Origin of the sequence: Azospirillum sp. B4, assembly GCF_000333275.1 — a bacterium.
Taxonomy (GTDB): Bacteria; Pseudomonadota; Alphaproteobacteria; order Azospirillales; family Azospirillaceae; genus Nitrospirillum.
The window spans coordinates 1-53,789 of sequence record NZ_BACU01000079.1; the positions used below are offsets into that span (position 1 = coordinate 1).

General features: G+C 66.9%; 58 protein-coding genes and 1 pseudogene. 17 read left to right on the forward strand and 42 right to left on the reverse strand.

What is annotated here, in order from left to right; translation table 11 throughout:
* The 5 genes from I55_RS03550 to nifT form a co-directional block, all read right to left on the reverse strand.
* The coding region (locus I55_RS03550) for an iron-sulfur cluster assembly accessory protein (RefSeq protein WP_044559130.1) at window positions 1-318 on the reverse strand (318 nt) is incomplete at its 3' end.
* 14 nt (window positions 319-332) lie between these two features.
* Window positions 333-557 (reverse strand): 4Fe-4S binding protein, encoded by a 225-nt coding sequence (locus I55_RS03555; RefSeq protein WP_044559131.1) that lies wholly within the window; start codon window positions 555-557, stop codon window positions 333-335.
* Window positions 558-626: 69 nt separating this feature from the next.
* Window positions 627-2,198 (reverse strand): nitrogenase cofactor biosynthesis protein NifB, encoded by a 1,572-nt coding sequence (gene nifB / locus I55_RS03560; RefSeq protein WP_044559186.1) that lies wholly within the window; start codon window positions 2,196-2,198, stop codon window positions 627-629.
* Between the two features lie 141 nt (window positions 2,199-2,339).
* Complete coding sequence (locus I55_RS03565; protein WP_044559132.1) at window positions 2,340-3,218, reverse strand: SIR2 family protein; 879 nt, start codon at window positions 3,216-3,218, stop codon at window positions 2,340-2,342.
* The gene (gene nifT / locus I55_RS03570) at window positions 3,215-3,439 is read right to left on the reverse strand and encodes a putative nitrogen fixation protein NifT (protein WP_044559133.1); all 225 of its coding nucleotides are present in this window, start codon (window positions 3,437-3,439) and stop codon (window positions 3,215-3,217) included. The genes I55_RS03565 and nifT overlap by 4 nt, the downstream gene beginning before the upstream one ends.
* Window positions 3,440-3,731: 292 nt before the next feature.
* On the opposite strand from nifT, the gene I55_RS03575 reads away from it, so the two are divergent.
* Window positions 3,732-4,307, forward strand: coding sequence for a DUF2478 domain-containing protein (locus I55_RS03575; protein WP_044559134.1), 576 nt, complete (start codon window positions 3,732-3,734; stop codon window positions 4,305-4,307).
* 63 nt (window positions 4,308-4,370) lie between these two features.
* Here the strand turns inward: I55_RS03575 and I55_RS03580 are convergent, their stop codons facing one another.
* The 13 genes from I55_RS03580 to I55_RS03640 all read right to left on the reverse strand — a co-directional run bounded on the left by I55_RS03580 (window position 4,371) and on the right by I55_RS03640 (window position 15,333).
* Window positions 4,371-4,577 carry a molybdopterin-binding protein gene (locus I55_RS03580; RefSeq protein ID WP_044559135.1) on the reverse strand — a complete coding sequence of 69 codons (207 nt, stop codon included), beginning with the start codon at window positions 4,575-4,577 and terminating at the stop codon, window positions 4,371-4,373.
* 36 nt (window positions 4,578-4,613) lie between these two features.
* Window positions 4,614-6,383, reverse strand: coding sequence for a nif-specific transcriptional activator NifA (gene nifA, locus I55_RS03585; RefSeq protein ID WP_044559136.1), 1,770 nt, complete (start codon window positions 6,381-6,383; stop codon window positions 4,614-4,616).
* A 181-nt stretch (window positions 6,384-6,564) separates the two neighbouring features.
* Window positions 6,565-7,431, reverse strand: a complete 867-nt coding sequence (gene modD / locus I55_RS03590; RefSeq protein ID WP_044559137.1) for a ModD protein — start codon at window positions 7,429-7,431, stop codon at window positions 6,565-6,567.
* 4 nt (window positions 7,432-7,435) lie between these two features.
* Window positions 7,436-7,750: a ferredoxin family protein gene (locus tag I55_RS03595; RefSeq protein WP_252181000.1), complete on the reverse strand. Its 315-nt coding sequence runs from the start codon at window positions 7,748-7,750 to the stop codon at window positions 7,436-7,438.
* Window positions 7,747-9,051 (reverse strand): FAD-dependent oxidoreductase, encoded by a 1,305-nt coding sequence (locus I55_RS03600; protein ID WP_044559139.1) that lies wholly within the window; start codon window positions 9,049-9,051, stop codon window positions 7,747-7,749. The genes I55_RS03595 and I55_RS03600 overlap by 4 nt, the downstream gene beginning before the upstream one ends.
* An 11-nt stretch (window positions 9,052-9,062) precedes the next feature.
* Window positions 9,063-10,154, reverse strand: coding sequence for an electron transfer flavoprotein subunit alpha/FixB family protein (locus tag I55_RS03605; protein ID WP_044559140.1), 1,092 nt, complete (start codon window positions 10,152-10,154; stop codon window positions 9,063-9,065).
* Between the two features lie 32 nt (window positions 10,155-10,186).
* A complete protein-coding gene (locus I55_RS03610) occupies window positions 10,187-11,041 on the reverse strand; it encodes an electron transfer flavoprotein subunit beta/FixA family protein (RefSeq protein ID WP_044559141.1) in 855 nt (284 codons plus the stop codon).
* Between the two features lie 133 nt (window positions 11,042-11,174).
* Window positions 11,175-11,531 (reverse strand): nitrogenase stabilizing/protective protein NifW, encoded by a 357-nt coding sequence (gene nifW, locus I55_RS03615; RefSeq protein WP_044559142.1) that lies wholly within the window; start codon window positions 11,529-11,531, stop codon window positions 11,175-11,177.
* A 25-nt stretch (window positions 11,532-11,556) separates the two neighbouring features.
* Window positions 11,557-12,294 carry a serine O-acetyltransferase gene (gene cysE, locus I55_RS03620; RefSeq protein ID WP_044559143.1) on the reverse strand — a complete coding sequence of 246 codons (738 nt, stop codon included), beginning with the start codon at window positions 12,292-12,294 and terminating at the stop codon, window positions 11,557-11,559.
* Between the two features lie 26 nt (window positions 12,295-12,320).
* Window positions 12,321-13,451: a homocitrate synthase gene (gene nifV, locus I55_RS03625; RefSeq protein WP_252181001.1), complete on the reverse strand. Its 1,131-nt coding sequence runs from the start codon at window positions 13,449-13,451 to the stop codon at window positions 12,321-12,323.
* 11 nt (window positions 13,452-13,462) lie between these two features.
* Window positions 13,463-14,668 (reverse strand): cysteine desulfurase NifS, encoded by a 1,206-nt coding sequence (nifS, locus tag I55_RS03630; protein WP_044559144.1) that lies wholly within the window; start codon window positions 14,666-14,668, stop codon window positions 13,463-13,465.
* Between the two features lie 31 nt (window positions 14,669-14,699).
* Complete coding sequence (locus I55_RS03635; protein ID WP_044559145.1) at window positions 14,700-15,002, reverse strand: NifU family protein; 303 nt, start codon at window positions 15,000-15,002, stop codon at window positions 14,700-14,702.
* A 10-nt stretch (window positions 15,003-15,012) separates the two neighbouring features.
* On the reverse strand, window positions 15,013-15,333 hold the full coding sequence (locus I55_RS03640; protein WP_044559146.1) for an iron-sulfur cluster assembly accessory protein: 321 nt from the start codon (window positions 15,331-15,333) through the stop codon (window positions 15,013-15,015).
* A 282-nt stretch (window positions 15,334-15,615) separates the two neighbouring features.
* Here I55_RS03640 and I55_RS03645 point away from each other — a divergent pair, with 282 nt between their 5' ends.
* Entirely contained in the window at window positions 15,616-16,209 is a 594-nt protein-coding gene (locus I55_RS03645; protein ID WP_199902445.1) for a hypothetical protein, read from the forward strand.
* 13 nt (window positions 16,210-16,222) lie between these two features.
* Here I55_RS03645 and I55_RS03650 read toward each other — a convergent pair whose 3' ends face one another.
* Window positions 16,223-16,702 carry a Rieske 2Fe-2S domain-containing protein gene (locus I55_RS03650; protein ID WP_044559147.1) on the reverse strand — a complete coding sequence of 160 codons (480 nt, stop codon included), beginning with the start codon at window positions 16,700-16,702 and terminating at the stop codon, window positions 16,223-16,225.
* Between the two features lie 133 nt (window positions 16,703-16,835).
* Between I55_RS03650 and I55_RS03655 the strand changes: the two genes are divergently transcribed.
* The 3 genes from I55_RS03655 (at window position 16,836) to I55_RS03665 (ending at window position 19,020) form a co-directional block, all read left to right on the forward strand.
* Complete coding sequence (locus tag I55_RS03655) at window positions 16,836-17,294, forward strand: hypothetical protein (protein WP_044559148.1); 459 nt, start codon at window positions 16,836-16,838, stop codon at window positions 17,292-17,294.
* Between the two features lie 62 nt (window positions 17,295-17,356).
* Complete coding sequence (locus I55_RS03660; protein ID WP_044559149.1) at window positions 17,357-17,671, forward strand: hypothetical protein; 315 nt, start codon at window positions 17,357-17,359, stop codon at window positions 17,669-17,671.
* Entirely contained in the window at window positions 17,668-19,020 is a 1,353-nt protein-coding gene (locus tag I55_RS03665; protein ID WP_044559150.1) for a globin-coupled sensor protein, read from the forward strand. The genes I55_RS03660 and I55_RS03665 overlap by 4 nt, the downstream gene beginning before the upstream one ends.
* Before the next feature lie 11 nt (window positions 19,021-19,031).
* Here the strand turns inward: I55_RS03665 and I55_RS03670 are convergent, their stop codons facing one another.
* From I55_RS03670 to nifH, 10 genes are all read right to left on the reverse strand, one after another.
* Window positions 19,032-19,535 (reverse strand): nitrogen fixation protein NifQ, encoded by a 504-nt coding sequence (locus I55_RS03670; protein ID WP_148293555.1) that lies wholly within the window; start codon window positions 19,533-19,535, stop codon window positions 19,032-19,034.
* Window positions 19,536-19,708: 173 nt separating this feature from the next.
* Complete coding sequence (gene fdxB, locus I55_RS03675) at window positions 19,709-20,011, reverse strand: ferredoxin III, nif-specific (protein ID WP_044559151.1); 303 nt, start codon at window positions 20,009-20,011, stop codon at window positions 19,709-19,711.
* 25 nt (window positions 20,012-20,036) lie between these two features.
* A complete protein-coding gene (locus tag I55_RS03680) occupies window positions 20,037-20,237 on the reverse strand; it encodes a CCE_0567 family metalloprotein (RefSeq protein ID WP_044559152.1) in 201 nt (66 codons plus the stop codon).
* Between the two features lie 12 nt (window positions 20,238-20,249).
* Window positions 20,250-20,720, reverse strand: a complete 471-nt coding sequence (locus I55_RS03685) for a NifX-associated nitrogen fixation protein (protein ID WP_044559153.1) — start codon at window positions 20,718-20,720, stop codon at window positions 20,250-20,252.
* 8 nt (window positions 20,721-20,728) lie between these two features.
* Entirely contained in the window at window positions 20,729-21,124 is a 396-nt protein-coding gene (gene nifX, locus I55_RS03690) for a nitrogen fixation protein NifX (protein WP_044559154.1), read from the reverse strand.
* Window positions 21,121-22,512 carry a nitrogenase iron-molybdenum cofactor biosynthesis protein NifN gene (gene nifN, locus I55_RS03695; protein ID WP_044559189.1) on the reverse strand — a complete coding sequence of 464 codons (1,392 nt, stop codon included), beginning with the start codon at window positions 22,510-22,512 and terminating at the stop codon, window positions 21,121-21,123. The genes nifX and nifN overlap by 4 nt, the downstream gene beginning before the upstream one ends.
* A gap of 5 nt (window positions 22,513-22,517) precedes the next feature.
* A complete protein-coding gene (gene nifE, locus I55_RS03700) occupies window positions 22,518-24,179 on the reverse strand; it encodes a nitrogenase iron-molybdenum cofactor biosynthesis protein NifE (RefSeq protein WP_044559155.1) in 1,662 nt (553 codons plus the stop codon).
* A gap of 122 nt (window positions 24,180-24,301) precedes the next feature.
* The gene (nifK, locus tag I55_RS03705; protein WP_044559156.1) at window positions 24,302-25,861 is read right to left on the reverse strand and encodes a nitrogenase molybdenum-iron protein subunit beta; all 1,560 of its coding nucleotides are present in this window, start codon (window positions 25,859-25,861) and stop codon (window positions 24,302-24,304) included.
* Window positions 25,862-25,933: 72 nt separating this feature from the next.
* A complete protein-coding gene (gene nifD / locus I55_RS03710; RefSeq protein ID WP_044559157.1) occupies window positions 25,934-27,436 on the reverse strand; it encodes a nitrogenase molybdenum-iron protein alpha chain in 1,503 nt (500 codons plus the stop codon).
* Window positions 27,437-27,527: 91 nt separating this feature from the next.
* Window positions 27,528-28,412, reverse strand: coding sequence for a nitrogenase iron protein (nifH, locus tag I55_RS03715; RefSeq protein WP_044559158.1), 885 nt, complete (start codon window positions 28,410-28,412; stop codon window positions 27,528-27,530).
* Window positions 28,413-28,831: 419 nt separating this feature from the next.
* On the opposite strand from nifH, the gene I55_RS03720 reads away from it, so the two are divergent.
* The 6 genes and pseudogenes from I55_RS03720 to I55_RS36790 all read left to right on the forward strand — a co-directional run bounded on the left by I55_RS03720 (window position 28,832) and on the right by I55_RS36790 (window position 31,434).
* Window positions 28,832-29,281: a response regulator gene (locus I55_RS03720; RefSeq protein ID WP_044559159.1), complete on the forward strand. Its 450-nt coding sequence runs from the start codon at window positions 28,832-28,834 to the stop codon at window positions 29,279-29,281.
* Entirely contained in the window at window positions 29,278-29,706 is a 429-nt protein-coding gene (locus I55_RS03725; RefSeq protein WP_044559160.1) for an ArsC/Spx/MgsR family protein, read from the forward strand. The genes I55_RS03720 and I55_RS03725 overlap by 4 nt, the downstream gene beginning before the upstream one ends.
* Before the next feature lie 72 nt (window positions 29,707-29,778).
* Window positions 29,779-30,666 (forward strand): xanthine dehydrogenase, encoded by an 888-nt coding sequence (locus I55_RS03730; RefSeq protein ID WP_044559161.1) that lies wholly within the window; start codon window positions 29,779-29,781, stop codon window positions 30,664-30,666.
* Between the two features lie 77 nt (window positions 30,667-30,743).
* Window positions 30,744-30,911 (forward strand): annotated as a pseudogene (locus I55_RS35320) (IS3 family transposase); the annotation flags it as partial.
* Window positions 30,908-31,249: a DDE-type integrase/transposase/recombinase gene (locus I55_RS36785; RefSeq protein ID WP_159107101.1), complete on the forward strand. Its 342-nt coding sequence runs from the start codon at window positions 30,908-30,910 to the stop codon at window positions 31,247-31,249. The pseudogene I55_RS35320 and the gene I55_RS36785, both read left to right, overlap by 4 nt.
* Window positions 31,246-31,434, forward strand: coding sequence for an IS3 family transposase (locus I55_RS36790; protein ID WP_159107102.1), 189 nt, complete (start codon window positions 31,246-31,248; stop codon window positions 31,432-31,434). The genes I55_RS36785 and I55_RS36790 overlap by 4 nt, the downstream gene beginning before the upstream one ends.
* A gap of 29 nt (window positions 31,435-31,463) precedes the next feature.
* Here the strand turns inward: I55_RS36790 and I55_RS03740 are convergent, their stop codons facing one another.
* The 5 genes from I55_RS03740 to I55_RS03760 form a co-directional block, all read right to left on the reverse strand.
* Complete coding sequence (locus tag I55_RS03740) at window positions 31,464-31,658, reverse strand: hypothetical protein (protein WP_044559162.1); 195 nt, start codon at window positions 31,656-31,658, stop codon at window positions 31,464-31,466.
* Window positions 31,655-33,181 carry a GMC family oxidoreductase gene (locus I55_RS03745; protein ID WP_044559163.1) on the reverse strand — a complete coding sequence of 509 codons (1,527 nt, stop codon included), beginning with the start codon at window positions 33,179-33,181 and terminating at the stop codon, window positions 31,655-31,657. The genes I55_RS03740 and I55_RS03745 overlap by 4 nt, the downstream gene beginning before the upstream one ends.
* A gap of 32 nt (window positions 33,182-33,213) precedes the next feature.
* Complete coding sequence (locus tag I55_RS03750) at window positions 33,214-34,173, reverse strand: alpha/beta hydrolase (protein WP_044559164.1); 960 nt, start codon at window positions 34,171-34,173, stop codon at window positions 33,214-33,216.
* Window positions 34,174-34,302: 129 nt separating this feature from the next.
* Window positions 34,303-35,181 (reverse strand): pirin family protein, encoded by an 879-nt coding sequence (locus I55_RS03755; protein WP_049973798.1) that lies wholly within the window; start codon window positions 35,179-35,181, stop codon window positions 34,303-34,305.
* A 210-nt stretch (window positions 35,182-35,391) separates the two neighbouring features.
* Window positions 35,392-36,303: a LysR substrate-binding domain-containing protein gene (locus I55_RS03760; RefSeq protein ID WP_044559191.1), complete on the reverse strand. Its 912-nt coding sequence runs from the start codon at window positions 36,301-36,303 to the stop codon at window positions 35,392-35,394.
* Between the two features lie 137 nt (window positions 36,304-36,440).
* Here I55_RS03760 and I55_RS03765 point away from each other — a divergent pair, with 137 nt between their 5' ends.
* Both I55_RS03765 and I55_RS03770 read left to right on the forward strand, forming a co-directional pair.
* A complete protein-coding gene (locus tag I55_RS03765) occupies window positions 36,441-37,058 on the forward strand; it encodes an isochorismatase family protein (RefSeq protein WP_044559165.1) in 618 nt (205 codons plus the stop codon).
* 94 nt (window positions 37,059-37,152) lie between these two features.
* Complete coding sequence (locus tag I55_RS03770) at window positions 37,153-37,893, forward strand: SDR family NAD(P)-dependent oxidoreductase (protein WP_044559166.1); 741 nt, start codon at window positions 37,153-37,155, stop codon at window positions 37,891-37,893.
* 263 nt (window positions 37,894-38,156) lie between these two features.
* On the opposite strand, the gene I55_RS03775 is transcribed toward I55_RS03770, so the two are convergent.
* The 3 genes from I55_RS03775 to I55_RS03785 all read right to left on the reverse strand — a co-directional run bounded on the left by I55_RS03775 (window position 38,157) and on the right by I55_RS03785 (window position 42,855).
* On the reverse strand, window positions 38,157-39,839 hold the full coding sequence (locus I55_RS03775) for an FAD-dependent oxidoreductase (RefSeq protein WP_044559167.1): 1,683 nt from the start codon (window positions 39,837-39,839) through the stop codon (window positions 38,157-38,159).
* Window positions 39,836-40,468, reverse strand: a complete 633-nt coding sequence (locus tag I55_RS03780; protein ID WP_044559168.1) for a gluconate 2-dehydrogenase subunit 3 family protein — start codon at window positions 40,466-40,468, stop codon at window positions 39,836-39,838. Before I55_RS03780 ends, I55_RS03775 begins: the two co-directional genes overlap by 4 nt.
* Before the next feature lie 86 nt (window positions 40,469-40,554).
* Entirely contained in the window at window positions 40,555-42,855 is a 2,301-nt protein-coding gene (locus I55_RS03785) for a TonB-dependent receptor (protein ID WP_083900817.1), read from the reverse strand.
* Window positions 42,856-43,388: 533 nt separating this feature from the next.
* Between I55_RS03785 and I55_RS36795 the strand changes: the two genes are divergently transcribed.
* A complete protein-coding gene (locus tag I55_RS36795; protein ID WP_159107103.1) occupies window positions 43,389-44,213 on the forward strand; it encodes a TetR/AcrR family transcriptional regulator in 825 nt (274 codons plus the stop codon).
* A gap of 56 nt (window positions 44,214-44,269) precedes the next feature.
* Here I55_RS36795 and I55_RS03795 read toward each other — a convergent pair whose 3' ends face one another.
* The 3 genes from I55_RS03795 to I55_RS03805 are packed head-to-tail and all read right to left on the reverse strand — an operon-like array spanning window position 44,270 to window position 48,367.
* Complete coding sequence (locus tag I55_RS03795; protein WP_044559170.1) at window positions 44,270-46,672, reverse strand: beta-glucosidase; 2,403 nt, start codon at window positions 46,670-46,672, stop codon at window positions 44,270-44,272.
* Between the two features lie 28 nt (window positions 46,673-46,700).
* On the reverse strand, window positions 46,701-47,261 hold the full coding sequence (locus I55_RS03800; protein WP_044559171.1) for an NADPH-dependent FMN reductase: 561 nt from the start codon (window positions 47,259-47,261) through the stop codon (window positions 46,701-46,703).
* Window positions 47,258-48,367: an LLM class flavin-dependent oxidoreductase gene (locus I55_RS03805; RefSeq protein WP_044559172.1), complete on the reverse strand. Its 1,110-nt coding sequence runs from the start codon at window positions 48,365-48,367 to the stop codon at window positions 47,258-47,260. The genes I55_RS03800 and I55_RS03805 overlap by 4 nt, the downstream gene beginning before the upstream one ends.
* 297 nt (window positions 48,368-48,664) lie before the next feature.
* Here I55_RS03805 and I55_RS03810 point away from each other — a divergent pair, with 297 nt between their 5' ends.
* The 3 genes from I55_RS03810 (at window position 48,665) to I55_RS03820 (ending at window position 52,164) form a co-directional block, all read left to right on the forward strand.
* Entirely contained in the window at window positions 48,665-49,897 is a 1,233-nt protein-coding gene (locus tag I55_RS03810) for an MFS transporter (RefSeq protein WP_044559173.1), read from the forward strand.
* 85 nt (window positions 49,898-49,982) lie between these two features.
* A complete protein-coding gene (locus I55_RS03815) occupies window positions 49,983-50,750 on the forward strand; it encodes a hydroxypyruvate isomerase family protein (RefSeq protein WP_044559174.1) in 768 nt (255 codons plus the stop codon).
* A gap of 22 nt (window positions 50,751-50,772) precedes the next feature.
* Entirely contained in the window at window positions 50,773-52,164 is a 1,392-nt protein-coding gene (locus I55_RS03820) for an MFS transporter (protein ID WP_049973800.1), read from the forward strand.
* A gap of 64 nt (window positions 52,165-52,228) precedes the next feature.
* On the opposite strand, the gene I55_RS03825 is transcribed toward I55_RS03820, so the two are convergent.
* Together I55_RS03825 and I55_RS03830 are read right to left on the reverse strand one after the other, a co-directional pair.
* Window positions 52,229-52,621, reverse strand: a complete 393-nt coding sequence (locus I55_RS03825; RefSeq protein WP_044559175.1) for a DUF6379 domain-containing protein — start codon at window positions 52,619-52,621, stop codon at window positions 52,229-52,231.
* A 14-nt stretch (window positions 52,622-52,635) separates the two neighbouring features.
* Window positions 52,636-53,646 (reverse strand): sugar phosphate isomerase/epimerase, encoded by a 1,011-nt coding sequence (locus I55_RS03830; protein WP_044559176.1) that lies wholly within the window; start codon window positions 53,644-53,646, stop codon window positions 52,636-52,638.
* Window positions 53,647-53,789 lie beyond the last annotated feature (143 nt).

The following is a 53,789-nucleotide window of genomic DNA, read 5'->3' on the forward strand; positions in this document are numbered from 1 at the left end:
CGGCGCGCTGTGGTGCGACCCGCACGACACGGCCTGGGGGTCGCGGAAGAACAGGCCGGACTGCGAACCGCTCTCGGCGAAGTCGATGGTGACGCCTTGAAGCAGCAGGCGGCTCTCCACGGGCAGGAACAGCCGCAGGCCATCGCGTTCGACGACGGCGTCACCCGGCCGCGCGGCGCTTTCCACGCTGATGTCCGCCGACAGGCCGGAACAGCCGCCCGGACTCAACACCAGGCGGAAGCCGCTGCCCGGGCCGCCGTCGGCGCGCACCATGAAGCGGATGAAGCGCTCCGCCGCGGGAGTGATGGTGAAGCTCATGGGGAAAGTCTCCTTTACGCCGGCAGCTGGTAGCGGGGATATGAGGTGTCGATGACGCAGGTGTTGTCGACTGGGCAGACGGCGGCGCACTGCGGCGCGTCGAAATGGCCCAGACACTCCGTGCACTTCTTGGGATTGATGACGAAGGTCCCGTTCTTTTCCGAAATGGCCACGTTGGGGCATTCGGCTTCGCAGGCGGAACAGCTGGTGCACTGGGACGCGATGATCTTCAAGGCCATGACAGGATGCTCCTCTTGGGGAATATCCTGGCGCGGCGGGGATGCGGGCCCCGGCCGCGCCAGGGTGCCTCAGGCTGCGACGATCAGCGCGCCCTGGCGGATGGCGGCGTCGCCGCGCGGTTGGTGTTCCAGCGCACCGCTGGCCACCTTTTCCAGATAGCCCTTGAACCAGGCTATGGCCGACTTCTCGATGAATTCGTGGGCGTAGCCGTCCACGGGCTCGATGCCGGCCTTGGTCAGGTCGTCCTTGGGACAGCCACCGATCTTGGCGACGAAGACGGCGTGGCAGTCGTTGATGGCGCGGATGACGGTTTCCAGGCTGCCCTCGTCGCCGTAGCCGCCCTGGCAATACAGGTCCACCCGCCGGTGGCCGACGAACTTGGCGCCCGCCGTCGACAGCTCATACACCTGGAATTCCTTGGCGTGGCCGAAATGCTCGTTGATCAGGCCGGAGCCCTTGGTCGCCACCGCGACCAGCAGGGTGATGTCGCTGCTCTCCCCCGCCAGGGTGGCCAGTTCCTCATGCTTGGCCGCCACCTTGGCCACGCGCTCCTCCTCCACCTTGGCCTGGTAGGCCTTGCGGCCGTCGAGGTCGTAGGCGACCTCCATCTCCATGATCTTTTCGGTGGTGAATTCGGCGCTGCGGTCTTCGCCCAGCAGGCCGACGGCGTCGGCGCGGCACTGGCGGCAATGCCGCATCATGTTCATCTCGCCCTCGCAACTGTCCTGCAGGGCCTTCAATTCCTGCGCCGTGGGGCCGCGCTGGCCGGTCAGGCCGAAGACGGTGCCATGCTCGGGGGCGGAGATCAGGGGCATGATGTTGTGCAGGAAGGCGCCGCGCGACTTCACCGCCCGGTTCACCTCCACCAGGTGCTGGTCGTTGACCCCGGGGATCATGACCGAGTTGACCTTGCACAGGATGCCGCGCTCGGTCAGCATCTCCAGGCCCTGCAGCTGCCGGTCCGTCAGGATCTTGGCCGCCTCCACGCCGGTGTAGCGCTTGTGGTTCCAGAAGATCCACGGATAGATCTTCGCGCCGATTTCCGGGTCCACCATGTTGATGGTGATGGTCACGTGATCGACGTTGTAGCGCGCGATGGTGTCGACATGGTCGGGCAGCGCCAGGCCGTTGGTCGACAGGCACAGCTTGATGTCCGGCGCCGTCTGGGAGATCAGCTCGAAGGTCTTGAAGGTCTTGGCCGGGTTGGCCAGCGGATCGCCGGGGCCGGCGATGCCCAGCACCGTCATCTGCGGAATGGTGGAAGCGACGGCCACCACCTTCTTGGCCGCCTGCTCCGGCGTCAGCCGTTCGCTGACCACGCCGGGGCGGGATTCGTTGGCGCAGTCGTATTTGCGGTTGCAGTAATTGCACTGGATGTTGCAGGCGGGCGCCACCGCCACATGCATGCGGGCGTAATGGTGGTGCGCCTCCTCGCTATAGCAGGGATGGTTCTTCACCTTCTCCCAAATCTCGGTGGGCAGATCGCCCTGGCCAGCGGCGGACCCGCAGCTGGCCTTGCCGCTGCCGCCCTGGGTGCCACAGCCCTTGTGCTCCGCCACCTGCTGCATCACGGCGTCGATGGTGACGAGGGGAGTAAGGGAGCTGGCGGCGGGCCCGTCCTGCTGCGTCGATGCGTGCATGGTCATTCCTCGCTTATGGGCGGTCCCGCACTTGCGGAGCGGGGACCGGCGGTCGGACGTCAGGGCCGTGCCATGGCACGGCGGTTCAACGGCAGGCGTTTGCTCACAGGCGTGTCAGGCCGCCTGGGCCAGAATGGCGGCTCAAGCCGCCTGGGTCAGGATGGCGGCGGCGCGTTCCAGGGGCAGGGCGATGGGCGTCACCCCCTGCGCCGCCAGGAACCTCACTTCGTTGCGGGTTAGCCCCTCCGGATCGACGACGGCGTAATGTGTGGAGCCTGAGCGTTTGGTGACCTGGCGGGCGTAGGTGCGCAGCAACTGGTCGTGGAACCGGCAGCCCAGGAACAGGAAGCCACGGTCCCGGCGCCGGTCCTTGACCACCTCGGGAATGGGCGTCTGGATGTCGATTTCCGTCAGGACCTCGACATAGTCGGCGTCGGAGATCAGGAAGTTTCGCGCCGGCACGGCGCCGCCATGAGGCTTGTACAGCAGCGTGGTCCACCCGGCCGCCGCATCGCGACCCACCTCCGCCCCCTCCGCATCGTAGAAGCGATACCAGCGATCCTCACCGATGCCGGCGCGGCTGATGCCCTGCACCTCACCCCAGTTCCCCCCCTGGGCTGCCAGGGCGGCACGCATGGCGCCGTCGTACCAGGTGTCGACGATCAGGGGCAGGCCCAGGCCGGCCAGATGGGCGTGCAGGGCCGTGGGCGCCACGGGCGCCTGAAACGCCTCCGCCATCCAGGCGGACAGGGTGGAACGATGCTTGTAGCTTTCGATGTGCTGGGCCGACGCCCAGGCGTTACCCTTGGCGCGGCGCGGCAAGGCCACCTTGCCGGCGAAGAAGTCCGCCAGCGCCTCAGGCGTGGCCGGTGCCGGCGACACCGCGCCGGGTGTCAGCGTCTGGGCCAGGCCCGCCCCCAGGTAGGGCACCACCCGGCCCTGCCGCAGGCCGGCGGCGAGGTCGGCCAGCAGGTCTTCCGCCGCCGCCGTCGTGTCCGGCAGAGCTAGCGCCGCGGTCATTGCCCGTCCTCCTCATCGCCGCGCTTGCGCGCGTTGACCGTGATGGGCAGGCGCGTGTCCGCCGCCATGGGCGGCAGCTCCAGCACCCAGCCGTTGGCGATGCGCACCCAGCCGCCCCACAGCGTCTCGTGCTCCGCCTCCACCACGGGCTCCTCAAGGTCCTTCTTGGGCACGTATATCGACAGGCCGCTCTCAGGCGAGCGGCGGATCATCACCTTCATCGACCGGTTCCTTGATCCTGGTCTCGGGGGGAGTGACCTGAATTCAGCAAGGGCCGTGCCAGGCGCCATCAGCGCGGAAAAACGGCGGAAGGGCTGGGGTTTCGCGCATTTGGCCCATCCCCCGCCAACGTCGGGAACCCGACAGCCCCTGTCGCATCCGCGACCGGATTGGTCCTCACCAGCGGCCGCCTGTCCGGGATCGGTGGGACCACGGGATTGGCATGGCGCCTGCAACCGGCGGACAATCCCCGCACATGACCGTCGGGGAACAGTCCAGCCTACAGGAGGCCCCATGCCTGACAGCGTCGCCTACACCCAGAACCTGTTGAACCTGGCCGCCGTGATCTATCAACCGGCGGACGATGTCGACCGGATGCTGGCCACCTTCGCCGAGGACCTGCGCGCCGCTGGCCACGCCATCGGCGGCATCATCCAGCGCAACATCCACAACGCCTGTGGCCCGGTGACGCTGATGGAAGTGGTGGATCTGCGGACCGACCGGGTCATACCCATCTGCCAGAATCTGGGGCCGGGCTCGACCTCATGCCGGCTGAACCAGGCGGGCCTGGCCGACGCCGCCCAAGCCGTCAGCCAGGCCATCGGCGAGGGCGTGGAGTTGATCATCATCAACAAGTTCGGCAAGACGGAAGCCGAGGGCGGCGGCCTGCGCGCCGAACTGGCGGCGGCGATCGGCGCCGGCCTGCCCGTGCTGACCGCCGTGCCGGAACGCTTCTACGGCGCGTGGCTGGCCTTCACCGGGGGTTATGGCACAACGCTGCTGTGCGATGGCGCCATCATCGCCGACTGGTGGAACGAAACCTCACGCTGGGCGGCGGCGCGCCGGCGCGCCGGCGAGGCCGGGGCCTGATATACAAAAAGGGGGCGGGCCACGGGCGCCGCCCCCTTTTCCCAAAACCCTACCCTTCGCGCTTTACTTGCCGATGATCACGTCGGACGACTTGATGATCGCCGATACGGTGTCGCCCACCTTGATCTCCAGGTCATCCACCGACTCATTGGTGATGGATGAGGTGAGTAGACAGCCGTTGGCGATCTCGATCTTCACATGGGCGGTGGTGACGCCCTTGGTGACGGAAACGACCTTGCCTTCAATGACGTTACGCGCGCTGAGCTTCATTATGCAGACCTACCTTCTGAGGATGTGACGGATGGATCAGAACTTCTTGACTGGTATGTTGTGCTTGGTCAGCGCGTAGCCGACCTGACGGGGGGTGAGATTCAGCAGCCGGGCGGCCTTGGCCTGGACCCAGCCGGCGGTCTCCATGGCCTGCAGCAGGCGTTCGCGTTCCGACAGGCCATCACCCTGCGCCACACTGCAGGTCCCCGACTGCGGGCAACTGGCGGGCCGCGCCGCAGCCGCGTCCCCCGGGCCGTCGGCCGGCGGCGGCTGCGGCGGGGATACGCGGGGGATGATCTTGAACGACGCGCCCGTGCCGATGGCCCCTTTCCACAGGGTGGATGACAGACATTCGTCATGGTGGCAGGCGAAGTCGTCCGCCACGATCCTGGGTTCCTTCGCCAGGGTGGCCGTCCGCCGCACACAGTTCTCCAGCTCGCGGACGTTGCCGGGGAAATAGCAGGTTTCCAGCACATCCTTCGCTGACGCGGTCAACGCCATCTGGGTGCCGTGCTCCTGGTTGAAGCGCCGCAGGAATTCACCGGCCAGTAGGTTCACGTCCTCGCGCCTGTCACGCAGGGCCGGCAGCGCGATGGAGACGACGTTGATGCGATAGTACAGGTCGGCGCGGAACTCCCCCTTGGCCACCGCGTCCTCCAGGTTCCGGTTGGTCGCCGTGACCAGCCGGACATCGACCTGCAAGGTGCGCGAGCCGCCCACCCGCTCGAACTCGCCCTCCTGCAGGACGCGCAGCAGCTTGGCCTGGAACGACGGGGATATCTCACCGATCTCATCCAGGAACAGGGTACCGCCGTGCGCCAGCTCGAACCGGCCCTTGCGTTGGGTGAGCGCGCCGGTGAAGGCGCCCTTCTCGTGCCCGAACAGCTCGGACTCCAGCATGGATTCCGGCAGCGCGGCACAGTTCAGCTTGACGAACGGCCCCTTGCGGCGGGGTGACAGGTCGTGGGTGGCCCGGGCGAACAGCTCCTTGCCGGTGCCGGATTCCCCGCGCAGCAGCACCGTGGAATTGCTGCGGGCCACGATCTTGATCTTGTCGACCACGGCGCGGATGGCCGGGCTGGATCCCACGATGCCCTGGACGCCCGTTCCCTGGCTTCCGGCCTCGCGTTCCGGCCGCACGGATTCCGACAGCTCCTTCTCCAGCCGCCGCTGCGCGCTCATCAGCCGTTCGCGATCGCGGCCGATGACATCGTGCAGGCGCACCGTCTGGCCGACCAGGTTGGCGATCATCACCAGGAAGCGGACGTCCTCATCCAGGCGAACCATGGTCCGCCCATCCCAGGTCCGGTCCAGGGTCAGCGTTCCGATGACCCGGTCCCGTTCCTTGATGGGCACGCCGATGAACGAGACGCGCGCATCCGTGTCCCATTCCACCGGCGACCAGTCGGCGAACAGCGGGCTGTCCGCCACGCTTTCCACCACCACCGGCATCTGGGTGGTGACAACTTGGCCAATGGCCCGTTCCGGCAACCGGTCGAAGTAGCTCTTGGCGTTCTTCTCCGTCCATCCCAGGCCCACCACCACCTCGGGCGAGCCGTCGTCGCCCAGCAGGGCGATGATGCCGTGGTGCATTTCCAGGAAGCTGGACAGCAGGGCCAGGACGTTGGACAGAGTCGTTTCCAGCCGTGCCGGGACGGCCAGAATCTTGGAAATCTCATAAACGCCGTGCAGCGCGATTTCCGCGCGGGTGGAAAATTCGCTGGCCCGTGAGGCCCCACCCGCTTGCGGTGCGGAAAGGGCCTGAGGGGAGGAAGACAGAGATGAGGCGGCACCAGTCAAAGGCATCGGACGTCTCCTCTTGTCTGAGGCCTAACCATCCGACATCCGGCATCGGTCGTCGTGGACCGATTAACCAACTGTCTAATGTTATTTTCGCAGGTGCGAAACGCAGGCGCAAGAGGATTCATTCCAAAAATCCGGACGATTATTAGTTCGGTCGGAAAATTAAATAAGACTACGAAAGTATTCATACCGGCGAGATGCGGACCTGGATATCCGCCGGCTTGGCATGGAACGGGGCGGAGGTGACCAGGGTATCCGCCCCGGCGGCGGCATAGGCCGCGGCGTTGCCGGCGTTGATGCCGCCAGCTGCGGCGATAACGGGGCGGCCGTCGCCATGCCGGGCGATGCGACACACCAGGGCCCGCACCGCGTCGGGGGTGAACTTCTCCAGCTGGATGACATCGGCCCGGGCGGCGGCGGCGGCCATGGCCTCCGCCTCGGACGTCACCTCGACCATCACCGCCCGCTCCGGCACTCGCCGTTTCAGGGTGGTGATCGCCGTCGCCAGGTCATCGCCCAGGAAAACCCGGTGTTCGGGGAAGATCAGCAAGGTATCGGACAGGCCCAGGCGGTGGACCTCGCCGCCGCCGGCGATCACCGCCTTCAGGGACAGATGGCGGGTATAGGGAACCGACTTGCGCGTGCACAGCACCGGAATGCCTGGCTTAACCGCCCGGGCCGCCACGACGATGTCATGCGTCAGCGTGGCGATGCCGGAGGCCCATTCCATCACTGTCTGCGCCACCTTCCATCCCGCATGCAGGGCCGCGGCCGGCCCCTCGGCCGTCAGCAAGGGGGCGCCCGGGTCGTACGTCCCGCCGGCCTTGGCCGCGAAGGATACCGTCGCCCCCAGGCGCGTCAGCAGCCGTGCCGCCTCATCCACCCCGGACAGCACCAAGGCCGGCCGGGCGGCGAAGGTCATGCGGCCGGGATGGGCGCCGATCCCCAGCGCGCGGGTGGTGAGGTCGCCGAAACGCAGGTCCTCCTCCACCAGGCGCTCGATCTCCGCCTCGGAAAGGCGCCAGGCCTGGGCGTCGCCATCCGCGTCCATGGGCTCAGCCGAACTTGAACAGGACGCCAAAGCCGCCGCGCGGGTAGTTCCATTCCAACTCGCCCGTCTTGGCGGTGACGACGCGGCAGGTGCCGCATTCGACGCAGCCGTCCACCACAGCCTCCACCTGGCCCTTGTCGTTCTGGCTGTAGCAACCGGCGGGACAGAGATGGGTCAGCGCCAAAAGGGCCTTGGACGGCGCCTCGTGCGGCCTGATCCTGATGTGCGGCCGCCCCGCATCCACCAGGTAGCGGTTCTGGAACAGGCGCTCCTCGACCTTTACGACCGGCCCGGCCGATCCGACATCCACCATGCTCATCGCCATGACCTCGCCAGTTTGACGGCGTCGCCAATCAGGCCGGGCAGCGTCCGGCCTTGACGTAGCGCCTTGAAGATCTGCTTTTCCTTGGTGCGCTTGTCGACGCCGTCCACCCGGAACCAGGTCTGGGCCGCGGCGCTGATCAGCTTGGGATAGAGGCCGAAAACCTGCTTGTTGCGGTGCAGGAAATCCGGGATGCGCCGGTATTTCTTCAGATCCTTCATGACGAAGGTCTCATTCAGCCGGCGCTGATATTCCGCCAGGTTCTCCTTGGACGTGGCCTCGCGCCGCCGCTTCAGCCACACCACCGTCTCACCCGCGATGCGGCCGGTGGTCATGGCCAGGTTGGAGCCCTCGCGGTGCACGGCGTTGACGAACTGCCCGGCGTCGCCCACCACGATCCAGCCGTCGCCATAGAGATCCGGCATGGCGTTGAAGCCACCCTCCGGGATCAGATGGGCCGCGTACTCCTTGCATTCGGAATTTTCCAGCAGCGGCCGCACGCTGGGATGGCGCTTGAACGCCTCCAGCAGGCCGTAGGGGGATCGGCCGCCTTCCACCATGTCGGACACGATGCAGCCGATGCCGACACTGATGGATTCCTGATTGGTGTAAAGAAAGGCCGTTCCCGTCATGCCGTCGGTGATGGTGCCCATGGCCTCGATCACCACGCCCTCGTTGCCCTTGAGGTTGAAGCGGCTCTCGATGACCTCGCGGGGCAGGAAGTGCATCTCCTTCACCGCCAACGCCACGGTGTCGGGCTTCAGCTCGGGCCGAAGGCCGGAGCGCTGGCCCACCAGGCCATTCACTCCCTCACCCAGGATGACCACGTCGGCGAAGGCGGTGCCGCCGTCGCGGTCCGTGCGCACGCCGATGACCCGGCCCTGCGTGTCGCGCAGCAGTTCGGTCACCGTGGTCTCGCACAACAGGACGGCGCCGGCCTCGCGCACCTTGCCGCTGAACCACTTGTCGAACTGGGCGCGGATGATGGTGTAGCGGTTGGGCTTCTCCTCGTTGAAGTCCTCCGACCGGTAGTGCATGCCGACGTAGGAGGTGTCGTCCATGGTCCACAGCCGCTGCTCGATCACATGGCGTTCCAGGGGCGCGTCCTCGCGGAAATCCGGGATGATCTGTTCCAGGGCGTCGGCATAGAGGATGGCGCCCTGAACGTTCTTGGACCCGGGATACTCGCCCCGTTCCAGCTGCAGGACCTTCAACCCCTCCTTGGCCATGGTATAGGCGGCGGCGTTGCCGGAGGGGCCGGCGCCGACGACGATGGCGTCAAACCGTTCTTCAATCATGCCTTCCTCCCTCAACCGGCGAGACGATTGACCGACAGGTGCGCACGGAACGCCTCGGTCAGGGCCGGCAACAGTTCGATGGCGTCGGCCACCACGCCCAGATGGGCGAATTCGAAGATGGGGGCGTTGGGATCGGTGTTGATGGCGACGATGGTGTCCGCCCCTTCCACCCCCACCCGGTGCTGGATGGCGCCGGAAATGCCGGCGGCGATGTACAGCTTGGGCCGGATGGTCTTGCCGGTCTGGCCGATCTGGCGGTCTGCACTGATCCAGCCCTTCTGCACCAGGGGTCGCGAACCGCCGTAGTCACCGCCCAGCACCTCCGCCAACGCGCGGACCAGCTGGAAATTCTCCGCCGAGCGCAGGCCCAGGCCGCCGGCGACGACGATGTCGGCATAGGCCAGCTGCGCCTTGTCGGATTCCCGGTCGGCCACGAAGCGCAGCACCTTGGTGATCACATCCTCCTCCGCCAGGTTCAGCGGGTGGACGAGGACGCGTCCCCAGCGGCCGGGCTGGCGGGCGGGCATGGCCATGACGCGGGGGCGCACGGTCGCCATCTGCGGGCGGTAATTCAGGGTCATGATGGTGCACAACAGGGACCCGCCGAAGGTCGGCCGTGTGGCGGCCAGCGAGCCTTCGTCATCAATGGCCAGTTCCGTGCAGTCCGCCGTCAGGCCGGTCAGCAGCGTGGTGGCGACCGACCCCGCCAGGTCGCGCCCCAGGTTGGTGGCACCCAGCAGCAGGATCTCCGGCTTGTAGGTGTTGACCAGCTCGGTCATGGCCCGCGTGTAGGCCTCGTTGCGGTAATGGGCCAGGACGGGATCGGTGACGGTGTAGACCAGGTCGGCGCCATGTTCGAAACAGGCGGCGGCCACCTGGGCGGCGGTCAGCTCGTCGCCGCTGAGGATCACGCCCGCCAGTTCCACCCCCCGCTTGTCGGCCAGCTTGCGTCCCTCGCCCAGCAGTTCCAGGGACACGGGATGAACCACGCCGTGCTCACACTCCACGGCCACCCAGACATGCTTGTAGGCCTTGAAATGCTCCGGCAATTCGCGCTTCGTGCCGGCCCGGCCGGCCGGCGCCGGCTTGGGTGCGTCGGTCATGATATGCCCCCTGTCCCTTGCAATGGTCCGGCTCACTGGCCGGCGGAAAACCGCATCAACTCGCTCTCAAGCCCCGGCTGGCATTTGAAAATCTCGGCCATCACCGTGGCCGCCAGCGCCTCGGTCGTCAGGTCGGTGGTTGGCACCTGGCGCACCTTTTCCGCCCGTGCCTGCGGCGCGAAGACCTTCTTGACGATGGTGGGAGACCCGCGCAGGCCGCACTTGGCCAGGTCGGTGATGCCGGCGTCGGCCGCGTTCCACTTGATGACGGTGGCGCGGGCGGCGCGGTAGGCGTCGTCCAGGCTGCCACGCCGGATCTCGTTCACGCCTTCCAGCATGGTGATCAGCACCGGCATGCGGGTGGACAGCACCTGCACCCCGCCCTCCGCCCGCCGTTCCACGGTGATGGTGCCGGCGGCGGCATCCAGGTCAGCGATCCGCGACACGTAGGTCAGCTGGTTCAGGCCCAGGCGCTTGGCGATGCCGGGGCCGACCTGGGCGGTGTCGCCGTCGATGGTCTGCTTGCCGGTGAAAACGATGAGCGGCACGCCGAACTCCTGGCCGATCTTGGCCAGCGCCGCCGCCAGCGCGAAGCTGGTGGCCAGCGTGTCGGAACCGGCGAAGGACCGGTCGGTCAGCAGCACCGCCCGGTCGGCGCCATAGGTCATCGCCTTGCGCAAGGAATCCTCGGCCATCGGCGGTCCCATGGTCAGGACCGTCACCTCGCCCCCCAACCGGTCGCGCAGGCGCAAGGCCTCCTCCAGCGCGAACAGGTCGTAGGGGTTGATGATGGTGGGCACCCCCTGGCGCATGATGGTGTTGGTCACCGGATGCACCCGGATCTGCGCGCTGTCGGGCACCTGCTTCATGCAGACGACGATATGCATCGGTTCTCTCCTACACGGGCGTTCCCTGGATGAAAAGCAAAGGCCATGCCACAGTCTAAGGTATTGGAAACACTGAATACCCCGGCCCACCGCGCCCCCGTGCCTTGTCGGATAGGCGACATCGATGTCGCCTCTATTCCACCAAAGGCTTCACCGGTCCCAAGGCGGCCAGCGGCACGAAGGGCTTGGCCGGCGGCGCCTTGGGCGCCACGGCGTCCCGGTGCACCTTGAACAGACGTTCCGCGATGGGGGAGGAGGCCACGAAATCCTGGTAGGCCTGTTCCAGATGGGCGCGGCAGAGGGCGCGGATCGCGCCTTCGTCCAATCCGTCGAAGGCGCCCTCCTCCTCGCTGCCCCGCAGGTACTGGCCCATGCGGCGCAGGATGTGCAGCCGGGCCACGCGCACGACGGCGATGTCGTACGGCACCTCCAGGAAGACGAAGAATTCCTCGGCCGCCGACAGCCGTCCCAATTCCGCCAACACACCCATAGCTTCACCCTCCACTGAGGTTCATTCACGCGCAGGCGGCGGGCGTGTCCCGGCCGCCACGCTGCGCCTGCAACTCCGCCACGCGGCCTTGCAGGTGGCCCACCCGCGCCTCCAGGAAGGCGACGCGGTCGATCATCAGCGACAGCGCCTCCCCCACCGGATCGGGGATCAGGTGATGTTCCAGGTCGATGCGGCCATAGGGCTGGTCGGCGGCGGCCCGCCGGTCGCGCGGGTCGCGGACGATGCGGCCGGGTATGCCCACCACCGTCATCGCCGGCGGCACATCCGACACGACGACGGAGTTGGCGCCGACCCGGGCGCCGGCGGCGACGGTGATGGGGCCCAGCACCTTGGCCCCGGCGCCGATCAGCACGCCATCGCCGATGGTGGGGTGGCGCTTGCCCGGGGACCAGCTGGTCCCACCCAGGGTGACGCCATGGTACAGCGTCACGTCGTCGCCGATCTCCGCCGTCTCGCCAATCACCACGCCGGCGCCGTGGTCGATGAAGAAGCGCCGGCCGATGCGGGCGCCGGGATGGATGTCGACATTGGTCACCAGCCGGGCGAACCAAGCCAGCAGGCGGGCGGGGAACCGCCACCCCCGCCGCCAGAGCCGATGGGCCGCGCGATGATGCAGCACGGCATGCACGCCGGGATAGGTCAGCGCGATTTCCAGGGTGTAGCGCGCCGCCGGATCACGCCCCTTCACGCACGCGATGTCCTCGGCCACCTGGGCCCATAGGCTGGCGTCATGCGGCGGCATCCTTCCCTCCTCCGTCGCCCGTGGCCTCAGTCGCCCGTGGCCTCGTAGAACTTCAGCAGTTCGCCTTCGTTGATCGGGCGCTTCCAGGCGACGGCGCAATTGCGCACCTCCTCCAGCACGCGGCGGGCGCGGCCTTCGTCCGGCGCCAGGCCCAGGGCCGCCAGCGCGTTGTTGATGGCCGCCATGCCGGAGTGCTTGCCCAGGACGATGGAGCGCACGCGCCCGAACCAGGCGGGGTTCAGCGCCTCGTACGTTTCCGGGTCGCGCAGCAGGCCGGATACGTGGATGCCGGATTCATGGGTGAAGACGGCCGACCCGACGATGGACTTGGCCGCCGCGATGGGCCGGCCAGCCGCCGTCGCCACCAGTTCGGCCAGGTCGGTCAGCTGTGTCATGTCCACGCCCGTGCGCCGGCCGGCGATGGGGCCCAGGGCCGCCACCACCTCTTCCAAGGCGGCATTGCCCGCCCGTTCACCCAGGCCCAGCACGCAGACGCTGGCATGGGTGGCGCCGCCCCGGATGGCGGCCAGGGTGTTGGCCGTGGCCAAGCCCAGATCGTCATGGCCGTGGAATTCCAGCTCCAGGTCGGTTTCCGCGCACAACTGGCGGAAAATCTCGTGCGTGCGGAACGGGTCCAGCACACCGACGGTGTCGGCGAAGCGGAAGCGGTGGGCGCCCGCGTCATCCGCGGCGTTCACCACCCGCATCAGGAAATCCAGATCCGCGCGGCTGGAGTCCTCACCGCCGACGGCCACGGCGAGACCACGGTCGCGGGCGTAGGACACCACCCGCCGGATGCGGGGCAGGATCTCCTGCCGGCTGGTCTGGAACTTCACCCAGATCTGGCGATCGGAAACCGGCACCGACAGGTTGACACGGCTGAGGCCGGTGCGAACGGCCGCGTCCACGTCCGCCTCGGTCATCCGGCACCAGGCGATGGCGGCCGACTTATGGACGGCCTGCCCCACGGCGGCGATGGCGTCGACCTCCGCCGGGCCCATGGCGGGAACGCCGGCCTCGATCTCATCCACGCCGGCGGCTTCCAGCCGGCGGGCGATGGTGACCTTCTCCTCCACGGTGAAGGCGACGCCAGGCGCCTGCTCGCCGTCACGCAGCGTGGTGTCGTTGATGATGATGGGCGGAGCGTTCAGCATCATGGGATGACTCCTCACGGGCTAAGGGCGGATTGGGTGAGCTGGGCGACGGCCGCGAGGTCGCGCCATGGCGGGGAATTCAGCCGCAGGCGGCCAACGATGTCCGGCAGGACCGCCAGGACGCGCTCCACCTCCGCCAGGGTGGTCTCGGTCGACAGGGAGAAGCGGATGGCGCCCCGCACGGCCTGGGAGGGCACGCGCATGGCCCGCAGGACATGCGATGGTTCCATGCCGCCGGCGGCACAGGCCGAGCCGGAGGAGGCGGCGATGCCCGCACGGTCCAGCATCAGCAGCAGGGCCTCGCCATCCACATAGTCGAAGACGATGTTGGCGGTGTTGGCCAGCCGGTCGCTGGCCTCCCCCAGGATGACGCAGCGCTCCACGCGCCGCAGCACCCCTTCCTCCAGGCGGTCGCGCAACAGGCGGACCCGCGCCATGCCGCCCGCCAGGGTACCGGCCGCCAGCGCCGCCGCCGCGCCCAACCCGACGATGGCCGGCACGTTCTCCGTCCCGCCGCGCCGGCCCCGCTCCTGCCGGCCGCCGCGGATCAGCGGCCGAAACGGCACGCCCTTGCGCAGGTACAGGGCCCCGATACCCTTTGGTCCGTGCAGCTTGTGGCCGGACAGGGACAGCATGTCGATTTCCGTGCCCCGAAGGTCGATGGGATGTTTGCCCACCGCCTGCACGGCATCGGTGTGGAACAGGGCGCCCACCTGGTGGGCCCGCCGGGCGAGATCGGCGACGGGGAAGAGGACCCCGGTCTCGTTGTTCGCCCACATGGCGCTGACCAGCGCCGTGCGCGGACCCAGGGCGCGCTGGAAATCATCCATGTCCAAGCGGCCGTCGGCGTCCACGCCGATGATGTGCGCCTTCGCCCGCCCGGTCTTTTCCAGGTGCGCCACCAGGGCCAGGATGGCCGGATGTTCCACCGCCGTGGTCACGATCTCATCCCGCCCGGGCTGCACCTCCAGGGCGGACAGCAGGGCGGTGCTGTTGGCCTCCGTCCCGCCCGAGGTGTAGATGACCTCATGGTCGTGCGCGGCACCCAGCAGGGCCTGCAGCTGGCGGCGCGCGGCGCGCACCCCGTCCGCCGCCGCCACCCCCGGGCCATGGCTGGACGAGGCGTTGGCGAACCGCTCGCCGAAATAGGGCAGCATGGCGGCGACCACGTCGGGATGGGTGCGGGTCGTCGCGTTGTTGTCCAGGTAGATCGGCTGCATGGGATCGCTGCCCCCGTTCCAATGCGTGAGCTCAGTGGCTGGCCCCCGGCCGGCCCATCACCGGCACCAGCCGCACGAAGGCGCCCAGCCGTTCCACCACCCGGGCCTGGATGCCTTCCAGCGTGGCGCTGCTGAGGCGGCACATCACGCAGGCGCCGGCGAGACGCACCCTGACGGTGTCGCCGTCCATGCCCAGGAATTCGCAGTCGCCGCCATCACGCTGCAAGGCGGGCCGGATTTCGGCGATGGCTTCCCGGACAATCCGCGCGCGCGGGTCTTCTTCGGCCGGAGCGATGGGGTCGGAAGGTTCGGATACGGTCGTGGGAAGAAGCATGGCGCGGCCCTCAACCAAAGGACTTGCCGCAGCCGCAGCTGGACTTGGCGTTCGGGTTGTCGAAGGTGAAGCCCGATCCTTCCAGCGCCACCACGAAATCGATGGTGGTACCGGCCAGCAGCTCCTGGCTTTTGCTGTCGATGAAGACCTTCACGCCGTCCTGGTCGACGACGGTGTCTTCCGGCCCGGCCTCCCCCACCAGGCCCATCATGTACTTGTAGCCGGCGCAGCCGCCGGCATCGACGGTGATGCGCAGCCCGCCGGCGGGGTCGGCGGCACCGGCGATGGCGCTGCGGACCGCGTTCAAGGCGCTGTTGGTCAGTGTGATCATGGCGGCACCCTTCGTGGGAGGTGGGGGTGGGTTCGTGAACCCGGCACGCGGCTATTCCGCAAAACGCGTGCCACCGCATAATTCGTTGGAAAGCCCCGATATTTCCCACACGTCCCTGTTGCCTTTGCGACCCCCTGTCGGGTTTGCGACATGCCAAGGCGCCCTCCCACCCCATGTCGCGCAAGGCCCCGCGCCGTTGATCCCGTCCGGCAAAGCCTTTGCAAGGAGGGGCTGGCCGGTTCCCGGGACGGGGCCGGCGCTTCCCCGACGGATGAGAGGATAATGATGACGACGATCGACAAGACGGCGCTGGGCCGCCTGGACCAGGAAGGCCGCCTGTTCAACGCGGTGCTGAAGGCGCCGACCACCAAGCCCGGGCGCTTCGGCTTCCGCGGCGACATCGCGCTGAAGTTCCAGCCGCAGATCGCCGACGAGAAGCGCCCGCCGGACATTTCCATGGAGCAGGTCCTGACCTTCGCCCAGGAGGGGGAGGCGACGATCCCCGTGCTGGCGGGCTATCTCCACTCCTTCGCCTATCTGGAAACGGCGGCCCAGGTGCTGGATGGCCTGCTGAAACCCTCGGGGAAGTACTTCATCTTCTGCAACAACATCGACCTGCTGGCCGCCTACCAGGTCACCCTGGGCGGCATCCCCTTCATCGTCCTGCCCTGCGATGAGTCCACCGTATGGAAGGAGATGATGGACCTGTTGGGTATCGACAAGAACGACACCCGCAAGCTGGACACCGCCGGCAAGCAGGACGTGCTGCTGGACATCGCCCTGCGCTATGAGGGGCGGTACAAGGCCATCACCTTCGAAGAAGGCGTGGCCGGCATGTACCCGGTCAAGAACCGGAACGAGAACCGGCCGGTCTGATCATAGGCCGCCCTCAAACGCCGGCATCTTCACACGGAAGGTCGCCGGCACCCTCGGCCGCGACGTCCTCCACCCCCACGTCTTCCACCCCAACCTCTTCCACCAGGGTCACGCCGGTGACGCAGATATCGCCGTCCAGGACGGCCAGCGCCACCGGCCGCAGCCCATCCCCCGCGCATGGCCCCTCCACGCACCGTCCGGTGCCCAGGTCGAACAGGGCGCCGTGCTTGCCGCACATCAGCCGGGTGCCGTCCGGGTCCAGGAACTGGTTCCGTTCCCAGTCCAGGCGCACGCCATCGTGGGGGCAGGTGTTGACGTAGCCGAACACCTGCCGCCCCCAGCGGACCACGATGATGGACCAGGGGCGGGCCTGACCGTCGTCCCCCTGACGCAACAGATGGAAGCCGCGGGCCTTGCGGCTGGGAATTTCATCCAGGGCGCAGATCGCATACGCGACGCCGGGGGTGGTGGCGGGAGTGGTGTCGCTGTCCATCAGGGGGACCTCTTCCGGAAAGGGGAGCCCGCCATCCCATGCAAGAACCGCGCGAGGCGGGGACCCGCGTCAGGCCGTGGCACGGAATTTGATTTGAAGGGTCGCCAGGCATTCAATTTGAGGGAGACACGACATGAACCTCGCCACCCCATACGCCACCCTCACCCTGGATGAGATCAAAGCCAGGCTGGCGGGTGGCACCCTGACCGTGCATTCCGTCGCCCGGCCGCCATCCGCCGACCAGGCGGTGGACCGCAGCGGCGTGCTGGCGGTGTTCACCTTCGCCGACCCGGCTTTCGCCAGCGCCGTGGACGGCCTGGAACAGCCGCTTTTCCTGGCCAATCCCGTGCCGGCGCAGGACGGCGGCGTGCCGGGTTTCGCCCGGGCGCGGGCGGCGGACGGCACCGTCGTCGCCGACTTCTCCGCCGGCCCCGGCACGCGGGAGATCAAGTTCGCGGAGGTGTCCTGTTCCGACGGCGCCCCGGTACGGCTGACCGCCTTCCGCGTCATGCCCGAGGGCGACTGGCCGGAGCGGCCGGACTATTACCACGGCAAGCCCCGCCCCGGCTCCCCCCTGCCCGCCGGGCCCTGACGGTTTCCGCCAGGACGCGTCGGCTTTGCGACAAACGCCCCGAACAGGAAGGACGACACGGGATGACGACATTGGTGAAGGTCACACAGGATGGCCGGCGGCTGGAGGTGGTGGGGCTGGGCCTGCGCCTGGCCGGCGCGCTGGAGGCGATAGGGCTGGTCGAGGTGGCGCGCCACCCCCATTACCAGGCGATCATGCGCGTGGCGCCCGAGGCCACCCATATGGCCGGACGGGTGCCCCTGACGGCGGCCGAGGCGGCCATCGCCCAGGCCGCCCTGGACGAGGCGGAAACCCAGGTTCTGGCCGACCCGCTGGCCATCCAGGAACGCTTCCGTGTCGCCGCCCTGTGGAAGGCCCGCGAACAGGGGATCGAATGACGCCGCGCGCCCTGACCGATAGCAGCCCCGAACGCGACGCCCGGTTGCGCTTCATGGGCATCGACGCGGATACCGGCGCCCGGCTGCGGGATTTCTGGACCGTCGTGGAACCGGAACTGCCGGCCATCCTCGAAGGCTTCTACCGCCACGTGACCAGCGAACCGCGACTGGCGCGACTGCTGGGCGACGACGTCCCCCGCCTGAAGGGCGCCCAGGGCGCGCATTGGGCACAGCTGTTCGGGGGCCGCTTCGACGGCACCTATATGCGGGGGGTGCGGGCCATCGGCCTGATCCACAACAAGATCGGATTGGAACCGCGCTGGTACATCGGCGGCTACAACTATGTGCTGGGCCGTCTGGTGGCCCTGGCGGTGCGCCATATGAAATGGCGCCCCCACCGCCTGACAGCCACGCTGGCCGCCATCAACGCCGCCGTCATGCTGGACATGGACCTGGCGATTTCCGCCTACCAGGAGGCCATGCTGGCGGAACGGGAGGCCCGCCAAGTCGTGATGGCGGACGCCATCCATCGGTTCGACCAGCAGATCACCACGGCGCTGGGCACCGTCGACGGGGCCGCCGGGCGCATGCGCGACACGGCCGACAGGCTGTCGTCCAACGCCGATGCCGCCTCGCGGCAATCAACCACGGTGGCGGCGGCGTCCCGCCAGGCATCCGCCAATGTGCAAACCGTGGCGACGGCCGCGAGCCAGCTGTCGGCCACGGTGGAGGAGATAAGCCGCCAAGTCACCCTATCCACCCACATCGCGGCGCAGGCCGTGGGCCAGGCCAACCACACCGACGCGATGGTGCGGGGACTGACGGACCGGGCGCGCCAGATCGGCGACGTGGTGGATTTGATCGGCGCCGTCGCCGCCCAGACCAACCTGCTGGCGCTGAACGCCACCATCGAGGCGGCGCGGGCGGGCGACAGCGGCAAGGGCTTCGCCGTGGTCGCCACGGAGGTGAAGGCGCTGGCCGGGCAGACCGCCCAGGCGACGGAGGAGATCAGCCACCACGTGGGTGCCATCCAGGCGGCGACGCGGGAATCCGCCACCGCCATCCAGGCCATCGCCACCACCATCGGCGAGATCAGTCGGATCACCGCCACCATCGCCGCCGCGGTCGAGCAGCAGGGCGCCGCGACGCGGGAGATCACCCGCAATGCCGACGAGGCGGCGCGGGGCACGCGGGAGATGGACGGCACCATCCATGATCTCAGCGTGGCGGCGGGGGAAGATCGCGTGATGGCCGGCAGCGTGCAGTCGGCGGTGCATGACCTGTCACGGCAATCGGCCGCGCTGCGCGGCCAGATCGAGGGCTTCTTCGCCACCATCCGAAACGCTTAGAGGGAAGGTTGCTAAGGGGAGAGCTCGCGCCCGGCGCGGATGTGGGCCAGCACGGCCTCCCCCTCCTCCGCGCCGAAGCAGGCGTCGAAGTCGTCGCAGTCCGTGCAAACGGGGGCCGAGCAGAGGGAGAAGCCCTCCGACCGGCAGATCATGCGGTACAGGAACTTCTTCCACTTCATGTCCTGGCTGTTGCGCCGCTTCAGGCCGGTGAAATGGCGCTCCATCAGGCGCGACAGCTCCCCCCGGTCACGCAGTCCCAGGTCCTGCCACAGGTGGTTGGGCCGGGTGCAGCGCCGGGCGATCATGACCGACAGATCGCGCTGCAAGGCGGTGCCCGCGCTGGCGTACATCCACAGCAGGTCGCGCACCGCCACCTCGTCATCGCCCAGGATGGGCGGCGGGCCGGCGGTGGAGATCAAGGCCAGCGGCGCACCGGGAAACAGCGCAGTGACCAGCCGGCCCAGGGCGTCATTCCCCAGCCCCACCCAAGCGGACAGCGGGTCCCGGGCCGCCATAGCCTCGCCGCAAAGCCAGCGACAGGATGCTGGCCACCACATGCCGTTCGAAGGCGTCGGGGGCCGCCTTCGCACCTTGGGCCCAATGGGCCGCCCACCCGGCCGCCCATTCGGCCGCGGGGTCGGCGCCGGGCCATCAGCCGGGCGTAAATCTGGGTGGCCGCCCGCCCGGGTCACGCGGCCTCCATCCTCAAGGGGCCATGGGTCTGGCATTTGGCCGGGCAGACCCGGGCGCAGGCGCCGCAGCCGATGCAGGCGCCCTCGTCATCCATGACCATGACCTTCTTCTCGATCTCATCGTCGTCATCGCCGCCGTCGAGATCGATCAGGTCGCCATCCTCGTTCAGGCCCTTCAGAACCATCACGCCGCGACCGCAAACCTTGAAGCAGCGGCCACAGCCGATACAGCGCTTGGCATCGATGGCGATCAGGTAGTCGGGCTGCCAGTCGCGGCCGTCGCGGGTGGAGGCGGACATGGGATGGGTACTCCCTCAAAAGGGGTCAGGCGCTTTCCAGCAGCTTCAGGCTGGCGCGCTTGCTTTCCAGGATGGCGAAAGCGTCGTGGGCGCGCCGCGCCACCTCCAGGATGGAGGGCCAGTTGACCGGCAGCTCCTCCGACAGGTCGTGCAGATCCATCTTGGCCTGCATGGCCTTGGCCGACAGCTTCTTGATCTCGGCCTTCAGGGCCTCGGCGTCGCTCATCGCCCATCCTCCTCAATACCGGGCCACGTCGGGGAAGCGGGCGATCATGTCGACACCGGCCTGCACGTACTTCGTCCCCTCCTCCGCCAGCTTGGCCAGGCTGTCGAAGCCGAAACGGTGGACGTCGCGCAGCTGCTTGTTCACCACCACCAGCCGCCCGCCCAGCAGCACCATGCGGCCGAAGCCCTCATGGCTCATCTTCAGCATGGGGGAGACCATGACGCCGGTGGCGCGCTCGATGGACAGGGCGATGGCGTTGAAGAACAGCTCCAGCCGCCAGATCGTCTCAGGATCCGGGTCGCCCATGATGGGCAGCGCCCGCCGCTTTTCCCGATCCAGGATGTAGGGCTCCAGCAGATCCAGGTCGGCCTTGGCGTCCCAGGTGCCATGGGCGTCCTGCGCCCGCCAAACCTTGACCAATTCCTTGATGAAGGGGGACTGGGCCGCCGCTTCGGGCGGCGCGATTTCCGCGATGTCGGACATGCTTTACCTCAATCCTCGAAATCCAGGGTGCGGGGGGCGTCCTTGGCCAGGGCCTTGCGCAGCCAGGGCGGTGGCGTGCCGGCCAGCACCTCGCGCAGCCGGCCCAGCAGGTCCTCGATGGCCTCGGGCTGGTTGACCTTCATGGGGTGGATGTTGTTGGCCACCACCCGGGCGGCACCCGACCCGCCGATGGCGGCGACGTACAGGATGGCGCAATCCTTGATCGCCTCGATCTTCGGCGCCAGCTTGTCCTCGTTGCCGTCCTCCTGCAGGTCGCCGGCGAACTCCACCGCCTTCAGGAAGTGATGGCCCTCGGGGCTCAGCTCGTAGATGGCGATGTTGCGCGCCCAGCCGAAATGGGCGTCGACGCGCTTCAGGTCCTGGGTCGCGAACGCGATTTTCATGCGATGTCCCCTTCGGTCCGGGCGCCAATGGCGCCATGCTCATGCGGTGTCCGCCAGGTGTCCGGCGTCGGTTCGTGGTGGGCCTCGCCATCGGCCATCACCAGGTTGCTGAGGGCGAAGATCAGGTCGCGGGCGCCGCGATAGCCCACCATGGTCAAATGCCCGGCGCCCAGCCGGTCGAACATGGGAATGCCCATGCGGAAGAAGGGGATGCCCAGCCGGGCCGCCGCCTGGCGACCGTGGGAATGGGTGATCAGCAGGTCGCAAGCCCGTTCCTTCGCCAGGCGCTCCAGATCCTCCAGGTCGCCGATCAGCACCTCGCCCGTGTCGACATCGGCCAACACGGGGGAATGAGTGGTGGTCACGGCGGCCGTGATCTGCGCCCCCATGCCATGCAGCATGCCGCCGACATCGGCCAGCAGGTCCGGCTCCGCCCCGATGGCCAGCTTGCGGCCGCCGATGTGGAAGTGGCCGTCCAGCATGGCGTCGACCAGCTGGCCCCGCTGGCGGCGATATTTGGCCGGCACCGGCCGGCCGCTGATCTCCGACAACAGCATCATCAGATCGTCGGTGGGGCCCAGGCCGCATAGGCGCTGGAACAGATGAAAGGGCACGCCGGTCTTGTCATGCAGTGCCTGGCCGGCGCCGCGCATCTGTTCGCCGATGGCGATGGTCCAACCGGCCGTGCCCATGTCGGCCACCTCGTCCACGCCGATGCCGCCGATGGTGGTGGGCGTGAACTCCTCCGGTATATGGCCGTCCAGCGATCCCGCCAGATCGGGCAGGAAACTGGGGCGCAGGCCGAAATCCTCGATGATGGTGCGCAATTCGTCCAGGTCGCCGGGGGTGAGGTGGCATCCCGGCAGCACGTTGACACGGGCGCGGTCGCGAACGGCCCCGGGCAACGGGCGGTGCACCAGCGCCTCCACCATCCGGGTCACCGCCTTGGCCCAGCCATCCTGGAAGGCGTCCTTGAAGTCGGGGGTGGAGACATAGACGATGGGCAGGTCCGCCACCTCGGGATGCCGTTCCCGCACCAGACGGATGTAGCCTTCGACATCGTCGCCCTTGGTCTCCGTCACGCCGGTGGAGCAGAGGCCGATGATCTCCGGCTTGGTGCGCTTGTGAATGTTCAGGATGGCCTGTTCGACATTGTCGTAACCGCCCAGCACCGTGGCCACCTCGCTCATGGCCGTGGTCTGCAAGGGGATGGCCTCCTTGAAATGGCGGACGAACAGCACCAGCCCGAAGGAGGTGCAGCCCTGCGACCCGTGCAGCAGGGGCATAGACCCGCGCAGGCCCATGAAGGCCAGGGCGCCGCCTATGGGCTGGCTCATCTTCAGCGGGTTGACCGTGCAGGCCTTCTTCAGGTGCGTAACCGTCGCCATGGGCATCACTCCGCCGCCGCCAGGGCCGGGCCGGCCGCCAGGATTTCCTCTACCCGCACGGCGCAGGCGCCGCAGCCGCCCGTGGCGTTGGTATGGCCCTTCACCTCCGCCACCGTCGCCAGGCCGTGGGCCTGGATGGCGTCCTCGATGGCGCCCAGGTCAACGCCCTTGCAGACACAGACCGGGCGCGACCGCCGTGCCGCCTCCGCCGCCACGGGGTCGGCCGCCAGGGCCGCCGCCTCCGCATCCATCTGGGCGATGGCCTTGTCCTGCCAGCTGTCGCCCGGCACATCCCAGGGGGCCGGGCGGCGCACCTGCTCCCACACCGGGTTGAACAGGGTCTTCGCGATCTCTTCCACCAGCCGGACCATGCCGACATAGCCCATGTAGGCGTGGTGGCGTTCCTGGTTGATGTCCAGCCAGGGCATCGCCGCCTTCAGCGCGATGAACTGCGACCGGCCGCCTGACAACATGATGTCGGCCCGCGCGTCCTTCAGCATCTTGTACATCTCGCGCGGGGTCATATCCTCGATCAGGTGGGCGTCCTTGCCCATCAGTTCCTTGATGCGCTCCTTGTCCTCCTTGGTGGACTTCTTGACGCTGGTGCCCACCAGCTCCAGCCCGGCCTCCTGCAGGGCCGCCACCACCGACCAGGATTTCACGCCGCCGGTGATCAGCAGCACCTTCTTGCCCTGGAAACGGGGCTTGTAGGGGGCGATGGCGGCCCAGGCCCGCGCCTCCTCCCGCGCGATCACGGCCTCGGTGCGGGCCAAGATGTCGTCGGGGGCGCCACGCTCCACCAGCAGGCGCGCGATCTCGCGCAGGCTGTCGCTGGTGTCGCCGATGCCGTAGAACGACCCTTCGAAAAAGGGGATGCCGTAGCGTTCCTGCATCTTGCGGGCGACGTTGATCATGGCCTTGGAGCACACCATCATGGCCGCCTTCGCCCGGTGGGACTGCGCCACCTCGCGGTAGCGGCCGTCGCCGGAGATGCAGGACAGGATGCGGATGCCCAGCTCATCCAACAGCGGCTTCACCTGCCACAGCTCACCGGACAGGTTGTATTCGCCGATGATGTTGATGTCGTAGGGCGTGGTGATCTCCGGCTCCACCGTCCCGATGACATGGTCCAGCAGGGCCTCGCCCGCCAGCTTGTTGCCCAGGTTCTTCGGCCCGACGAAGCCCGGCGAATTGATGGGGATGACGGGCGTGCCGAACTTGGCCGCCGCCGCCTTGCAGACGGCGTTGATGTCGTCGCCGGTCATGGCCGGCAGGCAGGTCTGATAAACGAAGACGGCCGGTGGATCATACTTCTCGATGATCTCGCGGATGGCCTTATACAGCCGCTTCTCCCCGCCGAAGACGATGTCGGTCTCGTTGATATCGGTGGTGAAGCTGGTGCGCCACAGGGTGGGGCCGGAGGACTTGGCGCCCCGGTTGTCCCAGGAATTGCCTTCGCAGGCGATGGGCCCATGCACCAGGTGGGCGACGTCGGTCAGCGGTTGCAGGGCGATCTTGGCGCCATCGAAAGCGCAGCCCCCCGCCGCCCCGCCGGGCTGCAGCTGCTTGGTGCAGCCCTTCTTGCGCTCCGCCGCCGACTTGTTGGCGTTCTTGCCGCAACCGGGTTCGTCGAAGACAGCCTGTATGGTGGCCGACAGCGAACTCATGGCGTGTTTCTCCTCGGTCCCGGGGACGACGTCCGGAGGCCAAAAGGTGCCGCGCCGCCGGGTGAAACCAACGGCGCGGCCAGGAGGCAGCGCTTTTTGGGGGAAGCGCTCACGGGGAAGGGTCAGCGGATGATGTCGAAGCTGTAGTCGGTCTTGGACGGCACGTTGCTGGCCTTGTCGATCTCGTCGAAGATCTTGTCCAGGATCCACACCAGCACGTTCAGCCCACCCTGATAGCCCCACACCGGATAACGATGGTGGTGGTGCCGGTCGAAGATGGGAAAGCCGATGCGGATCAGCGGCGTGCCCGTGTCGCGCTCCAGATACTTGCCGTAGGTGTTGCCGATCAGGAAGTCCACCGGCTCGGTGAACAGCAGCGAGCGCATGTGCCACAGATCCTTGCCCGGATAGACATGGCAGTTCTTCCCGAATGGCGAGCTGTTGAACACCGCCTGCACCTTCTCCGCCCAGGCCTTGTTGCCATTGGTGGCCAGCACATGGGTGGGTTCCGCCCCCAGCTCCAGCAGGAAGGCCGCCAGGCCCAGGCACAGGTCCGGGTCGCCGTAGATCGCGAACTTCTTGCCGTGGATATGGGCGCTGCTGTCGGCGATGGCGTCGACCAGGCGGCCCCGCTCCATCTCCAGCGACTGCGGGATCTCAACGCCGGCCAGGCGGGCGACTTCCATCAGGAAACGGTCGGTGCCAGCCACGCCCACGGGGTGGTTGAAGGCCGCGACCTCCTGCCCATGGGCCGCGATCAGGCCCAGGGTCTTTTCCGTGCAGTATTCCTGCATCGACAAGGTGGCCTTGGCGTGCACGGCCGCGGCCGTCTCCTCCAGCGTGGTGCCGCCGTCATACATGCGGAACTCGCCATCCGTGGGCGTGTCCCAGACGTCGCTGTTGTCGCCCAGGATGGTGTAATCCACCCCCATCAGGCCGAAGATGCGCTTGATTTCCCGCAGGTTGCCGACGGTATAGCCATCGAACCCGCCAATGAAATTGATCTTGCCGTTGGGCTGGCGCTCCAGCTTGGGCGCGGTGCCGGCCTTGCCGTCCCAGAAATGCTCCAGGATGCCCTTCATCACGTTGTCGTAGCCGGTGACATGGCTGCCGACGAAGGCGGGGGTGTGGGCGAAGGGAACGTCGTACTCGGCCGGGACGGAGCCCTTCTCCTTCGCCGTCTTGATGAAGGCGTTCAAGTCGTCGCCGATCACCTCCGCCATGCAGGTGGTGGAGACGGAGATCATCTTGGGCTTGTACATGCTGTAGGTGTTGGCCAGGCCGTCGATCATGTTGTTCAGGCCGCCGAACACCGCCGCGTCCTCCGTCATGGAGGAGGAGACGCAGGAGCTGGGCTCCTTGAAATGCCGGGAGAAGTGGCTGCGGTAATAGGCGACGCACCCTTGGGACCCGTGGACGAAGGGAATGGTCCCCTCGAACCCCACGGCGGCGAACACAGCGCCCAACGGCTGGCACGCCTTGGCCGGGTTCACGGTCAGCGCCTCGCGGGCGAAGTTCTTCTCGCGGTATTCGGGCGTCTTGGCCCATTCGCGCACCCGCTCCACCTCCGCCGGATCCCGCTGGTTTTCGAACAGCGCGCGCTTGTTCGCCAGCATCTGCTGGTATTCCGGCCCGCGGAAAAGCTCCAGGTGGTCGAGCACGTGTTCGGCATTCTGTGTCATGATCTAAGCCCTTTCAAATCGGGTCCTTGCGGGCCCTTCCCATCGGTTGGGAAGGGCCCGCGCGGGGAGGCCTTATTCGGCCGCCAGCAGGGTGGGTTTGGGCGCCGCCTTCCAGGGTGCCTTGGCCATCTTCCAGACGGGGGCGTTGATGGCCATGTCCATGTCGCGGGCGAAGATGGCGAAGCCGTCGTAGCCGTGGTAGGGCCCGGAATAGTCCCAGGAGTGCATCTGGCGGAACGGCACGCCCATCTTCTGGAAGACGTACTTCTCCTTGATGCCCGAGCCGACCAGGTCCGGCTGGATGCGCTCCACGAACTTCTCGAACTCGTAGCCCGTCACGTCGTCATAGATCAGCGTGCCGTCCTTCACGTAGTGCTGGGCGGTGCGCTGATAGTCGTCGTTGTGACCGAACTCATAGCCCGTGCCCACCACCTCCATGCCCAGATCCTCATAGGCGCCGATGACGTGCCGGGGGCGCAGGCCGCCCACGAACAGCATCACCGTCTTGCCTTCCAGGCGCGGCCGGTACTTGGCGATGACGGCGTCCATCAGCGCCTGGTACTTGGCGATGACGCGCTCCGCCCCCTCTTTGATCTTATCGTCGAAATAGCTGGCGATGCGGCGCAGGGATTCGGCGATCTTGCTGGGCCCGAAGAAATTGTATTCACACCATGGAATTCCGTACTTCTCTTCCATGTGGCGTGAGATGTAGTTCATCGACCGGTAGCAGTGCAGGACGTTCAGCTTGGCCTTGGGCGTGGCCTCCAGCTCCGCCAGGGTGCCGTCGCCCGACCACTGGGCGATGACGCGCAGGCCCATCTCCTCCAGCAGGATGCGGGAGGACCAGGCGTCGCCACCGATGTTGTAGTCACCGATGATGGCGACGTCGTAGGGCGTGGCCTCGAACCCCGCCGGGCCGTTGGGGTCGGCCTTGTCGAAGACCCAGTCGCGGATGGCGTCGTTGGCCACGTGATGGCCCAGCGACTGCGACACGCCACGGAAGCCTTCGCAACGAACCGGCACGATGGTCTTGCCGCCGTATTCCTTGGACTTGGCCTTGGACACGGCCTCGATGTCGTCGCCGATCAGGCCGATGGGGCATTCCGACTGGACACTGATGCCGTTGTTCAGCGGAAACAGCTCCTGGATTTCGTCCATGATCTTGGCCAGCTTCTTGTCGCCGCCGAAGACGATGTCCTTCTCCTGGAAGTCGGAGGTGAACTGCATGGTCACGAAGGTGTCGACGCCGGTCGTGCCGATGTAGTAGTTGCGGCGCGCGGCCCAGGAATACTGGCCGCAGCCCACGGGGCCGTGGCTGATGTGGATCATGTCCTTGATCGGGCCCCAGACCACGCCCTTGGATCCGGCGTAGGCGCAGCCGCGGATGGTCATGACGCCCGGTATGGATTTCAGGTTGGACTTCACGCCGCAGTCGGACTTGCCGGCCTCATGCACGTTCAGGTGCTTGGCGCGCCGCTTCGCGGTCTTCTCCGGGTAAACAGCCAAGACCTCGTTGATCAGTTCCTTGTTGCGAGCCTTGATCTCCGCAACGCTTTCGGTTTCCGAAACGCTCATTTCATCGTCCTCGTTCTACCCGGGATAGCCGGTACCGGCGTCCGGCCCCGGATGCGGGGGGCCGAACGCCGACGGCGGAAGCGGTGTGCGGTCAGGCGATGGCCAGTTCAGCCGCCGACTTGCCGACGATGGACTCGTCCACCTTCTTCATGATGCCGTGCTCCATCAGCATGTCCTCCAGCTCGTCCATGGTGATGGGCGTGGGGATGATGCCCTTGCCGGCGTTGTTGTGGATGCGCTTGGCCAGGTTGCGGTAGTGGTTGGCCTGCTCGCTCTCCGGCGCGTATTCCAGCACCGTCATGCGGCGCAGTTCCGCGTGCTGCACGATGTTGTCGCGGGGCACGAAGTAGATCAGCTGGGTCCCCAGCTTCTTGGCCAGGGCCTCGGCCAGCTCCAGCTCCTTGTCGGTCTGGCGCTCGTTGCAGACCAGGCCGCCCAGGCGGACGCCGCCGGACATGGCGTACTTAAGGATGCCCTTGGAGATGTTGTTGGCCGCGTACATGGCCATCATCTCGCCGGACATGACGATGTAGATCTCCTGGGCCTTGTTCTCGCGGATGGGCATGGCGAAGCCGCCGCACACCACGTCGCCCAGCACGTCGTAGGAGACATAGTCGATGTCATCATAGGCGCCGTTCTCCTCCAGAAAGTTGATGGAGGTGATGACGCCGCGGCCGGCGCAGCCGACGCCCGGCTCCGGACCACCGGATTCCACGCAGCGGATATCGCGGTAGCCGATCTTCATGACCTCTTCCAGTTCGAGGTCTTCGACGCTGCCCGCGGCGGCGGCCAGGCTGAGGATGGTGTCCTGAGCCTTGGCGTGCAGGATGAGGCGGGTGGAGTCCGCCTTGGGATCGCAGCCGACGATCAGGATGCGGTGGCCCATCTCGGCCAGGGCCGCCAGGGTGTTCTGGGAGGTGGTGGACTTGCCGATGCCACCCTTACCGTAAAAAGCGATTTGTCGCAGAGCCGACATTCAGGGTCTCCTTGAACCGATTGTTATGCCGATTGCCAATGCCCCAGGATCGGGGCGTTCCTCGTTCGCAGAACTGGCTCGCGGTTTTCGGGAAGGAGCACATCGCTCGACAGCGCGTAGGCGTGCACTCAGCCCTCACTAGCCGACCAGTCCTTCAGCAACCCGTGTGCCAACTGGGCGTCACGACCTAACTAATTGATTTATATTGATATTTATTCGGAACCCGGCATCCGACAAAGATGTGCCGAACCCGACAGCCGATGTCCGGCTGTCGCAAACGGGACAAGGCCGGGGCGCCAGCCGCCCCACCGGAATGGCCGGAAACCGCGCTTTCGTGGACATGGCCCCGGCCGGAACGGAAATTGCTGGGGTGATGCCAATGCCCGAACCGGGCAGCCCCCCACTGAAAGGGCATTGCCATGCAGATCGGTGTCGAAACCGCCAAGGCCGTGGACCAAAGGCGGGTCTTCGTCGTGGAACCGGACGAAATCACGCGCGCCGCCCTGCAGTTCATGCTGCATGACGAGATCGAGACCCATGAACTGGCCACACCGGAGGAGGCCTACGCCAAGGGCGTGGACTGGCTGCGCCCGGATGTGGTGCTGCTGGGCGTGTCGCTGCTGGCCGACCGGGGCGTCGGCCTGGTGGGGGATGTCCTGCGGACCTTCCCCGGCGTGCGCGTGCTGATCGTCTGCGCCAAGGCGGACGAGGCGCTGGCGCTGGAGGGCCTCCGCGCCGGCGCCCATGGGGCGCTGCTGAAGCCCCTGACCCTGGCGGAGGTGCGCCGCAAGGTGGACACGGTCCTGGGCCGTGCCGGCGGCCAGGCGCTGGTCCAGCTGGGCGGCGGCGCCCTGGGACGGCCAGCATGAGCCTGATCGTCTTCTATGAGAAGCCGGGCTGCCAGACCAACGCACGCCAGCGCCGCACCTTACAGGCGGCGGGACACACCGTGGTGGTGCGCGACCTGCTGGACCAGCCCTGGACGGCGGATCGTCTGCGCGGCTTCTTCGGCGACGCGCCCGTGGCCGACTGGTTCAACCCGGCGGCGCCCGCGGTGAAGGCCGGTGCCATCGTCCCCGCCGCGCTGGACGCCGCCAGCGCGCTGGCCCACATGCTGGCCGACCCGCTGCTGATCCGCCGCCCACTGGCGGAGGTGGACGGCCGGCGCAGCGCGGGGTTCGAGGCCCTGTGCCGCACCCTGGGCCTAGCCCTGGAGGGCGGCGCCCGGCTTACCGGCTGCGCCCATCCGGACGGGCATCCGCCCTGCCCCGCGCCAACCGCCGCCGGCGACTGACCGCTAACTGCTGACCGCTATTGGCGCCCGCGTCCCGCCTTTCCCTGGAACACCTGGCCTGGAATGCCCGCGATGACATCCCCCTCCCCGTCCAGCCCGTCTTCGTCCGGTGACCACCGCGCGCGGTACGTGGTCATCCTCGGCACCAATGAGATCGCGTCCGCCGTGGCGGTGCGGCTGCATCAGCGGGGATATGGCGTCGTCATGTCCCATGACCCGCTGCCGCCCGTCATCCGCCGCAAGATGGCCTTCCACGACGCGCTGTTCGACGACCCCGTCGTGCTGGCGGGGGTCACCGCCCAGCGGGCGGACAACGGCGTGGCCGTCGTGGCCGGCCTGCGGCAACGTGGCGGCGTGGTCATCACCGACCTGGGCCTGCTGGACCTGATGGTCATACGCTCGCTGGACGTGCTGATCGACGCCCGGCTGCAGAAGTACCAGTCGACGCCCGACCTGCGACGCCTGGCCCAGTTCACCATCGGCTTGGGGCCGGGCTTCACCGCCGGCGCGAACTGCGACTTCGCCATCGAGACCAAGCCCAGCAAGGAAGGCGCCCTGGTGCGACGGGGGGCGACGGAACCGGCCGACGGCGTCGTCCGCCGCCTGGGTGAGCGTGGGGCGGAGCGCTTCGTCTATTCGGCCAGCCCCGGCCGCTGGCACAGCGCGATGGAAATCGGATCCCGCGTCTTCAAGGACTACATCGTGGGCTACCTGGCCGGCGACCCGGTGGCCGCCCCCTTTGACGGCATCCTACGGGGCGTGGTGCGCGACGGTATGGAGGTGCCGGCCGGCGTGAAGCTGCTGGAGGTCGACCCCCGGATGCGCGGCGCGGTGTGGAGCGGCATCGAGGACCGGGCCCAAACCATCGCCCGGGCCGTTGAAGGGGCCTTGGCCCTGCGCGACACCCCATCGGTTCTGAGGCCGTCGTTCCGGGCCGTCTCCCCAGCGGACGATCGTTGAAATTCCAGTGCGATGGCGACGCCATGATCCTGGATCGGATGAAGGCGGTCTGAGCCGAGTTCGAAAGCTACAGCTATCGGCGGGTCGGCGTGGAACTGCGGCACCAGGGACTGGTGGTCAACAGCAAGAAGGTGCGCCGGCTCATGCGCGAGCACGACCTCCAACCCCGGCGCCGGCAGCGCTTCGTCGCCAGGACCGACAGCGACCATGACGAGCCGATTTTCCCGAACCGGCGGCCGACATGACCCTCACCGGTTCCGATCAACTCTGGGTCGGCGAGCTCACAGGCGATATGACATATGTCGCCGTGGCGGCCGGGCTTCATTTTCGTGGCCGTGATCCTGGACGCTTGGTCCCGCCGCGTCGTGGGCTATGCGATCAGCCGCTCCATCGGCTTACGGTCGCGGCCCTCAAGGCCGCCATCTCCGCGCAAAGTCCGACCGACGGCTGTGTCCAGCACACCGACAGGGGCAGTCAATATGCCAGTGCCGCCTATCGAAAGATCTTGGCGGACAACGGCCTGATCGGCTCCATGAGCCGGCGCGGCAACCCTACGACAACGCCAAGGCCGAAAGCTTCATGAAAACCCTGAAGGTCTCGGCCGTCTATCCCATGGCGTATGAGACCTTCGACGACGTCGTGGCTGATCTGCCGCGTTTCATCGATCTGGTTTACAATGCCCGGCGCCTTCGTTCAACGCTGGGCTATCTCAGCCCTATTGCATTCGAAGAACAACACGCCCGATCGCCGGTCAATTCCGCGGCTTGAAGCTGTCCACCCCAAGGGGCGCACGCCAGTCAGCGATGCCGACTTCGGGAACAGGGCCTCAACGGCGGCGCGCAGCGGCCAATCCGCCCTGCGACCGCGTGGAACAGCATCATCGACCCGATAATAAGAGGCTCGGGCGCGAGCGAGGGCAGCAGGGCGCCGGCAACAAGCCGCAGCACCCATTCGATGCCCTTGTCCCGGAGGTCGCCTTCCCCGGCGATCACGACAGCAGCTTCCGGCTGATCGCCTCAGCCATCATGATCGTGGTGACGTTGGTCGGTGCCGATACGATGTCGGGCATGATCGACGCGTCGACGACATGCAGGCCCTCCATCCCGCGCACCCTGCCCTGGCTGTCGACCACGGCCGCCGGATCGCCTTCAGGCCCCATCGGCACCGTCGACGTCGGGTGCGAATAGCCGTCGATCTGCGCGATGATCGCCCGCTCCAGGGCGAGGTCGTCCTGGACATCGTCCCCTGGCGCCATCTCGAACGCGATCGTGTCGCTGAAGGGAGCGGTGCGCCCGATCTTGCGCGACAGCCGGACGGCCTCCTTCATGCGCCTGAGGTCGCTGGGATCATCGAAGAAATTGAAGCGGATGAGCGGCATCGCCCTCGGGTCACGGCTGGCGAGCCGGATGGAGCCGTTCGACTTGGGCAGCGTCACGGCGCAGGCCAGCACGATTGCGCCGCCTGTCGAGCTCAGCGCGGGATCGAAGATGTGCGTGCCCGAGACATGCAGGTCGAGTTCGTCCGGCCCCGCTTCGGACGAGTTGGTCCAGATGATCGCGCCGGCGACGGGCGTCATGGAGGAGGCCTCCGGCTTCAGCGCATAGACATTGTAATAGAAAGGATGCTCCTTCAGCCGCTCACCCACCGGTGCGTCGACCAGCACCGGGATGCCCAGTTCCCGAAGATGACCGGCGGGGCCGATCCCGGAGCGCATCAGGATGGCGGGGCTGCCGTAGGTGCCTGCCGAGAGGATCACCTGTCCGGCACCGATCTCCTCACCGCCGACCAGGCGGACGCCAACGGCGCGCTTGCCGTCGAATAAGACCGTGTCGATCTCCGCCCCGCCCCGGATGGTGAGGTTCGGCCGCGCGCGGACCTCGTCGGTGAGATAGGCCATGCCGGTGTTGACGCGATGCTCGCCGACGACGTTCAGCGGATAGGGCGAGACCCCGTTCTGCTGGGCGCCGTTGAAATCCTGGACGCGCGTGAGGCCGACCGCCTCCGACGCCAGCACGAAGGCGCGCATGGACGGCGTGATCTCCTCCATGGTCCGCTGCCGGATCGGAAATGGCCCGGTTCGTCCGTGCCAGGCGTCATCACCCGTCGGCGTGTTCTCCAGCGCCTTGAAGATCGGGAAGACATCGTCCCAGGTCCATCCCTCGACGCCCATCGCCGTCCAGCGCGCGAAATCGGATGGGCGGCCGCGCATCGCGACAGCGGCGTTCACGCCCGAGCTGCCGCCCAGCACTTTCCCACGGATCGCGTTCACGTCATGCCCGAGCGTGGCGCCATCCTGCGTGTGGTAGCCCCAGCCGTGCGCGGCGTCGCCGCCGACCCGGTTCGCATTGGCGACCACGTCGGGATAGGCCGAGGGCGCATAAGCGGCGCCGGCCTCCAGAAGCAGCACGCGGCGGCTTCCATCCTCGCTCAGGCGACGCGCGAGGACGGCGCCGGCCGAGCCGCCGCCAACGATAACGACGTCGTGGTGGGTGTGCGATGAAAGCTGAGTTGCCATGGGATCTCTCCGTCAGATCTCGACCGGCGCCTTCAGGCGGTGGGTCGCTCAGGGGTGAAGGCGCGGACGAGGAAGCGGCTGGCGCGGTCAAGCGCGTGGCGGCTGCTTTCGAGATGGCCGACATCGAGCTGGAAGACGTGGTGCATCCCCTCCCAGACCTCGAGCTCGACCGGTACGCCGGCGGCGGCGGCCTTGGTCGCGAATTGGCGGGAGTCGTCGAGAAGACGCTCGGCGGTGCCGACCTGGATCAACAGCGGCGGCAGGCCGGCCAGGTTGCCGTGCAACGGCGAGGCGAGCGGGTCCGTGGCGGCATAGGCGCCGAGATATTTGTTCGCGCAGTCCCGCAGGTAGTCGTAGCCAATCAGCGGGTCGACCAATCCAGGATCCGTCATCGACCCGCCGGTGAAGGCGAGGTCGACCCAGGGCGAGAAGACCACGCCCGCGATCGGCTTGGCGATGTTCGACCGCTTGGCGAGTTGCGCCATGGTGACCAAGGACAGGCCGCCCCCGGCGGAGTCACCCACGATCGCGATCCGGGAATAACCGTGGCTGATCAGGTATTCGTAGGCGGCCAGCGCGGCGTCCGGTGCCGCCGGCAGGGTCGCCTCCGGCGCCAGGGGATAGTCGATCACCAGGGAGGGGATGCCGCTCCGGCTGACGATTTGGCTGACGAAGCCGCGATAGGCCTGGGCCGTGCCCATGACATAGCCGCCGCCGTGGATGAACAGGATCGCCTGCCCGGCGGCGCCCACGCGCGCTGGGCGCACCCACCAGCCATGCACCTCGGCGGTGGTGACTTCCTCGACGATGGCGCCGGCCGCCATGGGACTAGCCGTGATGAACGTGTCGTAGATCGTGCGCGGCGTGCCGGTGGCGGTGCCCCAGAAGTGGGCGAAGTGGGCGAGCAGTGCGACTTCGCGCTCGCGTTCCGCCGCCGATATCCAGGCCATGTTCGTTTCGGTGAACCCGTCGGTTACTCTCAGGTCGGTCATCTCTCGATCTCCTTGGGATGCGGGCGATCAGGCGCGGGGGCCGTCATGCGCGACTACTCCAGGCATGGGTTGGCCGTAGCGCGGAGAGGACGTCACCGCGCGTGGCTCAGGATGGATGGTTTGGTGGGCTCAGGCGGGAATGCGGCCGAACTTGCCTTGAGCAAAGTCGGCAAGCGTGCGGCGGACATCGTCGGCCGTCGACATGACCAACGGCCCGTGCTTTACGAACTTCTCGTGGATCGGCTTCCCGGCCATCAGCACGAAGTGGGCGGGAGCCTTGGCCATCATGGCCACATTGATGGCCAAGCCCGCCTCGACCGTTGTGGCCGTGCCTGCCGGAAGAACCCGCTCCTCACCGTCGGCGGCGACCGTCACCGTGCCCGACACGGCATAAATCCATGCCTGCAACCCACCCGGCAGCGCGTGGCTGAACCGGCCGCCGGCTGCGAGAAAGCCGTCGAGCATCGTCATCTCTTCGGGCGTCCCGGTTTCCCCTTTGACGCCGCCGCTCGCGCCGAGAATGACGCGGACGCGGTGGCCGTTGCCATCGATGGTCGGCACATCGCCGGCGTTGACCTGCAGCGAACGGGCTGGGCACTTCTTAAGACGCTCGGGTAGGTTCACGAAAACCTGCAGGGCATGGACGCGCGAATTTTTCGCGGGCTTTTCCTCGTGGGCCGCACCGCTCGCGGCCGTCAGCCAGTAAAGGTCGCCGGCCTTCAATTCGATATTGTGGCCTAGGGTGTCCCGGTTGAGGAACACGCCTTCGCTATCCTCGAACAGGGCGGTCACCGCCGAGATTCCGGCATGGAGGTGTGGTTCGAAGGTGGGCGCGGTCATGATGAAGTGATCCACCATCAGCAGCGGGTCCATCGCGCCGGCGAACATCTCCTCCGAGAAGTGCTTGGCCGAAAAGCCCACACCAATGTTGTGTGCAATCCCCACAACGACTTGGCCAAGCCGCTGGGCGGTTGCTCCAGCCTTTTCAATCTTTGCAATGCCGTGCATGGCGCTCGCTCCAACAACCTGTCTGATGGCCGCAATTATGGACGAGACAGATCGGCCGGGAAGTCGGCAAGTTTGAGACGTAACGTTCAAAAGATTGAACGCTGGAGGGCGCGACTGTCGAACAGGGGGCGGGCAGAGCGTCTTTGCGGGAAGTATGCCGGCTTGGTGGAAGCGTGGAATGGAAAGCCACACTCGCACAACCCGCCAAATCTACATGAGTACGCGCTTCGGAAATTCTGCTGACAGGTGGTCAAGAAACGCCCGCACGGAGGGAAGGAGACCTTGTCGATACGGGATGAGCGCGGTCAGCGTGGAATCACCGGCAAGCCAATCCGGCAGGATGCGCTCCATAGCGCCTGAATGGACCTCGGCCCGGCAGATGTAGCCGGGAAGCGCCACCACGCCCAGCCCCCTGATCGCGGCCTGCTTCAGTCCCACCATGTCGTCACCCAGCAGGCGCGGTGTGAGCGGCACTACGATCTCGTCGCGCTTTTGGTGTGCGTGACGCAGCCGCCACACAGGCTCCACGCCCGTCCGCATCATGAACAGCGAGGGATGCTCCTGCAGATCCTGAGGCGTCTTCGGCGCGCCGTGTCTCCTCACATAGTCGGAGCCCGCGAACAGAAACCAGGGCGCGGGCGCGAGGGTCCGCTGAACGAGGTTGGAGTCCGGCAGTGGGTCGGAGTGCGCTCGAACGGCCAAGTCGTAATTCTCGCCCACGATGTCGACAGTGCGGTCGGCGGCATGCGCGACAACATTCACTTTCGGGTGCTGGACCAAGAAGTCCGCGATGATGTCGGCGAGCGCGAACTGCATCGTCGCCGTGCCGGCCGTGCAGCGGACCGTGCCCTTTGGCTCCGTCAGGCGCCCGCGGATCGTGGTCTCCGCCAGTTCCGCCTCCCGCAGCATGGCGACGGCGTGCCGATAAAAGTCCTCGCCGGAATCCGTCATGCCGAAGCGGCGCGATGTGCGATTGAGCAGACGCACGCCAAGCTCGTTCTCTAGCTGCTGAATGCGGTGGCTGAGCGTCGATTTGGGGATCCGCAGCGTCCGGCCGGCGGCTGTGAAGCCGCCGCGATCAACGATTTGGACGAAGTAGAAGAAGTCGTTCAGGTCCAGCATCACAATCCCCATCGTCCATCATTATGGACGTTAAGTTGCGATTTAGACGTCTTCTGGGCCGCTCGTCCACCCCCTACCTTCCAGCCATCACGAACGATGATCGTGAGCCGGACCCAATCATTGGCTGGAGAGTGGAAATGACGAACCGTATCTATGAGCCGCTGACCAAGGACAACGCCGCCGTGATCCTCGTCGATCACCAAGTCAATCTGATGACCGGCGTGCGTGACTATGAGACGGGCGAGCTTAAGCACAACGTCGTGGCGCTCGCCCGCGCGGCCAAGGCGCTCAGCCTGCCCATTGTCGCCACCAGCACCGCGCGCGATACCCTGTGGGGCCCGACTTTCCCCGAGCTTGTGGAGGCGCTGGACGGCATCGAGATCGTCGACCGCTCCACGGTGAACGCCTATGACGATCCCCGCGTCGCCGCCGCGATCGAGGCGACCGGCCGCAAGAAGCTGATCTTCGCGGGCATTTCGCTGGAGGTCTGCGCGGGCTTCCCGGCGATGACGGCCGTGGCCAAGGGCTATGACGCCTACATCGCCGTCGACGCGTCAGGCACCTTCAACCGCACCAAGCACGACGTGAACCTGTTCCGCCTGCAGCAGGCCGGCGTGATCCTGTCCGACTATGCGACCCTGATGGTCGAGATCCTGAAAGACAATGGCGCGCCGGAATCGGCCGCCGTGTACGACGCCCTGGACATGCCCTGGGCCAAGCTTGTCGGTCAGATCGTCGCAACTTACGCCAAGTAGGGACGGCGCCGTCCCAGCAGACCACCCCTCAAAACCACACCGGTATCCGTGGGCCGCTGAAGGGCGCGCCCTCTGGCATTCAATGGAGATCGCAATGTCATCCCTTCAAGGAAAACGCGCTTTCATCACAGGTGCCAGCCGTGGGATCGGCGCCGCCATCGCCCGCCGCTTCGCCGCCGAGGGGGCCGCGGTCGCGATTGGTTACGAGCGGTCGGCCGACGCCGCCAACGCCATTGCGCGTGAGATCGAGGTGGCCGGTGGCCGTGCCGTCGCGATCCAGATGAACGCGGCGGAGCCAGCGTCGATCAAGCGGGCCGTCGATCACGCCGCCTCCGAACTCGGCGGCCTGGACATCCTCGTCAACAACGCCGGCATCATCAGTTACGGCACTGTCGAGGAAGTCACGCTCGAACAAATCGACGTCATGCTGGCGGTGAACGTCCGGGGCGTGATCCTCGCGACCCAAGCGGCCCTGCCGTACATGTCCGAGGGCGGCCGCGTCATCTCGACCGGCAGCAACCTCGCGGATCGCGTGCCCGACGCCGGCAAGGCGCTCTATTCGGCCAGCAAGGCCGCGCTGATCGCCTGGACTAAGGGCGCGGCGCGTGATCTTGGTCCGCGCGGGATCACCGTCAACCTCGTGCATCCGGGCTCGACCAACACCGACATGAATCCCGCCGACGGCCCCCATGCCGAAGCCCAGCGTCAGCGGATGGCGATCAAGGAATATGGCAGGCCCGAAGATGTCGCAGCACTCTTCGCCTTCATCGCCGGCGATGAGGCCCGTTCGGTCAACGGCACGGGCTTCACCGTCGACGGCGGGGCGAACGCATGACCCCCGCCCGCAACCGCCCGGCACCGGCCTGGTACCTCAGCTCTGGACGGAAACCTGGGCGGAGGCCGTCAGCTTCGGCGGCCGGACCCCCAACGTGGCGCGCAGACCGTTGGCGATCATCGGTAACACCTCCTGGACCATTCCCGGAAACTGTGTGGCCGAGTCCCTTCGATACCCGTCCACGTTCCTGGGCGCCCCTTCCCGGCAAGCGTAGCGAATGTCGGCCTTCCATCGATCCCTCATACGCCGCCTGCCGGCACGCCCTAGATCTTAGCCTCCCGTAACAAGCGCACGGCGGCGTCGCAGGCCCGGGCGGTCAACGCCATATAGGTCAGCGACGGGTTCTGGCAGGCTGACGAGGCCATGGCGGCGCCGTCGCTGACGAAGACGTTGGCCACGTCGTGCAGTTGGTTCCAACGGTTGGTGACGGAGGTGCGCGGGTTGTCGCCCATCATGGCGCCGCCCATTTCGTGAATGGCGCTGCCCCCCGCGCCGGGCCGGTCCAGCGACAGGACGACCTTGCCCCCCGCCGCCGTCAGCATGGCGCTGGCCTCCCGCCCCGCGTCCGCCAGCGCCTTCCGCTCGTTCTCTCCATGGCTGAAATCGATCTTCAGCAGCGGCGCGCCCGCGGCGTCGGTCTTGTTCGGATCCAGCGTCAGCCGGTTGGTGGGGCGCGGCAGGCTTTCAGCAAAGGAAACCAGGACCATGCGCCAGCCGCCGGGGCCGCGCATCGCGGCCTTGAAGTCCGCGCCCACACCCGCCTCGCGCTTGGCCCGGGTCCAGGTGCTGCGCAAGGCGCCCCCTTGGAAACTGTAACCCCGCAGGAAGTCGCCCTCCTGGCGATCCAGGTTGCGGAAGCGCGGGATGACGATCCCCGTGGGGCGGTTGCCAAACGTCGTGCGGTCCTGGAAGCGGTCGAACAGCGCGACGGCGCCCACGGTGGTCGCGTGGTCCATGATGTGGGTGCCCAGCAGGCCACTGGAATTGCCCAGTCCCCCAGGGAATGCGTCGGACCCTGACCGCAACAGCAGGTGGTTGGTGTTGAAGGCGCCGGCGTTGAGGAAGACAATGCGGGCGGTGTGCCGCCGCCGTTCCCCCGTCTTCACATTCAGCACCGAGACGCCGGTCGCCCGCCGCGTCCGGGCGTCGTAGTCCACCCGCTCCACCACCGTGTCGGTGATCAGGGTCAGGTTTCCGGTCTTCTGCGCCGCCGGCAGGGTGGAACTCTGGGTGCTGAAATAGGCGCCATAGGAACAACCGCGCGCGCAGATGGAGCGATACTGGCAAGCGGACCGCCCCTCCTTCTCCTGCGTCAGGTTGGCGGTGCGCCCGATGGTCAGACGCCGGTCGGGCCAGCGCTGCTCGATGATCCCCTTGGCGTGGCGCTCCAGGACATTCAGGGCCATAGGCGGCTGGTAGATGCCGTCGGGCAGGGAGGCCACGCCCTCCGCCTGGCCGGACACGCCGATGAAGCGCTCCACATGATCGTACCAGGGCGCCAGGTCGGCATAGCGGATGGGCCAGTCACTGCCGTGGCCATCCTTCTTGTTGGCGCCGAAGTCATAATCGCTCATGCGGTAGGATTGGCGGCCCCAGGTCAGGGAGCGGCCACCCAGCTGGTAGCCGCGCCACCAATTGAACTCCGTGCCCTCGGCCACGGAATAGGGATTGTCCCTGTCGTTAACGAAATGGTTTTGCGTGAACTCGGTGAAATGCCGGTTCTTGGACTGAACGGCGAAATCGCGGGTGTAGAGGGCGGCGTCGCCCTCCCCCCGGAAGGGCATTTCCCAGGGCGCCAGTGTTTCGGTCACGTAGCCGCTGCCATGCTCGATCATGCGGCCGCGCTCGACCATCAGGACCTTCAGGCCCTTCTCCGTCAGTTCCTTGGCGGCCCAGCCCCCGGTTATGCCGGAACCGACCACGATCGCGTCAAATTCAGTGCTCATCCGAAATCCACCGCCGTCCAATCGTTAGACCAGGCCCGCGCATGGGGGCCGACCGGCACATCCGGATCCCAATGTCCGGGCACGAGTTCGTACTGCAGCTCCCGCGAGGCGCCGGCCTCGGAAGTGTAGTAGCCGGTGACGATCAGTCCTTTCAGCACACGCCAGGGCGACCTCTCACCGCCAGGCACGTAAGCCGCGCCATCCAAGGCCGCCAACGCCTGAACCTGGGAGGTGGGCGCCGCCGCCAGAAAGGCGCCGCCCGTCTTCAGGTCCAGCTCGAACGTCAGCCAATCCAGCACCGTGGCGCCGTCCGGACCCGCGCCGCCGGTGAAGCGGGCGGCGGGGACGGGCGCGCCGGCGCCCTCCAGGCCATGGGCCAGCGCCAGGGCGACGAAGGCCGGCACACCGGCCGCCAGGGCCCCCGGCGTGTCGCTGTCCGGGATCGTCAGGTCGCAAACCCGGTCCAGCAGCGCCCGCTGCGACGGCATCAATCCTGGGGAGGCAGCGCCTGCGCCGGACCTGGCCTGGGCCCAGAGGGTGGCGGGCGTCAACGCCGCACCCGCCGCCGCCAGGCCCATGAGAAACTGGCGCCGGCCGGCGCCGCTTCCACCCCTGTTACCGTGATCCATGGGCTATCCTCTTGAAGGGGCTATCCTCTCGACGGGCCCGGCCGCGGCGCGTTGGGGATGCCCCTCGCACCGCCGCCGGCCCAGGTTCAGAATTTGGCTTCCGCCTGTATGCCCACCATCCGGCGGGAGTTGGGGTCGAGCACCTGCCACAGCCCGCCTTTGGCGAATGCCGTGGTGGGGTAGAGCTGGGTCGGATAGACCTTGTCGCCCAGATTGCGGCCGAACAAGCCCACCGACCAACCGTCCTCGGACTTCAGGGTCAGCCGGGTGTTGAAGATGGTTTGGCCCGGCACGACATAGACCGGGTCGGCTGACAGATACATGGACTGCTTGGTCCGGATGGTGGCATCCGCCCCCAGGACCAGGCTGTAGGTATCGGACAGGGTGAACTGCCGCTCCGCCGAGATGGTCATCTTGAACTTGGGCGCGTAGTTCAGCTGCTTGTTGGACATGTCCGACCCGTCGGCGCCGATGAAACCCTGCGGATATTCAGCGATATTGACGATACCGGAAACGTTGACGGTCGTGTCGGCGAAGGGGTGGCCGAAGATTTCCCACTCGAAGCCCTTGGTGACGACGCTCGACACGTTGATGTTGGAGCAGTTCAGACCGCTGATGCCGGAAACGCACGACTGCGTCTGGAAGTCCTTCACATCGGTGTAGAACAGGTCGGCGTCGACGTAGAGCCGGCCGTCGAACATGGTCTTCTTCACCCCCACCTCGAACCCGATGGGGCGTTCCGCCTTGATAGGGTCCAGGGTGTGATCGGTGGTGGTAAGCTGGTCGTTGATCTGCGGCGCCTTGTAACCGGCGGAGGCCGTCGCATAGACCATCATGTCCCGGTCGAAATCATGCTGTATGCCCGCCCGCCAGGTGGCCGCGTTGGCGTAGCCGGTCGCGGCGAAGGTGTCCGGCACGCCAGCGTTGATGAGGTCTGATTCTTCCTCATGGACGCGGGAATGGGTGAAGCGTAAGCCGCCGATCAGCCGGGTTTCCGGTTCCAGATACCAGGTCGCGTTGCCAAAGGCGGCATAGTCCTCGCTATCGGCGTGGATACGCTGCGTGCCCTCCGCGGCTGTCAGGTCCATGCCCACGGCCGCCGGGTGGATGAGCAGCAGCCCCGGCTTGGACGTGGCGTACGCGGTGCGCTGGTAATACAAGCCGCCGACCCATTCCAGGTCGCGGTTATCCGACGAGGTCAGGCGCAATTCCTGCGAAAAGAGGGAATGGTTACTCACCTGCGGGGTGGTGGGGGTGCCGGCGTAGAGCGCCACGACCGGGAAGCAATCCACGAAATTGCAGTTCTGCAGGTACTGGCGGGTCACGGACGGCGTTATGCCGATGAGGTCGACGGCGGTGGTATCGTGCGAGCGGCGCCCGGCGGTGATGGAGGTCAGCGTCATGCCGTCCAGGTCGAGGTCGAATTGCCCCGACAAGCCGCCCACCTGCGCCCGGTCATAAATTCCCTGTTCGTTGCACTGGTTGGTGTTGGAGGGCGACGCCACGATACCGCATGCCCCCAGGGCCTGGGCCAGCGGCGAGCCAGCAGTGGCCGCCCGATAGATCAGGCCGCCCGTATTCTTGTTGTCGGTCTTGTTGTAGTCGCCGATCAGATTGAACGTCAGCCTGTCGGACAGCTGGGCCAGGTAACGGGCGCGGAGGCCGTAGTTGCTCTGGTCCTCATCCTTCCCCGTGACCGTGTCGTGGGTCAGGCCGGAATTGTCGTAGAAGTGAGCGGCCAGACGCAGGGCCGAATCGCTGGTGACCGGCATGTTCAGGGCGGCGCGCACGACATCGCGCGAATAGCCTGAGCCCAGCCCGGTGAAGGCGAATTCCGTGGTCACATAGCCCGACGTCTCGCCCAGGACGGGCGCCTTGGTGGTGATGTTGACCAGGCCGGCCGAGACCGAGCTGCCGAACAGCGTGCCCTGGGGACCCTTCAGGACCTCCACCCGCTCCGTATCGAAAATATCCGAGACCGGGACGTTGCCCAGCACTACGCCATCCAGCACGATGCTGACGGAACTGGCCGCCGTGGCGTTGCCCACCTGGTTGGTGCCGATGCCCCGAACGAAGCCGCCGCCGCCAGGGGCGGCCGTGGGCGCCGTGAATTCCAAGGAGGCGCTGGCCTGCGACAGGTCCTGTACCGACTGCACACCCCGCCGGGCGAGCTGGTCGGCACTGATCACCGTCACGGAAATCGGCACCTGCTGCACACTTTCGCTGCGCTTCTGGGCCGTGACCACGATTTCCATGAGGGAAGGGTCGGCGGCGTTGGAGCCCGCCGATGCGGGCGCACTCTGCGGCGCGGTCTGCGCCATCGCGGCCCCGGTTGTCAGGAACAGCGCCGTCGAGGCGCGCAGCAGCAATTTGATCGATGGTTTCATGGACACCCTCCCCTGATATGTCGGGAAGGTGACCGATGATTTACCGGCCCATCCATTCCTCCCCGCATTTGTTGGTGTTAATTAGAACCTGGATTATTGTTCTTGTCCAGAGCCAATCCGCCGCTTCCTGCACCGGGCCGCTCACTGGCGCACACGGCGGCGCCCGGCCGGCAAAAGGACGAAAACCCAGGGAAAGTTTTGCAATTAATGCCACTCCCTCAACCCACTGGTTCAAAGAGCCGCAGGCTTTCGCACTGCGACGTCCCGCCCCGCCACGTAACCAAGGGCTGGGAATCTCCCGTTCACGCCGAATTATCGGAATCGCCGTTATATTATCAAGCGACCGTCGCGGGCGTTGGCCGGCCCCGTCTGCGGCGCCGTGCGGCGAAGACGGGGCCGGCCAACGTCGGGGCCAAAGTCAGGTATGTATCGGTCCGGGCGATTGCAGTTCCCCAGGCGATAGCCCAAAATGGTATCAGTGCTATAATTTCGAGCCGTCACGAGCCGTATATATATTTGGGAAAGCGGAGCTTATGAGTGAACGAAAAGCGGTGAAGCCAGGCCCACAACGGGAGCCCGTGCAAAGTCGCAGCAGGGCCTCGTACGAACGGATGCTCGCGGCGGCGCAAGATCTGCTGAAAAGTCACGGCAACGATGAATTCACCCTCACCGATGTCAGCCGTGTCGGCAAGGTCTCGGTCGGTTCCATCTACTGTCGCTTCGACAGCAAAGACGACTTGATCCGCGCCGTGCAGGAACGGGTTCAAACAAACATCCAGCAGGAGCAGCAGCAGCTGATCGCCCGGGTGGCCTTGGAGACAGGCAACCTGCATGACCTGGTCGCGGCACTGACCGCGGGCATGGCGGAGCACCTGCGCCATCACGCGGACATACTCAGGGCGATGATGCTGCGCGCCAACCATGACCCGGTGGTGGCCCAGTTGGGCAAGACATCGCATCAGGCGGCCATCGCCGACATCAAACTCGCGATTTTAAGATACCGGAATGATATCGCGCACCCGGATCCGGAACGCGCCGTACAGGCGGGGTTCAATATCATGTACGCGGCCCTGGCCCGTGTGTTGGGGCTGGGTTCGGTGCGGGAAGAGGGGGATATGTGGGAATGGGAACAACTGAAACGCGATCTCACGCATTCCTTCGCGGCTTATCTCATGACCAAGCCTTATGTCGCCAAGGCTGCGTCCCCCGATGGCGATCAGCCCCACCCAGCAGCCCCCTCCGAACCGCAGGCCGGCATCCCCCGCGGCACCGATGCCGCCGGGCTTGAGGAGGACGCCGCACCCCTGCCCCAGCGCCGGCCGAGAGGCAGGCCCAGCACCAAGGCGAAGGCGGGCTAGCGCAGATCGCCCAAAGGTGGAATCGCCTTTGGGCGTGAAGCTGCTCGCGGACAGGCTCAGCCCGCCACCCGCTCGACGAACAGCCGTATCGGCAGATCCAGGCTGTTCCACCCCAGCAGCACTTCGTGCCGGCCCGGCACCGTCCGCCAGCCGCCGGCCGACGTGTCCCAGTGGGCGAAGGCGCGCGACGGCAGCGTGAGGCGGACTGTCACCTCCTCCCCCACCGGCACGACGATGCTGACGAAGCCCCGCAAGTGGCGGATGCCATCCGACCCGGCGACATAGGCCTGGAGCACCGCCTTGCCCGAACGCGGCCCGATATTGCGCACCCGCGCCGACACCACGGCGGCACCGTCCGCCGCCTCGGCCAGACAAGGATCGGACACCGCGAACCGGGTATAGCCGAAGCCGGCGCCAAAGGCATGCAAGGGCGCCGTGCCGGCGGCTTGCATCCCCTTGTAGCCGATAAGGTGTCCCTCCCGGTAGGGCACATCGCCCGACGTCTCCGGCTTCAGGCTGAAGGCGGGATAATCACCGTCCTGACGGGCGATGCTCAAGGGCAAGCGGCCGCCGGGCTCCCGGTCCCCAGCCAGCACCTGGGCCAAGGCGGGGCCATACTGTTCGCCGGGATACCAGGTGATCATCAAGCCCTTCACCTTGTCCTGCCATGACAGGTCGAAGGCGTGGGCGACATTGCAGATGGCCACGATGTTGGGGTTCACCCCGTGCAGGCGATGGAGCAGATCAACCTGCGCGGCCGGCAAGGACGTTCCGGGGCGGTCCTTGCTTTCCACACCGGCGTCCGCCGTCTCCCCCACCATCAGCAAAACAACATCCGCATCGGCAGCCGCGGCCAGGGCGCGCTCCAGCATCTCGGCCGGCAGGTCCGGGCCCGCCAAGCCATACCACAGGCCTTGAGCCCGGGCCGGGGTGTAGGCCAGTTCGAAGGACAGCAGCACGGGTGTGCCGGCGGCCAGGTCCAGCACCACCGACTGGCTGTCGCCGCCCTTGAGCATGCCCATGAGGTCGGACGGCGCCACCGGGCCACCGCCGCTGAACACCTCGCAGCCATCCACCGTCAGGCGCAGCGTGCCCGTGCCGCCGAGGTGGACGCGGTGGGCGCCCCCCCGCTCCGGCACAAACCAACCGCTGGCCCGGATGCGCCCGGCCTGTTTCAGGTGGTCCGTACCCGGCAGGCCAACGAACCAGGTCAGCGAGTTGGTGTCGCGGGTCTCCGCGAACACAGGCTCGCCGTCGCCATCGCCGACAAAGAACTCCACGGTCATGCCGCGGGACGCCCCATCGCCCAGGTCCCGGGCGGGCGTGACGCTCAGGGGCGGCAGGCGATATTCCGGCGCCACGCCCTGCTCATAAACCACCTCGATGGCGTCACCGAAGCGCGCGCGGATGGCGTGCAGCGGCGTGACGAAATCGGGACGCACCGCGATCTTGGCGAAGGTGCCGCCCTGCAGGCAGGGGCTGGCCGCGTTGGGGCCGATGATCGCCACCCGCCGCACGGCCGCCGGCGCCAGCGGCAGCAGCCCGCCCTCGTTCTTCAACAGCACGAAGCCGGCGGCGGCGGCCTCGGTCAGCACAGCGTCAGGGTCGGCCACGGCCGTGCCGACCGGCAACCCGTCGATGGCCCGCACGGCCCCGGCCACGCGTCCGGCCGCATCGGCCAGACGGTCTCCCGGCACCGTGCCCGCCGCGACCGCAGCGGCGAACTTCGTTCCCAGCACCCGGTCAGGGCCCGGCATGTCCAGGTCCAATCCCGCCAGGGCGGAACGCACGGTATCGCGGCCCCCGAACCAGTCGGACACGATGAAGCCGGGATAACGCCAGTCACCCTTGACGATGTCCGTCAGCAGCTGGCGATGTTCCACGCAATAATGGCCGTTCAGACGGTTGTAGGCCGCCAGGATGCCGACGCAGCCCGCCGTGGCCGCCATCTCGAATGGCAGCAGGTAAACCTCGCGCAGGGCGCGGTCATCGACCACGGCGTTCATGCTGTCCCGATCGGTCTCACTGTCGTTGCACACCAGGTGCTTGGCGACGGACCCCACCCCTTGGCTTTGCAGGCCACCGATCCAGGCGGCCCCAAGGGCGCCGGCGAGATAGGGATCCTCGCCGAACAGCTCGAACGCACGGCCGCAGAGGGGGCTGCGTTGCAGGTTCAGGTTTGGCGCCAGGACGGCGTCGACGCCCAGGCGCCGCGCCTCGCCACCGACAATGGCGCCCACGCGGGCAACCAGATCAGTATCGAAACTGGCGCCAAGGGCGGTGCCGCATGGGGTTAGAACGGCGACGTCCCGCTCATCCACCCGGCCCGAGGCGATACCCATGGGGCCGTCCGCCATCTTGATGGAACGGATGCCGGGCAGCTCGGCTGTCGACCACATGTCACGACCACTGGTCAACGGGGCGATGGCAAAGGGATCGTCGGGCAAATCGACAGACATTCGGGAATTCCCCTTGAGACGCTGGCGGTCAGAGGTCAGCCAGCAGCATGATTTGTTGGGCCTGAACCTGGACCTGTTCCAGGATGCCGGCGTCGACCAGACGCCCTTCGGCATCGAAGGGCTTCTGCGCCACGGTGTTCACGGCGATGCCCAGCGGGGTGGGCCACCCCCGCATCGCGTGAACGATCCCGCGCAAGGCGGCGAGCGTCACACCACCCGCCTGCCAGCCCGCCGCCGTGACCGCCAGCCCGACCGGCAACCCGTCAAAATAGACGCGGTCGTCGTCGCGCAAATCCTCCAGCAGATCGATGGCGTTCTTCACCAAGCCGGAGACGCCGCCATGATAGCCGGGGGACCCGATGACCAGGCCGTTCGCGGCGCGCACCGCGTCCACGAACTCGCGCTGCTCCGCCGTCCGCTGGCGGTTTTCGGGCGCGAAGTGCGGAAGGGCCGCCAGGTCGGCACCGCCGAACAGCCGGGTTTCGGCCCCCAGGGTCGCGGCGGCCGACAGCACGGCCGCCACCATGCGCTCTCCCGAAGACCCCGGGCGGGTGGTGCCGCCGAAGCCGACGATCAGCGGCCGGCTCACCGTCCCTCTCCCCGCAGGGCCGGGATGACCTTCCGGGCCATGAGGTCCAGCGTCTGGTCGGCGTAAGCCATGCGCCGCTCCGTCAGGGGACCGGTCAACATGCCGCAAAGGATGTTGCCGATGCCCAGTTCCTGGTATGGCCGCAGGTGCTCGATCACCGTCTCGGGGCTACCGTAAAGGCACCAGGTGCCAATCCAGTCGTCCGTCAGGGCGTTGGGTGTCCGGTCCGTCTTCTTGTTGGCCTCCGTCACCTCGGCCTTGGCGTTGAAAGCCGCCTCGCGGTCAACGGCCTCCTGGTAGACGGTCAGGATGTCCTCCAGTTCCCGGCGGGCCTGCGCGTCGGTTTCCGCCACGTGCACACACTGATAGGTGTGCGTCGTCCAGGACAGGGCGTCGGCGACCACCTCGGGCGGATGGCCGGCCGCCATCAACATGTCCCGATACGCGGTGAAAAACTTCCGGACATGGACCATGGGCTCCGTCCCGCCGATCCGGGGTGGGGTGAAGGCCGGAATGAAGGCGGGCCAGCCATGGTCCGCCGCGCGCCGCGCGCTGCTTTCCTTCATCGCCACCGGCATCAACTTGGCATGGCCCGCGCTGTAGGCCACCGGCGCGATGCGCTGCACCACCTCGCCCTTGTAGTGCCCGTTGTCAAAGGTCACCGGCGCGTCATGCGGGGCCTTGGCCCATAAGGTTTCGGCGATGGCCAGGTTCTCCTCCGCTAGGCGGGAGGCTTCCTGGTAGTTCACGCCGAAGCCGATCATCTCCTCCGGCGTGGTGCCGCTGCCCACGCCGACCAGTAGCCGGCCCTGGGTCAGTTGATCCAGGATGTTGATGCGCTCGACGAACCGCACGGGATGGTGCAGCGGCACCGTGGTGACGGAGAAGCCGAAATGCACCCGCTTCAACCGCGCCGCCAGGTAAGCCGCGAACATGAAGGGATCGGACGCCATGGGCATATAGCCGGTGAAATGGTGATCCGGCAGGAAAACGGCGTCGAAACCGGCCGCTTCCGCCCGTTCCGCATGGTCGATCATGCCCAGCATCACGGCGCGGTCTTGCTCCGGCCCCATGGAGCGAGCGTTCAGAAAGGTCGAGAAGCGCACTGTTTCCTCCCGTTAGTCGCCCTGTTCGGCCCCCGGCCCGTTCTGTGGCGGTCCAGCCGGCCGCATCACGCCGGACTCGGCAGGCAAATTAGAATTGGTATTCTTAATTTGTAAGCAGCCAAACCGGTTGGCGTCAACCGAAACCCGCCAACGGCCCAAAAAATCGCTTTTCTTCGCGAAAATTTATGGCTCCATCCCCGGCCGCCAACTCCCGCGTTGACAAAACAGTTCCCCCATCATCATTATTTTCAAAATAATTATTCTGTTACGGCGCACGGCGCCGGAGGGAGGAAATTCATGGTGGACCGGGCGATCGACGCTCCGATTCAGGGCGCCCAACGCAAGGCCGGTTTGGGACAGGGGATCATCCTGGTGATCAGCGGATTCCTGCCCATCCTGGCGATCATCTCGCTGGCGCCGGCGGTACCGACCATCCTGGACCATTTCCATGATGTCGCTAACGCATCGCTGCTGGTGCCGGTGCTGGTCTCAGCACCTGGCTTGGCCATCGCCGTGCTGGCGCCCTTCGCCGGGCTGGCTGTCGACCGGTTCGGCCGGCGGCCGCTGCTGGTCTGGTCGACACTGCTCTATGGCATCGCGGGCGCCCTGCCCTATTTCCTGGACAGCCTGTATTCCGTCATCGCGTCGCGGCTGTTGCTGGGGGTGACGGAGGCTGCGATCCTGACCATCGTCAACACCCTCATCGCCGACTATTACGACCCGGCGGGCCGGCGCAAATGGCTGGTCATCCAAGGCGTGACCGGCTCAGCGCTGGCCCCCGCCGTGATCGCGGCCTCCGGCCTGCTGACGGAGTTGCGCTGGAACGGCGTTTTCCTCATCTACCTCATCGCCCTGCCGATTTTCGCGGGCATGTACGCCCTGATCTTCGAGCCTGGGAAATCCACCACGGCGGCCCCAGGCTCCGCCGGCGGCGGCCGCACTCCCGCCTTCCCGCTGCAGGCCGTGGCGTTGTACGGCGCGGTCACCCTGCTGGCCTCCACGATCTATTACGTCTTCATCATCCAAGGCGGTCTGGTGTTCCGCGAAGTCGGCGTCGACAGCCCCAGCAGGGTGGGCACCCTGATCTCCGTGGCCAGCATCGGCGTTCCCATCGGCACGCTCCTGTTCGGCTATCTCGGCAAACGGGCCACGGCGCTGCAGCTGGCGGGCGTCTTCGCCTTGCTGGGCGTGGGCCTCACGGGCGTGGGGCTGTCCAGCGACTATAAGATCATGGTGGCCCTTCTGCTGTTGCAGCAAATGGGGGCCGGCATGACGGTGCCGTCCCTGATCGCCTGGGCGCAGGGCGTGCTGCCCTTCGCCCACCGCGGGCGCGGCATGGGCATCTGGGCGTCCTGCTTCTTCCTCGGCCAATTCACCAGCCCCTTCTTCGTCGCCGGCGCCAGGGCGCTGACGAATGGAACGGTACAGGCGGCCTTCGTCACCATGGGCCTCGTGGCCCTAGTCGCCGGCATCGTGGCGCTGGCGGCCCTGCTCAAGGCCAAACCGTCCCCCGCGGACGTCCTTCCCTGAGCCGTGGGCGACGGGACCATTCCACCATCAGGCTTGCGTCCCGCCCCAGGGCGGTGACGCCCCACTTCCATCCAGGAGTTTCCCCATGTACCTCGCAGCGTGCATCGAGTGGCTGTTCGCCGCCGAGCATCCGTCCTTCCCTGATCGCATCCACGCCGCCAAGGCCGCCGGGCTGAAAGCGGTGGAATTCCACCTATGGCGGGACAAGCCGCTGGACGATGTCCGCCGCGCCCTGGATGAGACCGGGGTGCGGTTGGCCAGCATGGTGGTCGAACCACGGCGCAGCCTGGTCGATCCCGCCCAGCATGACGAATTCCTGGCGGCGGTGCGCGACAGCCTGCGGGCGGCCGAGCAGACTGGGGCGCAGGCCCTGGTGGTGGCGTCCGGCTTCACCCGGCCGGAGGTGTCGCGCCAGGAACAGCATGAAGCCGCCGTCAGCGCCCTTAAACGGGCGGCCGCGTTGGCCGAGCAGGCCGGGATCCCGCTGGTGCTGGAGCCGCTCAACACCCGCGTCGAACATCCCGGCATGTTCCTCGACAGCACGGCCGAAGGACTGGACATGGTGGAGGAGGTTGGCAGCCCCAACCTGCGCCTGCTGTACGACATGTACCACTCCACCGTCATGGGGGAAGACCCGGCCCAGGTTTTGGCCGGACGGTTCCACCTGGTGGGGCATGTCCAGGTGGCCGACGTGCCTGGCCGGCATCAGCCGGGCAGCGGCACGGTGGATTGGGGGCACTACATCGGCATCCTGCGGGAGCTGGGGTACACCGGCGCCGTGGGCCTGGAATACAAACCCCAGGGCCCGTCCTTAGAAACGCTGGCGACGGCCCGTGCCGCGCTGGGCCTGTAACCTCACAGCGGAGTCTGCGGCGATGTCCACGCGAGACGGGGGTGGCATCGCCCTCCCCACCCCTCCCCATCCATCCGCCACCGCCATCGGGGGAAGCGCCAGCGCGTCTCCACCCGGCGGCCGTCTTCCCTGGAAGGCCAAGATCAGCTACGGCGCTGGCGATTTCGCCTTCGGCCTCTGCTGGAACATGGTCGGGGCCTTCCTGCTCTATTTCTATACCGATGTGGCGCTGCTGCCGGTCGGCGTGGTCGGCACCCTGTTCCTGCTGTCGCGGCTGCTGGATGCCGGCATTGACCCCGTGGTCGGGGTGCTGGTGGACCGCACCCGCAGCCGCTGGGGACGGACCCGGCCCTACTTCCTCTACGGTGCGGTGCCTTTCGGCCTGCTGTCGGTGGCCGTCTTCTACGTGCCGCCTTTCGGGGATACGGGCAAGCTGGTCTGGGCCGGCGCCACCTTCATCATCCTGGGCCTGCTGTTTTCCATCGTGAACATTCCCTACAGCGCCCTGCTGCCCATGATGACGGGCCGCCAGGAGGAACGGGTGCAGGTCAGCAGCCTGCGTTCGGCCGGCACGGCCCTGTCCGTCATCTTCGCCACCGCCGGCACCATGCCCCTGGTGACGGCGCTGGGCGGCGGGGACAAGGCCCAGGGCTTTCTGCTGACGGCCCTGCTGGCGGCCGGCGTTTCGGTGGCGCTGATCCTGAACCTCTTCGCCAACTGCCGCGAAGTCATCCACGACGGGGGCGAGGAGCCGCCCGCCACGGTGTCGGCCATCTCCAATATGGTCCGCAACCGGGCCTGGCTGGTGGTGTTCGTGTTCACCACCCTGAACTTCATCCGCTTTGGCGCCGTGCTGGCGGTGACGGCCTATTTCGCCCTGAACGTCCTGCATCAGCCATGGATGATCTCCATCCTGCTGCCGGCGATCTCCGGCACGCTGCTGATTGGGTCGGCGATCGCGCCGCCCTATCTGCGCCGCTTGGGCATGCGCCAGGGCAACCGCCTGGTGCTGATCCTGGCCACCGGGCTGTACCTGGTCCTTCCCCTGGCGGAGGGCCAGCCATGGCTGTTCCTGGCGATCTACATCCTGGCCTCGGTCCTCATCAGCGTGACCATGACGGCGATCTTCGCCATGGCGGCCGAGACCGTGGACTATCACGAGGCCCGTTTCGGTGTCCGGCATGAGGGCTTGCTGTCGGCGGGCATCAGCCTGTCGACCAAGATCGGCATGGCCCTGGGCGGCGCCGTCATCGCCTATGGCCTGGCATGGGTAGACTACAATCCCGCCGCAGTCAGCGATGGCGCCGTTCACATGGTGCACGCGCTTTACTACGTGCCCGCGGTCGTGGTTCTGGTCCTGCAAACCTTCTGCATCAGCTTCTATCCCGCCATACCCAAGCGCCCCCAGGTTTGAAGCATAAGAAAAGGGCGCGGCGATCAGGCCGCCGCGCCCCCAGTACCGGCATGGAAAGGAAGAGTCATGCCGGGATGTCGAGTTCCTTCGCGTCCCGGGTGGTCGGCACGAAAGGCAGGTAGGAGACGCGGACACGCTCCGACAGCTGTAGGCGATGCCGGCCGGGCGCCAGGCCGTTGGGGCGCCGCACCGTCACCGCCGCCTTCTCACCGAAGTTCCAGCGCTCGGTGTATTCCGTCTCCATCTCGTCCAGCGTCCAGGTGCGCCCACGGACAGTGAAGCGGACGTCCTGGCGGGAAACCGGTTCGCCATCGATGACGACGCCGATGTCCTCCACCATGGAAAGGCCGATGCCCCGGTAATAGGGAAGCCGCGCCAGGAAGGTGAAACCCACCACCTGGCCGTCCTCGACCACATTGCCGAAGCCTTCCTCGCAGATCATGTACTTGTCGAACATTGCGGCCTCTCCCCTCAGGCGGCGCTGACGGCGGCCTGCGGCTCACCGATCAGCTTCTTGAACATTTCCTGCTGGCGGCGAACCTGCTCGATGGAATCCACCGGGAAGGCGTCCTGGATCCAGCGGTTGCCTTCGTATTCGGAGCAGATGTAGCCCTTGTAACCGCCCTGCTTCAGCACGCGGATGATCTCGTCATACGGGATGGACGGTTCCACCAAATCTTCCGTCATCTCATAGAACTTGGCGTGGATGTTCCAGATGCGGTCCATGTGGTCCAGCATGCGCTTGGGCTCGAACGCCGCGTTGTGGCGCAGGGTGGTGGCCATGCCGATGGCGGGGCCGACGCCGCCCATCTTCTCCACCTCCAGGATCACATACTCGCTCAAGACCCGATCCTCGTAGGCCTTGCAGATATAGTCGGCGATGTGCTGGGGTACGCCGTCGCGGATGAACTTCTCTTTCCACACGGGCGGGAAGGCGAACAGGAACATGCCCATGTCCGGCAGGAAGCCGAGGTAGTCGGAGCCCGACTTCTCAAACGCCTCGGCATGGCGGATGATCCAGGGGTGATCGAAGTGCAGGGGCGCATGTACCTCGATCAGGATGCGGACGTTACGGCTTTCCGCGTAATCGGCGCAGGCCACCAACACATTGGGATCGATGGAGACCAGGGCGCGGGTGTAGGGACAGCCCAGCCGGGCCGCATGGTCGATGTCGACCTTGCAGGAGGCCACCTGCTCCTCGAACGGCATCGGCCTGTCCTTGTACTTCTTATAATCCAGCATGAAGTCGTGGCAGACCGGCGTCGTGCCGTACTTGGCCATCAAGGCGTGCCAGTTGTCGTAAACCGACGGGTCCAGCGGATTGGGATAGCCAGGAAACGTCTGCTCACTGATGAGTTCGATGCCCTTGGCGCCCATCTCGGCAGAAACTTTGATCAGGTCTTCCAGCGACTTCTGCCGCAGGAAATATTCTTCCTGGTAACTGTAGAGGCTGACGCCCCGCTTGATGTCGTACGTCGACATGGAAGCTGTCCTTGTCAGATGCGGCCCCGCCGGGAGCCCGTTTGGACGGCGGTCTCAGGCTAGAGCCCGATCTCTTGGTTATCTGATGGCGAACCTGCGCCTCCCCCGCGCCGGTTTCCCAATGATGGCGGCCTCGCCTCGCC

What these genes read in the sequence shown, in the direction of transcription:
- I55_RS03720 (WP_044559159.1), top strand. Translation starts at nt 28,832, where the DNA reads ATGCAGATCGGTGTCGAAACCGCCAAGGCCGTGGACCAAAGGCGGGTC.
- I55_RS03815 (WP_044559174.1), top strand. Translation starts at nt 49,983, where the DNA reads ATGTACCTCGCAGCGTGCATCGAGTGGCTGTTCGCCGCCGAGCATCCG.
- I55_RS03580 (WP_044559135.1), bottom strand. Translation starts at nt 4,577, where the DNA reads ATGAAGCTCAGCGCGCGTAACGTCATTGAAGGCAAGGTCGTTTCCGTC.
- nifA (WP_044559136.1), bottom strand. Translation starts at nt 6,383, where the DNA reads ATGCCTTTGACTGGTGCCGCCTCATCTCTGTCTTCCTCCCCTCAGGCC.
- modD (WP_044559137.1), bottom strand. Translation starts at nt 7,431, where the DNA reads ATGGACGCGGATGGCGACGCCCAGGCCTGGCGCCTTTCCGAGGCGGAG.
- nifK (WP_044559156.1), bottom strand. Translation starts at nt 25,861, where the DNA reads ATGACACAGAATGCCGAACACGTGCTCGACCACCTGGAGCTTTTCCGC.
- I55_RS03830 (WP_044559176.1), bottom strand. Translation starts at nt 53,646, where the DNA reads ATGTCGACGTACGACATCAAGCGGGGCGTCAGCCTCTACAGTTACCAG.
- I55_RS03730 (WP_044559161.1), top strand. Translation starts at nt 29,779, where the DNA reads ATGACATCCCCCTCCCCGTCCAGCCCGTCTTCGTCCGGTGACCACCGC.
- I55_RS03775 (WP_044559167.1), bottom strand. Translation starts at nt 39,839, where the DNA reads ATGAGCACTGAATTTGACGCGATCGTGGTCGGTTCCGGCATAACCGGG.
- I55_RS03770 (WP_044559166.1), top strand. Translation starts at nt 37,153, where the DNA reads ATGTCATCCCTTCAAGGAAAACGCGCTTTCATCACAGGTGCCAGCCGT.
- I55_RS03725 (WP_044559160.1), top strand. Translation starts at nt 29,278, where the DNA reads ATGAGCCTGATCGTCTTCTATGAGAAGCCGGGCTGCCAGACCAACGCA.
- I55_RS03780 (WP_044559168.1), bottom strand. Translation starts at nt 40,468, where the DNA reads ATGGATCACGGTAACAGGGGTGGAAGCGGCGCCGGCCGGCGCCAGTTT.
- I55_RS03665 (WP_044559150.1), top strand. Translation starts at nt 17,668, where the DNA reads ATGACGCCGCGCGCCCTGACCGATAGCAGCCCCGAACGCGACGCCCGG.
- nifD (WP_044559157.1), bottom strand. Translation starts at nt 27,436, where the DNA reads ATGAGCGTTTCGGAAACCGAAAGCGTTGCGGAGATCAAGGCTCGCAAC.
- nifW (WP_044559142.1), bottom strand. Translation starts at nt 11,531, where the DNA reads ATGGGTGTGTTGGCGGAATTGGGACGGCTGTCGGCGGCCGAGGAATTC.
- I55_RS03685 (WP_044559153.1), bottom strand. Translation starts at nt 20,720, where the DNA reads ATGTCCGACATCGCGGAAATCGCGCCGCCCGAAGCGGCGGCCCAGTCC.
- I55_RS03645 (WP_199902445.1), top strand. Translation starts at nt 15,616, where the DNA reads ATGATGACGACGATCGACAAGACGGCGCTGGGCCGCCTGGACCAGGAA.
- I55_RS03745 (WP_044559163.1), bottom strand. Translation starts at nt 33,181, where the DNA reads ATGGCAACTCAGCTTTCATCGCACACCCACCACGACGTCGTTATCGTT.
- I55_RS03610 (WP_044559141.1), bottom strand. Translation starts at nt 11,041, where the DNA reads ATGCATATCGTCGTCTGCATGAAGCAGGTGCCCGACAGCGCGCAGATC.
- nifT (WP_044559133.1), bottom strand. Translation starts at nt 3,439, where the DNA reads ATGAAGGTGATGATCCGCCGCTCGCCTGAGAGCGGCCTGTCGATATAC.
- I55_RS03655 (WP_044559148.1), top strand. Translation starts at nt 16,836, where the DNA reads ATGAACCTCGCCACCCCATACGCCACCCTCACCCTGGATGAGATCAAA.
- nifE (WP_044559155.1), bottom strand. Translation starts at nt 24,179, where the DNA reads ATGAGTTCGCTGTCGGCCACCATACAGGCTGTCTTCGACGAACCCGGT.
- cysE (WP_044559143.1), bottom strand. Translation starts at nt 12,294, where the DNA reads ATGCCGCCGCATGACGCCAGCCTATGGGCCCAGGTGGCCGAGGACATC.
- I55_RS03810 (WP_044559173.1), top strand. Translation starts at nt 48,665, where the DNA reads ATGGTGGACCGGGCGATCGACGCTCCGATTCAGGGCGCCCAACGCAAG.
- I55_RS36785 (WP_159107101.1), top strand. Translation starts at nt 30,908, where the DNA reads ATGACCCTCACCGGTTCCGATCAACTCTGGGTCGGCGAGCTCACAGGC.
- I55_RS03795 (WP_044559170.1), bottom strand. Translation starts at nt 46,672, where the DNA reads ATGTCTGTCGATTTGCCCGACGATCCCTTTGCCATCGCCCCGTTGACC.
- I55_RS03640 (WP_044559146.1), bottom strand. Translation starts at nt 15,333, where the DNA reads ATGATCACACTGACCAACAGCGCCTTGAACGCGGTCCGCAGCGCCATC.
- I55_RS03635 (WP_044559145.1), bottom strand. Translation starts at nt 15,002, where the DNA reads ATGCTTCTTCCCACGACCGTATCCGAACCTTCCGACCCCATCGCTCCG.
- nifS (WP_044559144.1), bottom strand. Translation starts at nt 14,668, where the DNA reads ATGCAGCCGATCTACCTGGACAACAACGCGACGACCCGCACCCATCCC.
- nifN (WP_044559189.1), bottom strand. Translation starts at nt 22,512, where the DNA reads ATGGCGACGGTTACGCACCTGAAGAAGGCCTGCACGGTCAACCCGCTG.
- I55_RS03750 (WP_044559164.1), bottom strand. Translation starts at nt 34,173, where the DNA reads ATGACCGACCTGAGAGTAACCGACGGGTTCACCGAAACGAACATGGCC.
- I55_RS03555 (WP_044559131.1), bottom strand. Translation starts at nt 557, where the DNA reads ATGGCCTTGAAGATCATCGCGTCCCAGTGCACCAGCTGTTCCGCCTGC.
- I55_RS03680 (WP_044559152.1), bottom strand. Translation starts at nt 20,237, where the DNA reads ATGAGCGACGCCGAGGCCCTGAAGGCCGAGATCAAGAAGCTGTCGGCC.
- I55_RS36790 (WP_159107102.1), top strand. Translation starts at nt 31,246, where the DNA reads ATGAAAACCCTGAAGGTCTCGGCCGTCTATCCCATGGCGTATGAGACC.
- nifX (WP_044559154.1), bottom strand. Translation starts at nt 21,124, where the DNA reads ATGAAAATCGCGTTCGCGACCCAGGACCTGAAGCGCGTCGACGCCCAT.
- I55_RS03820 (WP_049973800.1), top strand. Translation starts at nt 50,773, where the DNA reads ATGTCCACGCGAGACGGGGGTGGCATCGCCCTCCCCACCCCTCCCCAT.
- I55_RS03765 (WP_044559165.1), top strand. Translation starts at nt 36,441, where the DNA reads ATGACGAACCGTATCTATGAGCCGCTGACCAAGGACAACGCCGCCGTG.
- I55_RS03605 (WP_044559140.1), bottom strand. Translation starts at nt 10,154, where the DNA reads ATGACCGACGCACCCAAGCCGGCGCCGGCCGGCCGGGCCGGCACGAAG.
- I55_RS03565 (WP_044559132.1), bottom strand. Translation starts at nt 3,218, where the DNA reads ATGACCGCGGCGCTAGCTCTGCCGGACACGACGGCGGCGGCGGAAGAC.
- fdxB (WP_044559151.1), bottom strand. Translation starts at nt 20,011, where the DNA reads ATGTCCGCCTCCACCCGCGACGGCCGCGACTGGCAGCCCGACTACCTG.
- nifV (WP_252181001.1), bottom strand. Translation starts at nt 13,451, where the DNA reads ATGATGCTGAACGCTCCGCCCATCATCATCAACGACACCACGCTGCGT.
- I55_RS03660 (WP_044559149.1), top strand. Translation starts at nt 17,357, where the DNA reads ATGACGACATTGGTGAAGGTCACACAGGATGGCCGGCGGCTGGAGGTG.
- I55_RS03575 (WP_044559134.1), top strand. Translation starts at nt 3,732, where the DNA reads ATGCCTGACAGCGTCGCCTACACCCAGAACCTGTTGAACCTGGCCGCC.
- nifB (WP_044559186.1), bottom strand. Translation starts at nt 2,198, where the DNA reads ATGCACGCATCGACGCAGCAGGACGGGCCCGCCGCCAGCTCCCTTACT.
- nifH (WP_044559158.1), bottom strand. Translation starts at nt 28,412, where the DNA reads ATGTCGGCTCTGCGACAAATCGCTTTTTACGGTAAGGGTGGCATCGGC.
- I55_RS03670 (WP_148293555.1), bottom strand. Translation starts at nt 19,535, where the DNA reads ATGGCGGCCCGGGACCCGCTGTCCGCTTGGGTGGGGCTGGGGAATGAC.
- I55_RS03825 (WP_044559175.1), bottom strand. Translation starts at nt 52,621, where the DNA reads ATGTTCGACAAGTACATGATCTGCGAGGAAGGCTTCGGCAATGTGGTC.
- I55_RS03785 (WP_083900817.1), bottom strand. Translation starts at nt 42,855, where the DNA reads ATGAAACCATCGATCAAATTGCTGCTGCGCGCCTCGACGGCGCTGTTC.
- I55_RS03595 (WP_252181000.1), bottom strand. Translation starts at nt 7,750, where the DNA reads ATGAGCATGGTGGATGTCGGATCGGCCGGGCCGGTCGTAAAGGTCGAG.
- I55_RS03760 (WP_044559191.1), bottom strand. Translation starts at nt 36,303, where the DNA reads ATGCTGGACCTGAACGACTTCTTCTACTTCGTCCAAATCGTTGATCGC.
- I55_RS03755 (WP_049973798.1), bottom strand. Translation starts at nt 35,181, where the DNA reads ATGCACGGCATTGCAAAGATTGAAAAGGCTGGAGCAACCGCCCAGCGG.
- I55_RS03600 (WP_044559139.1), bottom strand. Translation starts at nt 9,051, where the DNA reads ATGATTGAAGAACGGTTTGACGCCATCGTCGTCGGCGCCGGCCCCTCC.
- I55_RS03650 (WP_044559147.1), bottom strand. Translation starts at nt 16,702, where the DNA reads ATGGACAGCGACACCACTCCCGCCACCACCCCCGGCGTCGCGTATGCG.
- I55_RS36795 (WP_159107103.1), top strand. Translation starts at nt 43,389, where the DNA reads ATGAGTGAACGAAAAGCGGTGAAGCCAGGCCCACAACGGGAGCCCGTG.